Source organism: Myxococcus sp. AB025B, assembly GCF_006518215.1.
Classification (GTDB): domain Bacteria; phylum Myxococcota; class Myxococcia; order Myxococcales; family Myxococcaceae; genus Myxococcus; species Myxococcus fulvus.
Window position 1 is genome coordinate 1 of sequence record NZ_SRLW01000033.1, and the last position, 48,621, is coordinate 48,621.

The 48,621-nt window shown below is 70.4% G+C and carries 33 protein-coding genes and 1 pseudogene; 22 read left to right on the forward strand and 12 right to left on the reverse strand.

Annotation, left to right across the window (positions count from 1 at the left end; all coding sequences use genetic code 11):
• Positions 1-2: 2 nt before the first annotated feature.
• The 10 genes from FL311_RS07865 (at position 3) to FL311_RS07910 (ending at position 15,513) form a co-directional block, all read left to right on the forward strand.
• Positions 3-2,228: a TonB-dependent siderophore receptor gene (locus tag FL311_RS07865; RefSeq protein ID WP_228556744.1), complete on the forward strand. Its 2,226-nt coding sequence runs from the start codon at positions 3-5 to the stop codon at positions 2,226-2,228.
• 9 nt (positions 2,229-2,237) lie between these two features.
• Positions 2,238-3,107 (forward strand): hypothetical protein, encoded by an 870-nt coding sequence (locus FL311_RS07870; protein WP_141324316.1) that lies wholly within the window; start codon positions 2,238-2,240, stop codon positions 3,105-3,107.
• On the forward strand, positions 3,100-6,306 hold the full coding sequence (locus tag FL311_RS07875) for a serine/threonine-protein kinase (RefSeq protein WP_194869105.1): 3,207 nt from the start codon (positions 3,100-3,102) through the stop codon (positions 6,304-6,306). Before FL311_RS07870 ends, FL311_RS07875 begins: the two co-directional genes overlap by 8 nt.
• Before the next feature lie 72 nt (positions 6,307-6,378).
• Positions 6,379-8,703: a lantibiotic dehydratase gene (locus FL311_RS07880; protein ID WP_141324318.1), complete on the forward strand. Its 2,325-nt coding sequence runs from the start codon at positions 6,379-6,381 to the stop codon at positions 8,701-8,703.
• The gene (locus tag FL311_RS07885) at positions 8,700-10,334 is read left to right on the forward strand and encodes a hypothetical protein (RefSeq protein ID WP_141324319.1); all 1,635 of its coding nucleotides are present in this window, start codon (positions 8,700-8,702) and stop codon (positions 10,332-10,334) included. The genes FL311_RS07880 and FL311_RS07885 overlap by 4 nt, the downstream gene beginning before the upstream one ends.
• Positions 10,331-12,631, forward strand: coding sequence for a lantibiotic dehydratase (locus FL311_RS07890; protein ID WP_141324320.1), 2,301 nt, complete (start codon positions 10,331-10,333; stop codon positions 12,629-12,631). Before FL311_RS07885 ends, FL311_RS07890 begins: the two co-directional genes overlap by 4 nt.
• Positions 12,632-12,693: 62 nt before the next feature.
• Entirely contained in the window at positions 12,694-13,128 is a 435-nt protein-coding gene (locus FL311_RS07895) for a hypothetical protein (protein WP_141324321.1), read from the forward strand.
• A gap of 150 nt (positions 13,129-13,278) precedes the next feature.
• Positions 13,279-13,680, forward strand: coding sequence for a hypothetical protein (locus FL311_RS07900; protein WP_141324322.1), 402 nt, complete (start codon positions 13,279-13,281; stop codon positions 13,678-13,680).
• Between the two features lie 114 nt (positions 13,681-13,794).
• On the forward strand, positions 13,795-14,892 hold the full coding sequence (locus tag FL311_RS07905) for an FAD-binding oxidoreductase (RefSeq protein ID WP_141324323.1): 1,098 nt from the start codon (positions 13,795-13,797) through the stop codon (positions 14,890-14,892).
• Between the two features lie 57 nt (positions 14,893-14,949).
• Positions 14,950-15,513 (forward strand): hypothetical protein, encoded by a 564-nt coding sequence (locus FL311_RS07910; protein WP_141324324.1) that lies wholly within the window; start codon positions 14,950-14,952, stop codon positions 15,511-15,513.
• 12 nt (positions 15,514-15,525) lie between these two features.
• Here FL311_RS07910 and FL311_RS07915 read toward each other — a convergent pair whose 3' ends face one another.
• From FL311_RS07915 to FL311_RS07940, 6 genes and pseudogenes are all read right to left on the reverse strand, one after another.
• On the reverse strand, positions 15,526-17,265 hold the full coding sequence (locus FL311_RS07915; protein WP_228556745.1) for a lipopolysaccharide assembly protein LapB: 1,740 nt from the start codon (positions 17,263-17,265) through the stop codon (positions 15,526-15,528).
• A 272-nt stretch (positions 17,266-17,537) separates the two neighbouring features.
• The gene (locus FL311_RS07920) at positions 17,538-17,792 is read right to left on the reverse strand and encodes a benzoate/H(+) symporter BenE family transporter (protein ID WP_141324326.1); all 255 of its coding nucleotides are present in this window, start codon (positions 17,790-17,792) and stop codon (positions 17,538-17,540) included.
• Positions 17,786-18,059: pseudogene (locus FL311_RS07925) on the reverse strand (NUDIX hydrolase); the annotation flags it as partial. The pseudogene FL311_RS07925 and the gene FL311_RS07920, both read right to left, overlap by 7 nt.
• 50 nt (positions 18,060-18,109) lie before the next feature.
• Positions 18,110-18,580 (reverse strand): NUDIX hydrolase, encoded by a 471-nt coding sequence (locus FL311_RS07930; RefSeq protein WP_141324327.1) that lies wholly within the window; start codon positions 18,578-18,580, stop codon positions 18,110-18,112.
• Between the two features lie 140 nt (positions 18,581-18,720).
• The gene (locus FL311_RS44965; protein WP_228556746.1) at positions 18,721-19,581 is read right to left on the reverse strand and encodes a hypothetical protein; all 861 of its coding nucleotides are present in this window, start codon (positions 19,579-19,581) and stop codon (positions 18,721-18,723) included.
• A gap of 627 nt (positions 19,582-20,208) precedes the next feature.
• Entirely contained in the window at positions 20,209-21,765 is a 1,557-nt protein-coding gene (locus FL311_RS07940) for a glycosyltransferase family 2 protein (RefSeq protein ID WP_141324328.1), read from the reverse strand.
• A 238-nt stretch (positions 21,766-22,003) separates the two neighbouring features.
• On the opposite strand from FL311_RS07940, the gene FL311_RS07945 reads away from it, so the two are divergent.
• On the forward strand, positions 22,004-27,691 hold the full coding sequence (locus FL311_RS07945) for an ATP-binding sensor histidine kinase (protein WP_141324329.1): 5,688 nt from the start codon (positions 22,004-22,006) through the stop codon (positions 27,689-27,691).
• A gap of 5 nt (positions 27,692-27,696) precedes the next feature.
• Here FL311_RS07945 and FL311_RS07950 read toward each other — a convergent pair whose 3' ends face one another.
• Complete coding sequence (locus FL311_RS07950; protein ID WP_141324330.1) at positions 27,697-28,002, reverse strand: hypothetical protein; 306 nt, start codon at positions 28,000-28,002, stop codon at positions 27,697-27,699.
• 257 nt (positions 28,003-28,259) lie between these two features.
• On the opposite strand from FL311_RS07950, the gene FL311_RS07955 reads away from it, so the two are divergent.
• The 3 genes from FL311_RS07955 to FL311_RS46080 all read left to right on the forward strand — a co-directional run bounded on the left by FL311_RS07955 (position 28,260) and on the right by FL311_RS46080 (position 33,641).
• On the forward strand, positions 28,260-28,811 hold the full coding sequence (locus FL311_RS07955; protein ID WP_141324331.1) for a molybdenum cofactor carrier protein: 552 nt from the start codon (positions 28,260-28,262) through the stop codon (positions 28,809-28,811).
• 134 nt (positions 28,812-28,945) lie between these two features.
• Complete coding sequence (locus FL311_RS07960; protein WP_194869106.1) at positions 28,946-29,347, forward strand: hypothetical protein; 402 nt, start codon at positions 28,946-28,948, stop codon at positions 29,345-29,347.
• Positions 29,348-29,357: 10 nt separating this feature from the next.
• The gene (locus FL311_RS46080; RefSeq protein ID WP_141324333.1) at positions 29,358-33,641 is read left to right on the forward strand and encodes an AAA family ATPase; all 4,284 of its coding nucleotides are present in this window, start codon (positions 29,358-29,360) and stop codon (positions 33,639-33,641) included.
• Here the strand turns inward: FL311_RS46080 and FL311_RS07970 are convergent.
• Complete coding sequence (locus tag FL311_RS07970; RefSeq protein ID WP_141324334.1) at positions 33,626-35,041, reverse strand: radical SAM protein; 1,416 nt, start codon at positions 35,039-35,041, stop codon at positions 33,626-33,628. The genes FL311_RS46080 and FL311_RS07970 overlap by 16 nt on opposite strands.
• A 505-nt stretch (positions 35,042-35,546) precedes the next feature.
• Between FL311_RS07970 and FL311_RS07975 the strand changes: the two genes are divergently transcribed.
• Positions 35,547-36,083 carry a YceI family protein gene (locus FL311_RS07975; RefSeq protein ID WP_141324335.1) on the forward strand — a complete coding sequence of 179 codons (537 nt, stop codon included), beginning with the start codon at positions 35,547-35,549 and terminating at the stop codon, positions 36,081-36,083.
• Between the two features lie 3 nt (positions 36,084-36,086).
• Here the strand turns inward: FL311_RS07975 and FL311_RS07980 are convergent, their stop codons facing one another.
• Positions 36,087-37,100, reverse strand: coding sequence for an endonuclease/exonuclease/phosphatase family protein (locus tag FL311_RS07980; RefSeq protein WP_141324336.1), 1,014 nt, complete (start codon positions 37,098-37,100; stop codon positions 36,087-36,089).
• A 247-nt stretch (positions 37,101-37,347) separates the two neighbouring features.
• On the opposite strand from FL311_RS07980, the gene FL311_RS43975 reads away from it, so the two are divergent.
• Positions 37,348-37,488, forward strand: coding sequence for a hypothetical protein (locus FL311_RS43975; RefSeq protein WP_194869107.1), 141 nt, complete (start codon positions 37,348-37,350; stop codon positions 37,486-37,488).
• A gap of 13 nt (positions 37,489-37,501) precedes the next feature.
• On the opposite strand, the gene FL311_RS07985 is transcribed toward FL311_RS43975, so the two are convergent.
• Positions 37,502-38,395: a sulfotransferase domain-containing protein gene (locus tag FL311_RS07985; protein WP_141324337.1), complete on the reverse strand. Its 894-nt coding sequence runs from the start codon at positions 38,393-38,395 to the stop codon at positions 37,502-37,504.
• 86 nt (positions 38,396-38,481) lie between these two features.
• On the reverse strand, positions 38,482-38,778 hold the full coding sequence (locus FL311_RS07990; RefSeq protein WP_141324338.1) for a hypothetical protein: 297 nt from the start codon (positions 38,776-38,778) through the stop codon (positions 38,482-38,484).
• 197 nt (positions 38,779-38,975) lie between these two features.
• On the opposite strand from FL311_RS07990, the gene FL311_RS07995 reads away from it, so the two are divergent.
• The 4 genes from FL311_RS07995 to eno are packed head-to-tail and all read left to right on the forward strand — an operon-like array spanning position 38,976 to position 45,747.
• A complete protein-coding gene (locus tag FL311_RS07995) occupies positions 38,976-40,412 on the forward strand; it encodes a DUF3375 domain-containing protein (RefSeq protein WP_141324339.1) in 1,437 nt (478 codons plus the stop codon).
• Positions 40,409-41,023: a DUF4194 domain-containing protein gene (locus FL311_RS08000; protein WP_141324340.1), complete on the forward strand. Its 615-nt coding sequence runs from the start codon at positions 40,409-40,411 to the stop codon at positions 41,021-41,023. The genes FL311_RS07995 and FL311_RS08000 overlap by 4 nt, the downstream gene beginning before the upstream one ends.
• A complete protein-coding gene (locus tag FL311_RS08005; RefSeq protein ID WP_141324341.1) occupies positions 41,020-44,403 on the forward strand; it encodes an ATP-binding protein in 3,384 nt (1,127 codons plus the stop codon). Before FL311_RS08000 ends, FL311_RS08005 begins: the two co-directional genes overlap by 4 nt.
• 60 nt (positions 44,404-44,463) lie before the next feature.
• Positions 44,464-45,747: a phosphopyruvate hydratase gene (eno, locus tag FL311_RS08010; RefSeq protein ID WP_141324342.1), complete on the forward strand. Its 1,284-nt coding sequence runs from the start codon at positions 44,464-44,466 to the stop codon at positions 45,745-45,747.
• A 55-nt stretch (positions 45,748-45,802) separates the two neighbouring features.
• Here eno and FL311_RS08015 read toward each other — a convergent pair whose 3' ends face one another.
• On the reverse strand, positions 45,803-46,834 hold the full coding sequence (locus FL311_RS08015; RefSeq protein ID WP_141324343.1) for a hypothetical protein: 1,032 nt from the start codon (positions 46,832-46,834) through the stop codon (positions 45,803-45,805).
• Between the two features lie 185 nt (positions 46,835-47,019).
• Here FL311_RS08015 and FL311_RS08020 point away from each other — a divergent pair, with 185 nt between their 5' ends.
• On the forward strand, positions 47,020-48,120 hold the full coding sequence (locus tag FL311_RS08020; protein ID WP_228556747.1) for an ornithine cyclodeaminase family protein: 1,101 nt from the start codon (positions 47,020-47,022) through the stop codon (positions 48,118-48,120).
• Positions 48,120-48,621, forward strand: a 502-nt coding sequence (locus FL311_RS08025) for a condensation domain-containing protein (protein WP_141324344.1), incomplete at its 3' end; no start/stop codon positions are given. The genes FL311_RS08020 and FL311_RS08025, both read left to right, overlap by 1 nt.

The following is a 48,621-nucleotide window of genomic DNA, read 5'->3' on the forward strand; positions in this document are numbered from 1 at the left end:
CGGTGGAGTCGCCTCCCCCCGCGCCGCTGCCCACGGCTCCCGTGGCGAGCCCCGGCGCGCAGCTCGGCCCCAGCATCGCGGATCCGCTCCTCTCGACGCCCGCCTCCACGCCGGGCCACGGCGCGGTGCTGCCCGCGACGAAGAGCCCGCCTCCCGCGCCCGTCGCCACCGACAACGTCCCCATCAGCGCGCCGTTCGCGGAGCCCACCATGGACCGGGCCATGCCGCCCCCGTCGGGCCTGGCCGGGTTGGATCCCCTGGGCGGCGCCGACCCGCTGGAGGAGTCCGTCAACCGCGTGCTCAGCGAGGCGGTGGTGACCACGGCCGGCAAGCGCAACCAGCGCATCGCGGACGTGCCGCTGACGGTGTCGTGGATTCCGGCCGAGGAGCTGGAGGGCACCGGCCAGTTCACGCTGTGCGAGGCCATCCAGTACTTCCCCGGCATGGAGTGCCGCCGGGGCTCCATGCGCAAGGCGGCGGTGAGCGCGCGCGGCCTGGGCTCCAACTACCTGTCCAACCGCCTGCTGCTCCTGAAGGACGGCCGCCCGCTGACGGACCCCTGGACGGGCCAGTTCTACGCGGACGAGACGACGCCCCTGGTCAACCTGAAGCAGGTGGAGGTCATCCGGGGCCCGGGCTCCTCGCTGTACGGCTCCAACGCCTTCAGCGGCGTCATCAACATCATCGAGCGCCAGCCTGGGGACCTCATCGCCCCGGGACGCAGCGTGGGCGCGGAGGCGCGCGTGCTCGCCGGCCAGGACCAGACGTGGCGACTTCACGGCAACGTGGCCGGCCGGGGTGGGCCGGTGGAGGCGCTGCTGGGCTACTACGGCTTCGGCTCGGACGGCCCGCAGCTCTTCAATGATCCGGCCACGGGCCTGGTGGACCGCAACCAGGACTCGATGGTGCACCAGGTCAACGGCAAGGTGCGCGTGGGCCCGCTGGCGCTGGACGCGGACTTCACGGACGCGACCATCGGCCGCCCGGGCGGCTCGCACACCGGGATTTCGACGGTGGGCAACTGCGGCCGCTGCCACTACACGCCGAATGACGAGGAGTCCGTCCAGAACCTCAACGCCTCCGCGCAGGTGGACCAGCAGGTGACGGACAGCCTGCGCCTGTTCGGTCAGGTGTACGGCTTCTTCAAGCGCCGCGACGTGGTGATGGAGAACGCCTTCGGTGGCGACCCCACGCGCGCGCTGGGCAAGCGTCGGCGGCTGGGCGGCGAGGCGCGCGCCTTGTACTCGGCGGGCCCGGTGTCCGTGACGTTCGGCGGCGACGTGAAGTTCGACCAGGTCAACGTGCCCAACGTGCTGCCCGAGCTCACGATGGACGACACGAAGCAGACCATCCTCGGCGGCTTCGTGGACGCGGAGTACCGCCCGCTGGAGCGCGTGGTGCTCAGCGCGGGCGCCCGCTATGACCGCTACCAGATTCCCGAGCGCGTCTGGCGCGAGCGCACGGACCAGATCTCACCGCGCGCCAGCGTCGTCTTCCACGCGGTGCCGGAGCTGCTCACGCTGCGCACCAACTACGGCCGCGCCTTCCGTGCGCCCACGCTGGCGGAGCTCGCCATCAACCAGCAGATGTACGCCTCCACGCTGGTGGGCAACGCGGGCCTGCGGGCGGAGACGCTGGATACCTTCGAGGCCTCGGTGGACTTCTGGCCCTTCGAGCGGCGGGTGCGCCTGACGGGGACGGGCTTCTACAACGTGGCCAAGAACTTCATCAATCAGCAGCTCGTGTTCGGCTCGGTGTCGCAGTTCCGGAACATGGGCGACGCGCGCATCGCCGGCGCGGAGCTGGAGGCGGCCGCGCAGATTCCGTCCATCAACTCGTCCTTCGACGTGGCCTACCAGTTCCTCGACGCCAAGAACGTGCCCTTCGACGGCGGGGCCCGCACGCCGCTGGACTACGCGCCCACCCACCGCATCTACGCGCGCGGCCGCACCAACATCGGCAAGGTGGCCTTCGTGGAGCTCTACGCCCTCTTCGTGGGCTCGCGCTTCGACCCGGGCTTCCAGGTGGACGAGGCCACGGGCCTGCCTGGCTCCCGCGTGGAGCTGCCCAGCTACCTCACCGCCAGCGCGCGGGTGGGCTTCAACGTCTACGACGGCATCTCCGTGTCGTTCCTGGGCTCCAACCTCTTCAACGCCGCCTACGAGGAGTCTCACGGCTTCCCCGTCGCGCCCCAGTCCTTCTTCAGTGAAGTCAAGGTACGCTACTAGGCACCTCGTTTGAGTACCGCACCCCACCTGGAGGCCAGTGGCCTCCTGCTGATTGCAGATGCATCCCTGCCCGCGGCCGCGCTCGAGCAGGTGGTGCCTCTGCTGACGCAGGGTGGGGTGGGGGCCTCCGCGGTCACGTCCCCGTCGACGGGCTCGCGCGGCCTCCTCCTGTTCGACGGGGTGCTCAAGCCGGAGCACGCGCAGTGGCTGCGGCGCGAGCCTCCGGCGCTGCTCTTGGCCACGCGCGAGCGCGACGGCGGCCCGTCCATGTGGGAGGCGCTCCTGGTGGGCGCGGTCCTCAAGCCGTCCGGGACGCTGATGCCCGAGCGCGCGGAGGTGACGCGCCATCCACTGCGCCGCGTGACGGACATCCACGAGGCGGCCACGGCGGCCGCGGCGGCGGTGGGCGCGGCCGAGGGCAGCCGGGTGGCCGCGGGGCTGGTGGCGGACGTGGTGCATGAGCTCTCCGCCAACGCGCTGCTGGATGCGCCGGTGGACGCCAAGGGCGAGCCCCGCTACGCGCACCGCCGCACCGAGGTGCGCGAGGTGGCGCCGGAGGACGCCTGCGAGCTGGTGTTCGCGGTGGAGGACGGCCGGATGTGGCTGGAGGTGGCGGACCGCTTCGGCGGGCTGCGGCCGGGGCCGTTCGCCCGGGCGCTGGACGGGTGGGGCCAGAAGGTGAAGGTGGATGCGTCCGGGGGCGGAGCGGGCCTCGGGTTGCGCCGCATCCTCGAGCATTGCGACACGGTGGCCGCGCGGGTGTGCGTCGGCCGCGAGTCTCGCGTCGTGTGCGTGGTGGACCTGGGAGACGCGCGCCGCCGCGCGACCCAGCCCAAGTCACTGCTTTTCTGTTCGCATGAGGTCAGGGCCGGTGGATAGCCAGGGTTCCAACGCCATCATCAGCCGGCTCCGAGTGGGTACCATCACCCACGTCCGGATCGCCGGCGTCATCGACGAGACCTTCCCCCTGACGTCGACCAGCCCGGAGCTCAGCGGGCTTCTCGTCGTCGACCTGGGGAGGGTGGAGCGCATCAGCTCCTTCGGCGTGCGTCGGTGGATCGAGTTCGCCGCCAAGCTGCCCCCGGGCGCGCTGGGGCTCTACGTCGTCCACGCTCCGCCCGTCGTGGTGGACCAGCTCAACATGGTGGAGGGCTTCGCGGGAGTCGCCCGCGTGCTCTCCATGCTGGCGCCGTACACGTGCCGCACCTGCAACGAAGACCGGATGCGGGTGGTGAACCTGGTCGACGAGGCGCAGGTCATCGCCGAGGAGCGCGCGCCCGAGCACGCCTGCCCCGTCTGCTCCAACCCGCTGGAGTTCGCGGACCTGCCGGGCGAGTTCTTCGACTACGCGCGCCGCCAGCAGTTCGGCACCGTGGACCCGGTGGTGATGCGCTACCTGCGCGCCAGCATGCCGAAGGAGCAGCCGGACCTTCCGCAGCACCTGAAGATCGTCCAGGACGACATCACCTTCATCTCGCTGGCGAGCACCCTCAAGGGCGACCTCAACGTGCGCCGGCTCGCCTCGGGTCTGGAGGGGCGCGTCGCGTTCGACTTCAGCCACGTGAGCAAGGTGGAGCCGGAGGCCTTGCCCAAGCTGGAGCAGGTGCTGGATACCGCCGCGCAGGGCGCGCAGGTGGTGCTCTGCCGGCTGCCTCCGCCGGCGCTGGCCGTGCTGGCGCGCTCGGCCAAGCTGCTGCCCGCGAAGCTCGCCACGCTGTGGCTGCCGTGTGAGTGCCGCAGCTGCGGACAGGTGAGCCACCAGCGCATCCAGGCCAGCGCGTACCTGGCGCAGCTGCGCACGCAGCAGACGGGTCTGTCCAACGAGTGCCCCATCTGCGGCGGCGCAGCGCAGGTGCCGCACATGCCCCAGCTGCAGGGGTTCCTGGCGCGGATGCAGCTGACGGACCGGCCGATCGAGGACATCGAGGTGCTGGAGCCGCGCGCGCTCAGCCAGTACCTGTTCGGGTCCACCAACATCGACCCGCAGGCGAACAAGGGCTCGCCCACCGACATCTCCAACTCGCTGGGCAGCACCAAGCTGAACGTCATCCGCCGGCTGGGGCAGGGCGGCATGGCGGAGGTCTTCCTCGCCAAGCAGGTCGGCGTGAAGGGCTTCGAGAAGTTCGTGGTGATGAAGAAGATCCTCCCGCAGTTCGCGCAGAACCCCGAGTTCGTGGACATGCTCTTCGCGGAGGCGCGCGCCAACGCGCGGCTGACGCATCCCAACGTCGTGCAGACCTTCGACGTGGGCGTGTCCGACGGGGTGGCGTACATCCTGATGGAGTACGTGCGCGGGCCGGACCTGAAGCGGCTGGTGAACGAGCTGCGCCGCAAGGGGCTGGCGTTGCCCCTGGAGCACGCGCTGCGAATCGTGGCGGAGGTGGCCGCGGGCCTGCACTACGCGCATGCGTACGTGGACCCGGCGGGCATTCCGCACCCGGTGGTGCACCGCGACGTCAGCCCGCACAACGTGCTCATCTCGCTGGACGGCGCCATCAAGCTCAGCGACTTCGGCATCGCCAAGGTGGCGGGCGAGGAGCACACGCAGGCGGGCGTGCTGAAGGGGAAGATCTCCTACATCTCCCCGGAGGCCGCGTCCGGGCGCACGCTGGACGCGCGCAACGACGTGTTCGCGCTGGGCGTGGTGCTCTTCGAACTGCTCACCGGACAGCTGCCGTTCCGCAGGGACCACGACGCGGCCACGCTCAACGCCATCGTGCGCGAGCCGGCGCCGGTGCCCTCGCAGCTGCGGCCCAACATCCCGCAGGACGTCTCCGACCTCATCCTCCGCGCGCTGGTGAAGGACCCGGCGCGCCGCACGGCGTCCGCCGCGGCGATGCGCGAGGAGATCGAAGCGGTGATGGCGCACCACCGCCTCAACTCGTCTCCGGCGGCGGTGGCGCAGTTCTTCAAGGACACGCTCGGGGACCGGCTGGTGGAGTACGCGCCGTCCTCCGCGACGGGGACGGGCAGCCATCCGCGCCCGGTCCCCTCCGGAAGCGGCACGGGCAGCGGCGACATGGCCGCGCCGGTGGACGGCAAGACGCCGAGGCCTGGGACGGGCAGCGGCCCGAAGCCGACGGCCTCCACCAGTGGAAGCATCCCCCGCGTGCCGGGGACGGGCAGCGGCAGCATGTCCGCGCCCCCCGTGCCCGGGACTCCGCCGCGTCCGTCTCCCCTGGCCGCGCCGCCTCCGCGTCCCGCGCCGGTCGCCGCGCGTCCCGCGACGCCGCCTCCCGTGGCGCCCGTGCGTCCTCCTCCGCCTCCCGTCGCGCCCGAGCTGCCGATGCTCCCGGACCTGGACGCGGGGGACAGGACGGAGGTGGTGGTGCTCCAGCCCGGGACCACGCCTCCCGCGGCGCCTCCGCGTCCCGTCGCGCCCGCGCCCAGGCCCTCGCAGCCGGGACACACCGCGGTGCCCGCGCCGCAGCGTCCGTCGTCCGTGGGGATTCCCGCGGCGAACGTGGCGCCCAGGCCGGCTCCGGCGCCCCGTCCCTCCACGACGGCGCATCCGGTCCCTGTCGCGCCTCCCCGCGTCGAGCCCGAGGTCGAGGCCGATGGGGCGGAGCCCTCGAATGCCTCCACGTGGAAGTGGGCGGCCATCGGTGGTGGCGCGCTCCTGGTCATCGCGGTGGTGGCGCTGGTGATGCTGCGCGGCTCCGGCTCCGTGTTCGTGAACCTGTCGGAGGGCGAGCACGTGTTCGTCGGCGGTGTGCGGGTGGAGCCCGGCACGAAGACGCTCGCGGTGCCGCCCACCGGCTCGCTGCTCATCTCCACGGCGGTGGATGGCAAGCTGCGCCGGTTCGGCACGACGACGCAGCGCGAGGACATCGACGTGCGCACGCTGGCGGACGCCACGCCGCAGTCCGGGACGCGTGGGGCGCTGAGCGTGGCGACCAGCTCGCCGGGGTGTGAGGTGAAGGTGGATGGCGCGGTGCTGCCCCACCGCACGCCGGTGACGAAGTCCTCCATCGAGGCGGGCAGGGAGCTGGAGGTGGTGGTGAACTGCGCGGGGAGCGAGAGCACGCGGTGGGTGCTCGCGGTGCCTGGGCAGGAGATTGTCGTGACGGCTCGCTAAAGTCGCAATGGCTGGCCTCGGGACGGGACGCCTCTTGTGGGGCGTCCCTCGAGGTTGAAGGGCATGTGATCCATGAAGGGCTGGACCCTCTTCCCCCACCTCGTCGTTCGCGCGACAGGCTTCCCGTTCGACTGGCTGGAGCGGCTGGGGTGTCCGGAGTCGGCGCGGTGGGCGCGCGCGCTCGAGGCGGAGCGGCGCGCCTTGGACGCGCTGCGTGCCCAGGGCCCGCGCGTGCACCGTCCCCCCCGGGAGCTGCTCTCCGCGCTCAAGGCGGGCCGCCCTGTCGACACGGAGGGACTGGAGGCCCCCGAGCGCTTCGCGGAGTGGAACACCCGCGCCCGCGCGGCGCAGGAGGCGGAGGCCGCCCTCGCGTCGGCGCTGGAGCGTGAGCTGCCGGCGGTGGAGACGCGGATGGAGGCGCTGTGCCAGGAGCCGCGCTTCCTGGAGGCGGTGGCCAGCTCCAGTCCCCCCGTGGCCAGGGACCTGCTCGCCAAGCGCGAGGGCTCGCGGCTGCGCAGGCAGGTGGCCAGCTACCTCCAGCGGCTGTGCGCGAAGAACGAGACGATGGGCTTCTTCGGCCCCATCAACTACGGCCGGGTGGATGCACAGGCGCCCACGGGCGTGACGCTGCGCTGGTCCGGCCCCGAGACGCTGGTGGGGCGCAACACCTTCGCGGCGTCGTGGCTGGTGCAGGGGCTGGTGCGCGCGATCGCCTTCGACCCGGACATCGCCTCGTGGCTGGTGCCGCGCCGCAAGGCCTTCGCGGAGATGCCCGCGCGCAAGGCAGGGCCGACGCCGGAGAGCGTGGAGGAGCTGCTGCCGCGAATCGTGGAGCTGGCGGATGGGACGCGCACGCTGGCGGCGCTCGCGTCCTCGCTCGGCGTGGCGCCCGGCATGGCGCGCGAGGCGCTGCGGCTCGGCTGTGACAAGGCGCTGCTCACGCATCAGCTCGAGGTCCCGTCCGCCGTGCATCACCCGGTGGACGACCTGGCCCAGCGAGTCGCCGCGCTGCCGGGCGCGGGCGCGCGTCGTCACGTCGAGGGGCTGAGCACGCTGCTGGAGCTGATGGGGCGCTACGGGGCGGCCGACGCGAGCGGGAAGATGGCGCTCCAGGACGCCTTCGCGCGCAAGGCGAAGGAGCTGTGGGGCGTGGCGCCGCCGACGGAGCGCGGCCCCGCGTCCGAGTCCCACAACTTCTACCAGGACCGTCTCCCGCTGCGGGAGGAGTGCGGCGGAGACCTGCGGCTGGAGGTCGGCGGTGAGCGCGCGCGGGAGCTGGGCGCGCGCCTGGAGCCGGCGCTGGCGTGGATGGCGGAGGCGGCGTGGCGCACGCGTGACGCGGCCCGTGAGGCGGTGGCTCGCAAGGTGGGCTCGCGCACGGTGCCCTTCTGGAAGGTGGCGGCCGCCGCCGCGGACCTGCCCGTGCCGCTGGACACGACGGTGGCGGAGCTGCTCGCGAAGTCCATTCCCGACGCGGCCGCCCGGTCCGTCGAGCTGGGCGCGGTGGAGCGCCCCTCGTGGGACGCTGGGCGGACCCTGCCGCTCGTCACCTCCGTGGACCTGCTGGTGGGCGCGACGGACGTGGAGGCGTGGGGCCGGGGCGAGTACACGCTGGTGATGGGAGACATCCACGACACCGCGCTCGTGTGGGGCTGGGCGCTCCAGTTCCATCCGTCGCGCGCGAAGGTGGAGAGCGAGATGGTGCGCGCGCTCGGGGCGCTGTCTCGCTCCGTGCCGTTGGTGACCGTGTTGCCGTCGCGACGCACGGGGTTGTTGCCCTCCGAGTTCCCGGGGCCGGTGGTGGAGCTGGGCGGCGTGAGCTCCCACGCCTCCGCGTGGCGAATCCCCCTGGATGACCTGTTCGTCGAGAGCGATGGCAAGAGCGCGCGGCTCGTGTCGAAGCGGCTGGGCTCCGAGGTCTGCCTCTACAACGGCGAGCTGGAGAGCGCGGTGCACACGGCGTTCTCGCTGCCTCGCATCCGCCCCTTGAAGGTGTCCCTGGGAGAGCACACGCCCCGAGTGACGCTCGGTGGCGTGGTGGTGCAGCGCGAGCAGTGGAAGCTGGACGCGGCGGCGTGTGAGGCGCTGCTGGCGTGCAAGGACGACCGCGCGAGGCTGCGTGTCGCCTCGGGCCTGTGGGACGCGCGGGGGCTTCCTCCGTGTGTCTTCGCGAAGTTCAAGGGCGAGCGCAAACCGGTGCTGGTGGATGTGCGCAGTCCGCCGCTGCTGCGCGTCTTCCTCAACCTGCTGGAGCAGAAGGAGGAGGTCCTCCTCTCGGAGATGCTGCCCGGGCCGGAGCAGCTCTGGCTGCGAGGGCCCATGGGCCGCCACACGGTGGAGCTGCGCTGCACGCTGATGTCGGGCGCTCCCTGCGTCTCGCGGGAGGAGGCGCGATGAACTGGCTGGTGCTGCCTCCACATCGGGACGTGACGCTCGTGCCCGAGGTCCCCGAGGGGTGGCACCTGCTGGACCTGGCGAGGGACTTCACCCGTCGGGTCTTCTCCGCCGGGTCCGTGGAAGCGGAGTGTCTGACGCGCGAGTCGGCGCCCCCGTCGTCCCAGACGATGCGCGAGCTGCTCCTGCTGCGAGCCGCGCAGGGGCTGCGTGAACGAGGCGCTCTGTCGGAGCTGCGCGCGCTGGGCGCGGTGCTGACGGCCATCTCCGGCCCGCCTCACGGCGTGCACCTGCGACTCGATGACGTGGAGCTGGAGGCCGGGACGACGGAGCGGAGCGCGGACGTGCAGCGCGTGTCGGGGATGCCCTCGCCGTTCTCGGATGACGTGGCGGCGGTGCTCGCTCGGTTCGAGGATGCGCGGTGCGTTCGTCTGTGGTTGGAGCGAGACCTCCAGCTCCCGGCCGCCGTGTCCCTGGCGCAGGCGTGCCCCGCGCACGTGGCCCTGGAGGTCGCGGGGCCCTTTGCCTCGACGCATCGCAAGGTGCTGGCGCGGATGCCCGCCTTCCGGCGCGCCACGTTCCCGGAGCAGGTCCCCGCGTTGCGTTGGCGTGTGCGCCCGCTGTCCGGCGACACGAGCGTCGAGGACCTCGTGTGGATCTCCGACGGGCTCGGGCTGGAGGTCCTGGCTCCGTACCCGTGGGGCGATGACCAGGACTGGGCGGTGATGGAGCCCGACAGCGCGAGGCCGGAGTCCGGACCCGAGGAGGGTTGGCTCGGTCGGTGCTCGTTGGACGACGTGCGCGCGTACACAGGGGGCGCGCGGTGGGCGGGGCATGTCTCGCTCGGCTCGCTCCTGGCCGCGGACGCGCTCGTGGAGAGCGGCTGTCACACGGTGGTGGTGGGGTTCTGCGGCCTCGCGAACGGCCGCGTGGTCGACCCCGACCATGGCTTCATCCCGGTGGAGCTCCTGGTCCAGGGCTACCAACGACTGAAGGCCGCGGGCGTGCGTGTCGTCGCGGAGTGGTGGGTCGGCGCGCCAGGTGTGGACGAGGCGGCGCTGGACGCCACGCTGGCCGCGCTGGAGGGCTCACGCTTCTTCGACCACCTCGCCGGCGTGCGCCCGTTCCATGCGTCGGTGGAGCGCATCGCGCGGGTCCGCAACCCGGCGCGCTGGTGGGGACAGCCCGGAGACGCTCCGGCGGACCGCGATTTGTCGCGCAGTCGCCCCGTCGAGAGGCCAGGCACGATTCCCAGTGCGCGTCTGCCCGGGGTCCTCACGTCGCTGGCGAGCCGGCTGATGACTCGGGCTCCGCTCAGTCCAGGCCGTGTCGCGGCGGCCTTCCTGCTCGCACCGCCAGGCCTCGATGGCGCCACGCACGTCCGTCTGGACGTGGACTGCGCGGTGGTGCACCTGCCCGCCACGCTCGAAGGGGCGCCGAAGCCTTCCTGGTACGCGGCGAACCTGCGCACGGGTGGGGTGGTCGCGATGGATGCGCGCCTCGCGCCGGTGCTGGCCCGATTGACCGAGGCCACCGACGTGGCGAGCGCCTTGCCCCAGGTGCCGGAAGCGCAGCGCGCGAAGCTGGTGGAGATGTTGGTGACGAAGTCCATCCTGGAGAGGACGCACGGATGAGCGGACGCTGGACCTTGGGCGAGGTGTTCGTGCTCCGTCATGCCGGCTTCCCCTTCGACTGGCTGGAGTCGCTCGGGTTCTCCACCGCGCTGGTGGACGACGCGAACCGATGGCTCGCGGACGAGCAGGCGCTCCTGGATGCGCTGAGCGCGGAGGGCAACCCCGTCAAGGCCCCCGTCCTCCGGGCGTTGCTCGCGAATGGCACGGCGCCGCGTTGGGCGCCCGCGGGCTCGGAGCGCCTCGCCGTGCTGTCGCGCCTGCGTGCCGGGTACGAGTCCCTCCTGGCGCGCCATGCCCAGGAGCGCTCGGAGCTGCGCTCGAGGCTGCGCGAGCGCGCGGCGGAGCCCTCCATCCAGGAGGCGGTGTTCCTCTCCAGCCCCGCGATGTTCGACAACGTCTGGGCGCGCTACCTGCGTGGCGGTGAGCGCAAGGACACGTCCGACGGGCGCCGGGTGGAGCGACAGGTCTACACGTACCTCCAGCGCTTCTGCGCCAAGAACGAGACCACGAGCTTCTTCGGTCCCATCTCCTACGGCGAGCGCACGGACGAAGACGGGTTCGACGTGCGCACCGTCGCGAGCGGTGACACGAGCCGACGCACCTTCTTCTCCTTCTGGGCGGTGACGGAGCTGGCGCGCGCGGTGGGCCGCGAGCGCACGCTGCGGCCCCATCTCCCGCTGCGCCTCAACCCGCTCTTCACGGTGTCCCCCGGCCGCGCCGCCTGCGAGGTGTTGAAGCTGGAGGTGCCGCTCTCCGAGAGCGCCGAGCGCCTGCTGTCCGTGCTCCGCGAGCATCCCACGCCCGCCGCCGCGGCGAAGGTGCTGGGCCTCGCGGTGGAGGACGCTGAGCGCGCCGCGCTGCCCCTGGTGAAGGGCGCGCTGCTGCTCTGGGGACTGCCGTTCCGCCCCAACGACTTCGCGACCTTCGAGAGCGTGCGGGACGCCGTCGCCGCGCTGCCCGAACTGGAGGCGCGCTCGCGTTGGTTGGAGCGCCTGGACACGCTGTCGCGCCTGAAGGCCGAGTTCCAGACCGCGGACCTGACCCGCCGCAAGGTGCTGCTCCTTGAGCTGGAGGCGTGCTTCACGGAGGCCACCGGCAAGCCAGCCCGACGCGGTGACGGTCAGGTGTACGCGGACCGGCTCATCCTCTACGAGGAGGCCAGCTCTCCGTTCCGTCTGCGCTTCGGCCGCCGCTTCACCGAGGCGCTCGAATCCGCGCTGAGCGGCCCGCTCGAGCTCTCGGCCGCCTATGGCGAGCGCGTCCAGCAGGGCTTCCGCGAGCAGGTGCGCGAGGCGCTCGGCACGGACGAGCGTCCGGTGGATCTGCTCGACTACGCGGTGCGACTGCGCCCGGACCAGGTGACGGGCAGCCGCTTCTCGCCGGTGCCCCCAGTGTTGCTGGACGAGTCACCCGAGCGCGCGCGCACGTTGCCGGTGGACTTCCTCGGCACGTCCACGCCGGGAGGCCGCTACGCGTTGCCGGATGTCTGCCTCGCCGCGAAGGGGGACGGCGCGGGCTTCGAGGTGATGCTCGCGCGAGTGCATCACCACCTGCTCCTGCGAAGCTGGCTGAGCGCGTTCTTCCCGTCGAAGGAGCGCTACGCGGCGGTGGCCTCGCGCTGGTTGGAGTCGGACCCGTCCGCGCGCGGACTCGTGGGCCTGTCCATCCGCCGTCGCAACAAGGGTTTCTATGTCTTCCCGGGCCGGCGGCTCGTCTATTCGGTGTCGGACGTGCTGGACGTCGAGGACGGCGCGCTCACGCCGGGCGACGTGAAGGTCCTGCCCACGTCCCAGGGCCCCGTGCTCGTGGACGGGAAGGGTGAGCGGCTGCACCTGTACCTGCCGCTGGATGACTTCTCTTCCTACCCGCCCTTCGCCGCGCTGGCGCATCCGCAGGTGCTCCATGCGCCGCTGCGCACGAAGGGACAGCACCTGCCTCGGCTGAGCATCGGCGGCGCGGTGTACCAGCGCGAGCGCTGGGAGTTGTCCTCCGAGCACCTCGCGCGTCCCTCGGGCTTCGAGCTGTTCCTCGCCGTGCAGCGTGAGCGACACGTGCGTGGCTGGCCTCGCTTCGTCTTCATGCGCAGCACGAAGGAGCGCAAGCCCTACCTCATCGACACCGCGAGCCCCTTCGCGTTGGACCTGCTCTCGCACCTGGCCCGGGAGGCCGAGCGGCTCTCCGTGGAGGAGATGTACCCGGCCCCCGAGCAGCTCTGGCTCCGGGACGAGCGGGGCCGCTACACCTGTGAGCTGCGCATGCAGTTCACCCGCTGGAGCGAAGGCGCGTCGCCGCTTTGACATCCGAGCCACGTCCGCGAACAGAATGCACCCGAGGTTCGGCGCACCACCCTGGAGAGGTCATGGCTGGAGAGAACACCGTCGTTCCGGAGCCCCGGAAGCTCAAGCGCCCCGTGGAGGAGATTCGCGCGGAGCTGCTCGCGGACGCCGACGTGAAGGAGCAGGCGCGGATGCTCCAGCTTCCGGTGGAGGCCTACGTCGAGAAGATCCTCGACTACGCCCAGCACCCCCAGAAGCAGATGCCGCTGGAGATCACCCTCGACCACGAACTCAAGGCCAAGGACCCCAAGGCTGCCACCGTCGAGGAGATTCAGGGCCACCTCGACAAGCTCATCAGCGGCGAGGTCATCATCAGCCGCGCCCAGCAGCGCGATGGCTTCAGCTCCGACAAGGGCGATGAGCGCTACAAGGCCGCGCTGGCCTCGGACGCGGTCCTCACCGGCGCCCCCGAGTCCCGGGGCGCGCCGACCCCACCGCGTGGCCCGAAGAAGGGCTGAGCCCCACAACCTCGCGGAATCACTGGGCCTGACGGGGCTGTCCCGGATTTGTTCCGGATCCACGGAACTTTGTGGGCGCCCGTCCGATAACTCCACTGTCAGGCTTACTTTCGGCGGACGCTGCGCGACGCCGGCACGCGAGAGGCAATCATGGGGCTCTTCAAGAACGTTCTCGGCAAGGCGCTGGACATCCTCAAGCCGGCGCTCACGGCCATCAACCCGGCCCTGGGCATCGCGGCGGGGTTCGTCAGCGGGCTGATGAAGGGCGAGAACCCGCTCCAGGCGGGCCTGGGCGCGGCCATGGACCTCTTCCCCGGCGCGAGCGTCGCGAAGAACCTGCTCAACAAGTTCCCGGGCAGCAACTTCCTCGAGGGCATGGGCGGCAACAGCCTCGTGAGCGGCCTGCTCGACAAGCTCAACGGCAAGAACCAGATCACCGACCTGCTGTCGGACGTGGTGAAGGCGAACGAGAAGAACGGCCTGTCCGAGCAGAGCCTGCGCAACGCGGCGGAGCTGTTCGCCAAGCGCATGGCCGAGACGACGGTCGCCTGATTCAGGGCTTCATCGCAGTGGCCCTCCCCCCCGGGCGCCGTCCCCTCGATACAGGGGCGGCGCCCTTCGTGTATTCAGGAGCGACATCTCGCGGCACACCGGTGGGTCTGACGGATGGGTTTCAGCTCGGAGGTCCTGATTCTCGGCGCGGGCGTGGTGGGGCTGTCGGCCGCGCGGCGGCTGGCGGCGCTCGGCGCGCGCGTGACGGTGTTGGACGCGGTGGACCCGGGAGGCCGGGGCTCTCGCGCGGCGGCGGGTGTGGCGATTCCCTCCGTGCGCCTCTACGACGACGCGGACATGCTGGCCTTCGCGCGCGGCGGCAGGGATGCGCTGGTGGCCGAGCTGGACTCGCTCCCCGAGGGCGCGCTGCTTCGCCGCGGACAGGGCATTCTCCGCATCGCCGCCGACACCAAGGGCCGTGACGCGCTCGCGACGCGCGCCGGGAAACATCCCGAGGAGCTGGGCACGTGGGTCGACGCCGCGCGCCTGGTGGAGCTGGAGCCCGCGCTGGAAGGGACGCCGCTGTTGGGGGCCTTCGAGTCGTCACGTGGCCACATGGTGGACACGGAGGGCTACGTCAACGCGTTGCTGGGCGCGGCGGCTCGCGCGGGTGTACGGCTGCGGCTCGGAGAGGCGGCGCGCGCGGTGGAGGAGACCTCCGACGCGGTGGTGCTGCGCACGGACCGTGAGACGCTGCGCGCGGACCAGCTCCTCGTGAGCGCGGGGCCCTGGTCCTCGACACTCGCGGGCCTGCCTCCGCTGCCGCTCAAGCCGGTGCGAGGGCAGATGATGGTGGTGCACCAGCCGGGGCTCTCCCTGTCGCGGGTCGTGTCCGGGCCGACGTACCTGGCGCCGTGGCGCGCGGGAGAGCTGGTGGTGGGGGCCACGGAGGAGGACGTCGGCTTCGTGGAGAACGTGACGCCCACGGGCCTGCTGCACCTGAGCGCCACGGTGGCGAAGCTGGCGCCGCGCCTGCGCGAGGCTCGCTTCGTGCGCGCCTGGGCTGGGCTGCGCGCGGTGACGCCGGATGGTCGTCCGTACCTGGGGCGCTACCCGGGCACGCGGCGCACGTTCGTGGCCACGGGATTGGGCGGGCAGGGGATTCTCACCGGCGCCCACGCGGCGGCGCTGGTGGTGGAGCAGGTGGCGTCGGGGCGCGAGACGCCGTTCCCTCCTGCCCGGGCCCTGGGGCCGGGCGAGGGACGCGGCTGACCTCTTGGCTGGGAAACACCGTCTCTGGGCCGGAAAGCAGTGGGTGGGGAATCCGACATGCGTGACGAAGTGTCTCGAGGAAAGACGTACCTGCGCGTCCCGTTGCTGTTGGTGACGGCCGTGCTCTCCATGGGTAGCGGCATGGGCAATCCGGGCTGCGACAGCGGGGATGACGACGTCGACGTCATCGCGCCCGAGCAGTGTGAGTTCGGCTGCGCCATCAGCGGCGCCTACGTGTTCCGCTTCCAGGACACCACGCCGTTGAGCGCCGACTGCGCCCAGGTCGGCGTGTCGTTGCCGGAGGGCGAGCGGGTCGTCGTCGTCCAGAACGGACGCGAGGTGGACATCCAGGGCACCCTGGGCGAGGTCCCGCTCACGGGCTCGCACTACAAGGTGGGCGAAGACAAACACCTCGTGCTGCGGGCGGTGGTGGAGCTGCGTCGCCGCGAGGGCCCTCCCACCGAGCTGCTCTATCTCATCGACGGTGTCTTCGCCGAACCCCCCGAGCGCCTCGACGCGCCGGCCTCCTTCTCCGGGACGTTCAATGCCAGCCACGTGAACACGGTGGATGGCGACCCGGAGTGCCGCGTGGTGCGCCGCTTCACGGCGACGCGCCAGTGACGCGTCGGTGTCTCAGTAGAGGCTGACCGAGTCGAACGGCCTGTTCAGCTTCGTGCGAGGGCGGGGCAGCAGCGCGTGCACCGCCTTCGCGTCCGACCTCGTGAGGGCGTCCACCAGGGCCTGGGTCTCCTTGGGCCAGGTGGTGCTGGCCCGGGCGCAGCGCAGGGCCTCGGACCAATCCTCGCGTCCCGCCGCGAGCGACAGCCCCGCCAGGCTCTCCGCCGCCTTCAGGGGCTCGCCAATCTCGCGGGCGTGCTGCTCGGCGCGGGCGAACCACTCCACCGCCTGCTCCATGCGTCCGTCGTCCAGGAACAGGCGGCCGAGCTCCGCCGCGATGACCTGACGGTGGAACGAGTCGCGCAGGGCCTCCGCGCTGGCATAGGCCTGCTGGAAGTGGTCCACGGCCTCGTCACGCTGGCCCGCCGCGAACTCCAGGCCCGCGAGTCGGTAGCGGTGGTGCTTGGAGAAGTTGACGCCCCAGCGCTCGCTGATGCCCTCGAAGCGCCGCCACGTGCCGATGGCGTCCGCGAACTGCCGCGCGGATTCCTGCAGGTAGCTGGCATTGGAGATGAGGTTGATCTTCAGGTGTGTGGCGCTCGCGTCGTGCAAATCACCCACGCAGCGCATGGCGAGCTTCTCCTCCACCAGTGCCTTGTCGAGCTTGCGCTCCTGGAACCAGGTCAGCGCGCACACGTTGCGCAGCCAGCCCTCCTGGAGCGCGCGGTCCGGCGCGGTGGAACGGCCGAGCTCCGCGAGCCCCGCCTCCACCTCCGCGCGGGCGTTGGGGAGCTGCCCGAAGCGCTTGGTGAGCGTCAGCGCGCGGAACATGTGCAGCCGCGCGCGCAGCTCGGGAGGCAGTCGGCACTCGAGCCCGCGGCCGAACGCGGCCATGGCCTCGTCGTGCGAGCCGGTGAAGACCTGCACCACGCCCATGCACCGGTGGAGCAGGGCCTTCAGCTCGTCCTCGTCGCCCAGGCTCGCGCGGTCGATTTCGATGGCCGGCGTGGTGAAGCCCGTATCGAGCGCCTCCCAGGCCTGGACCACGCGCCCGGGGAAGTCCGGCTCGGACGTGGACTCGAGCAGCGACAGGCCGTGCTCGGCGGCGAGCAGCGCGCCCTCGTAGTTCGTGGTGAAGAAGCAGCTGCGGATGGCCAGGATGGCCGCGGCGACGCGCGCCTCGCGCGACTCCGACTCGTCCACCACGAGCCGCAGGTAGCGGCCCTCCAGGTCCACCGCGGGCTCCAGCGCGCGCGAGGACACGGGGCCCGGGCCGGAGGCGTGGGGGACGCGCATGCGGTCGCACAGCGAGTCGAGATAGGCCTGCCGGCGGGACTCGAAGGCGGCGGCGCCATGGGGACGTCGCATCCGCCAGCCGGTGAGCAGGAGGGTGCCGTCCAGGCCCTCCAGCCGGGCCCACTCGGCGGCGCGCATGACGGCGCGCAGGCTGACCAGGTCACACTCGCCCGCGCCATGGAGGACGAGCGGGCGGCCGCTGGCGCGCAGCGTCTCCACGAGGGTCCGCGCGGCCACGGTGAGAATCCAGAACGTCTGCTCGGATTCACGGTGGAGCCGTCGCTCGGACGGGGACAGCGCCAGGTCCTCGAGCGCGGGGACGCCCTGCGTCGTGCCCGGGAACAGCCGGTTCCACTCGGAGGGGTGGGCGGCGGCGATGGCGCGGTGGACGTCGGGGGCCGCGTCCTCACAGGCCTTGAGGACCTTGCGCAGGCCGCCGAAGGCGGTCGGCAGCGCCACGCCGACGTCGACTTCGATGGCGCGGGAGGGGAGGGCGGAGGGGACTCCCTGTTCCACGGACACTGCGAAGGCAAGACCAGGTCGGGCGCTCACGCTGGGGGGGCCTCGAGAGGGGGACGACTGCGGACGACTCGAGGCATACTTTCACATTCTCCAAGCAACCGAGCAATCCGGGGTCCCCGTAATTCACCCGGGGCGGAACGGCCAGGCTTCTTCAGCGATGTATCACGCGGCGCGCCATGTCTCGGGGAAGGCGGGCGCGCGGGGGATTCCTAGCGTCGCCAGTTGACGACGGTGGAGGTGGCGAGACCCAGGACCAGGGCCCAGAAGGCGGCGCCGACGCCGAACAGGGAGACATTGGACAGGGCGACGAGGAAGGTGACGACAGCACCCTCGCGATGGCGCTCGCTGCTCATGGCCGTGGACAGGCTGTTGGCGATGGTGCCGAACAGGGCCATGCCGGCGAGGGCGAGGACGAACTCGCGGGGGAAGGCGGTGAAGAGGGTGACGAAGGTCGCTCCGGCCAGCCGTTCGGGAAGGACTCGGCCAGTTCCCGCACGAGCACATCACGAACGAAGCCGGGTGACCTGTTTTCGCAACTCCGCCTCGTGCAGGAGGCCGCTGAGTACCTGGATCGCGACGACATCGTCCTTCCCGAGCTCCTCGGCGAGCAGGTACAGGGGGACCGCGGGCCGTGCCTCGGCGAAGGCCGTGAGCGAATCATGGCCGAGCGTACGGACTCGCTCGTAGAGACGCGCCTTGAGGTCACCCTGCCATGCGTCTCCACCGCTCATCGTCCTCTCCCTGCGTGAAGCTCATGGGTTCCCGTGCGGGATGGTGGCTGTCACGCTTCTTCATCGGGCAGGATGGTTCGGAGTATCTCGTCGTCGGGCCCCGTGGGCCGCCAGCCGGGCGGGGGAGGGGTGGCGAGCAGTGCCGCATTCGCCCTCCTGACGCGTTCTTGATGCGTCTCGGGCGTGAACCCGAACCAGGAGCCAAGGATGAGGGCAACCTCCATCCGTGTATCGTCATCCAGCACAGGGGGCCAACCGTTGGGGAGCCCTTCGGCCAGCTCTCGAACGAGTTGACCTCGTACCAGTCGAGTGACGGTTCGAGACCGTTCGGCCTCCTCGACCAGTCCCCTGAAGACCTGTATCCCCGCGAAGTCTCCGTTGCCCAAGGTCTCAGCCAGTTCGACCAGTGATGCGGTGGGCTGGGCTTCCGCGAATTCAGTCAAGGAGCCGTACCCCAGCTTGCGAACACGTTCATACAGTCGTGCAGGCCAGTTTCCGCTCCAGGATGGTCCTTCGGTCATGGCCCGCTCCATGCGGTGAAGTTCGCGGGGATGCTATAGCGCTTCATCTCGGTGGCGACGAGCTTCAGCACTGCATTCCGCGTCAGGGTTCGGCCGGCATTCGTCTCCGCTTCGCGCAAAGTCCCCATGATCATCCGGTTTCACTCCCCCGGCCAGGTCCGTCCGAGCTTCCAGTTCCCTCCACCGTGAACCGCCTCGTGGTGGGCCTGCTCCAAGCGGACGCAGAACTGGTCGATGTCGAAGTCACCCTTGAAGCCTCGTTGCTCGAACCACCCGCGATGCTCCTTCGGCAGGACGTGGTGCTTCGGCGCGTCGGACATGCCAGCGCCGGCTCTGCCCGTCACGTGCATGCCGCGCACCTCGGGACTGTCGCCCAACGCGTCACGCACTCCCTTGGGCAGGTCCTGATTCGCCTGTGCCAGCATCGCTTGGCCGCCATGGATGCGGACAGCGGCGCTCACGACGGGCATGGAGAGGACGCCCGCTTGCACGAGCCTCCGCATCATCTCCACCCAGTCGGCCGAAAGCACGAGCCGCGAGCCCGCCATGACGCCGCCGGAGCTCATCACGAGTCCCGCGCCCATCGTCACGGAGACTGCTGGCGGTGGCCGAGGGAATGACATCCTCATCGTGGATATCAGTGTGAGCATCTCCAGCACCTGCGTGGCCACCAGCACCTTTCCCCCTGTCTCCATGGCGGAGCGGGCATCCCGCTGAATGGCATCGAACTCACGCGTCAACGTCCCCATCAGCGCGGGCAGGGTGGCCGCCGCCATCTCGACCCGCTCCGGGTCCTGGGACGAGAGGTCCGTCAGCGCAGGCGCCAACAAGCCCTGGACGCGATGCAGGTCCACGAACAGCTTCTCGGTCCCGCACAGGGGACAGTCGCGAAGCAGTGCATCCGTGAGCTGAAGGAAGTCCATCCACGTGGCCAGCAGGAACGCTCCGAACATCGCGGACTGCAGGCGAGGCCCTGTCATACGAAGAAGCCCCAGTTCCATGTCGGGCTCCTCCACTCCTGACGCCACGCCCACCACCCGCGTCGTGCTCCCGAGCGCTCCACGAATCCACGGGGACTGATTGGCCGCGAGGTCGAGATATCGCGTGAAGACTCCCTCGAGTCGGCGACCGCTGGATGCGGCTGACCGCGAGGAGAGCCGGGCGTGCGTGGTCTCGACGCCATCCATGACCCTCTTGACCTCGTCGATGGCTCCGCGGAGCGCTTGACGTACCTGGGTGACGTCCTGGCTCTCGCTTCGATCGCCGCCATGACCCACCCGCGTTGCATCAGCTCTCGCCCTCACGTGTCGCCACATCGGCTGGCGGCTCTCGCGCGGACGGGAAGTCGTAGTCGCGGAGTCACCCCATGCATCCTCGGTGGTCGTGCGCGGCGAATTTCGCAGCGCCCCTCCTCGCGTAGAGGTGCTCGGTGCGGTGGCGCATCCCGTGGCGAGAAGAAAGAGGGCCAGCAGCAGGGCGCCAGCGAAGGCTCCTGGCCGCAAGTCAGGAGGATTGAACATGGATAGAGGGCTCCGGCGACCCACGCGAAAGGGAATCGCGTAAAGGCAGACCCAAGGTACCGACCGGACTCCGGAACTTGAACGACCCGTCAGGTCCAACGCCACGAACTAGCGAACGAACTCGAACGCCTCGCCCATCAACATCCGCACGGTGTCGGTGGGGTGGGGGAACCAGTAGGGCTGGTGGACCTGCTTCGGGGCCACATTCGTCTCGTGGATGCGCGCGACATAGAAGCTCGGGTCCTGGAGCACCTGGATTCGAGGCGTCACCGCGCCCCAGAGGAAGCGCGCGTCTTCTCCGACCTGGATGTCCGCGAACGGATTGCGCTGCCAGAACGCCTTCACGTAACACATCGTCCCGCCGGCAACCCAGGGGCGATGACCCCGGGGATAGACATACTGCCAGGACTGTCCCGTGGACGGCTGATGATAATAGACACGCGTCAGTCCATTCACATCCGCGCCTGAGTCGAGCAGGGACGTGACCTGATATCGAAGCCGCCGAGGCGCGTACCAATCATCGTCATCCCAATGGACGATGACTTCCGCTCGCGCCGCCTCGCAGGCGAGGTTCCGCTTCGCCCCCACGGAGTGGCGCCCCTCCAATCGCACGTACCGGATGCACGGCAAGTCCGGTAGCAGGTCCGCGACAGGCTCGCTGCCGTCATCGACCACGATGAGCTCCTTGTCCGCCCAGTCCTGGGAAAGGAACCAACGCACCGCCAGCGGCACGAGCCTCCGTCGATTGAACGTCGGCATGATGCAGGACACCGTCGGCCGTGACGTGATGACCGGAGCCCGCTGGGGCTCCTCGACAACCGGCGCCGGTGCCTCCTTCTCGGGCGGGCGCTCGTAGCCACCGAACCGCGCCCGCACGTGCGCACGCAGCGGGTCCTCCATCCGACGCGGAATCGGATGCGCCCAATACACGCGAGGCATCTCCATCGCCGTGTCGAGCTGCGCGGTCGAGTACTCGACCCGATACTTCACCCACTCGTAGTCACACGGGCTCGTGAGGACGCGGTGGCCCAGGAGCGCGGTGAGCGTGGGGAACAGCACCTCCTCCGAGGCCCAGATGCGCGAGCGCCGCAGGATGCCCCGGAGCTGCTCATCCCGCTCCCACAGCGCGACCAGGTCCCGAGCCGCGTCCACCGTGAACACCGTCGACGGCCAGAACGTCCAGTGGACGAACTGCGACTCCCCATTCACGAACCTCCGGAGGAACGGCCTCCACAAATCCACCTCGCGCCGAGCCTCGACCGCCGGAGCCGCCCGCGGCCCAGGTCCATGTGGCGCCTGCACATTCCCCAGGAGCCCCGCCCCAGGATTCGCCGCCAGGAAACCCCGCAGGTGCTCCGAGTACCCAGGCCGCAACCCGAGCTGGTCCGAGTCGACGATGGTCATCGCCTCGAACGGATGGCTCTCCAGCGCGAAGCGGAAACAGTCGAGCGCGAAGTCATGCAGCCACCCCCACTTCATCGGCCGCGGAGCCGGATGGGCCACCGCGTTGAAGCGCTCGAGCCAGCGCCCGTCGAGCAGTCCCGGATGCTTCCCGCCGTTGTAGAGCAGGATGAGCGAGCCCGGGTCCAGGTGGTGGAGGTTGCGCACGAGGTCCATGACGCAGTCGGGCCGCTCGTGCACCAGACACGCGAAGATGTTCCGCATCGAGCCCCCTGCCGCGTGACGCGGCGCCGTAACCCCGTCACCTTACCCGCGGTCGCCGACGCCCGTGTCCCCTCACGTCGCTCACTACTCGACGTGTCCACCTCCAGGTCCGTGCGAATCCGGTAGGGCGTGCGTGTGTGCTGTTGACGTCCGAGCGGGAGGCGGGCTGCCCCCCTGGACAGGTCCTCGCCCGCATCGTCCGTTACAGGTTACGAGTAGGGTCGTCGCCGAGGGGGGCATGATGCTTGAGCTGCCCGGCTTGCAAGACGCTCGGAGAATCTACCGGGGCCACCGGTATGACGTGCTCCGTGCCTGGACTCCCGACGGCGGCGCCCGGGTGCTCAAGGTCGTCCGCGAAGGCCCGCTGGCGGAGAGCAGCGCCGGAATGCTGCGCCACGAGCACGTGATGCTCCGCGAGCTGTCCGCCATCGACGGGGTGGTCGACGTCATCGGCCTCGAAGAGCTGTCGGGCCACCTGGCCCTCGTCCTCGAGGATGCCGGCCCTAATGACCTCCGGGAGCTGCTGCGACGAGGACCGCTCGAGGTGGACCTCTTCCTCGAACTGGCCCTGGACGTGGCGACCACCCTGGGCGCCCTGCATCGGCGACACGTCATCCACCGCGACCTCAACCCCGCCAACCTCGTCGTGGCCTCCAGCGGTCGCAGACTCGTGATGATCGACTTCGACCTGGCCACCAGCGTGCAGGGCCTCGTGCGCAGCGCCGGTGTGCCGGGCGGCTTCGAGGGCACGCTGCGCTACATCGCCCCCGAGCAGACCGGGAGGATGGGCCGGCGCGTGGACCACCGCGCGGACCTCTATGCGCTGGGCGCGACCTTCTATGAGATGCTCACGGGCGAGGCGCCCTTCCTCTCGGCCGATGCCGCGCAGCTCGTGCATTCGCTCCTGGCACAGCCTCCCATTCCTCCCGCCGACCGGAACTCCGCGCTCCCGAGCATCCTCTCCGACGTCGTGCTCCGCCTGCTCGCGAAGTCCCCCGAGGAGCGCTACCAGAGCGCCGAGGCCCTCGTCGCCGACCTGCGGGAAATCCAGCGACGCTGGCGCGGTCCCGGAACGCCCATCACCTTCGAGCTGGGGCGCCACGACCTCGCGCGCGAGCTGGGCCTGCCCGACAAGCTCTACGGCCGCGAGCGTGAGCTGGCCCTCCTGGAAGCCGCCCTGGAGCGCGCCCGCGCGGGCTCTCGCGAGTGGGTGTTGCTCGCCGGAGCCTCCGGGAGCGGCAAGTCGTCCCTGGCCAATGTCCTGCGCGAGCGCGTGGGCGCGGGCCACTTCCTCGCGGGCAGGTCTCCCGAGCTGCGAGGGCAGACGCCCTATGCGTCGCTGATGGAGGCCGTGCGCGGGCTCGTGGTGAGCGTCCTCGAGCTGCCGCCCGAAGGCGTGGAGGCGTGGCGACTGCGCCTTCAGAAGTCCCTCGGAAACCACGGGCGCATGCTCACCGAGCTCGTCCCCGAGCTGGAGCGACTCATCGGCGAACAGCCCCCCGTCGTCGCGCTGGGGCCGCGTGAGGCCGGGAGCCGCTTCCTGCTGATGCTCCAGTCCTTCCTCCGCGACCTGGCCACCGCCGAGCAGCCCCTGGTGCTCTTCCTCGACGACCTCCAGTGGGCGGACGCGGCCACGCTGGAGCTGCTCTCGCGATTGTCGACGGACTCGGAGCTGCACCACCTGCTGGTCCTCGGCGCCTGGCGTCCGGGCGAGTGGGGGCCCACGCATCCCCTGGAGCGGTGGCGGACGGCGCTCTCCGCCGTGGGGTGCTCGCCGCTCCTGCTGGAGCTGGGGCCCTTGGACCTGCCCGCGTTGACGGCGCTGTGCGCGGACGCGTTGAAGTGCGACGCGGCGCATGTCGAGCCGCTCGCGAGGCTCGTGCTCGAGAAGACCGCTGGCAATCCCTTCGCCGTGGGCCACTTCCTGCGGCACCTGCATCGCACGGGGCTGCTCACGTACGACCTGGAGTCGGGGACGTGGCACTGGGAGCTGGAGCGGATCGCGCAGGCCGAGGTCACCGACAATGTCGTGGAGCTGATGCTCGACTCCATCCGTCGACTGCCGGCGTCGACGCAGCGACTGTTGAGGGTGGCCGCGTGCATGCGAGGGCAGGTGGACCTGTGGCTGCTGGCGCGCGTGGTGGAGGCGCCCCTGGAGGACACGGCGGGCGCACTGTGGAGCGCCCTTCGCGCGGGGCTCCTCGTCCCGGAAGGGCGCGGCCCTCGCTTCACGTCCCAGCAGCCGGCTGGCCCCATGTCGGTGCATCAAGCCACGTATCGCTTCGCGCATGACCGCGTCAGGCAGGCCGCCTACTCACTCCTGTCGGAGTCCGAGCGGGCCGCCGTGCACCGCGCCATTGCCCGCCAGCTCTGGGCCGACGCGCGGGGCACGGAGAACGAGCAGCGCGTGTGCGAGGTGGTGGACCACTACCACCTGGGCGGCGACGTGGTTCGCGACACGAACGAGCGCACGTGGCTCGCCGAGCTCAACCTGCGAGCGGGACGCAAGGTGCGCGATGCCTCCGCCTTCGAGGCGGCGCTGGCGTACCTCATGCGTGCTCGCGCCCTGCTGCCCGAGGACGCCTGGTCGACCCGGACCGGGCAGATGCTCCAGCTCCACCGGGACGCGGCCGAGTGCGCGCAGCTCACTGGAGACCGCCTGTTGTCCGAGCGCCTCATCGACGCGGCGATGGCGCACGCGCGCACGCCGCTGGAGCGGGTGGACCTCTACGTCCTGCGGATGAACGCGAGCATCTTCGCCAGGGACCACGAAGCCGCGCTCCGACACGCGCGCGAGGGGCTCCGTCTGTTCGGCGTGGAGCTGCCGGAGGGGGATGCGACGGAGGCCTTCCGCGCGGAACTCCCCCAGGTGGAGGCCCTGTGGAAGGACCGCTCCGAGGAGGCGCTCCTGTCCGCGCCGCGCATGGACGCGGAGTTGGAGCGTGGCTGCATGCGGCTCCTGATGAACGCGGGCATCGCGGCCTGGTTCTCGGACCCACCGATGTTCTCGTTCATCTACACGCGCATGGTGGGCCTCACGCTGCGCCACGGCAACAGCGTGTACTCCGCCTTCGCGTACGTGTGCTTCGGCCTCGTCTTCGGCGAGTCCCGAGGTGACTACGCCGCGGGCCACCCCTTCAGCCACCTGGGCATGGAGCTGAGCCGCCGCTTCGACGAGCCGCGCGAGGAGTGCCGCGTGCTCGCCGCGTTCCTCTTCTACATGCGCCACTGGCGCGAGCCCCTGCGCTCGTCCATCCCGCTCTTGCGCCGGGGCATCTCCGCGGGGCTCGAGAGCGGTGAGCCGCAGTACGTCGCATACTTGCTGGCGAGCCTCAGCTTCACGCGCTTGCGGATGGGCGCGGAGCTGGACCGCGTCCATTCGGAGAGCGAGTCGGCGCTCGCGTTCGACCAGAAGAGCGGACAGCGCGCCATGGCGGACCTCCAGCTCGCGCTGCGTCAGGCCGTGCGCTGCCTCCAGGGGCGGACCCGCGAGCGCGCGGGCTACGACGATTCGACGTTCGACACGCGTGCGTTCCTCGAGAAGGCCCAGGGGGACCCCACCATCCTCGGGCAGTTCTTCATCCTCCGGCTCCAGACGTCCTACCTGCTCGGAGACCTGTCGGGCGCGCGGGAGATGCTCCGCGCCGCCGAGCCCCACCTGCGCTTCATGCCGTCGCTCTTCACCGTCACCGAGCACGCCTTCTTCAGCGCACTGGTGCACGCGGCGGGCAATGGCACTCCGGCTACGCTCGACGAGCGTCGGTCCCTCGTCGAGCGCGCATGGCGCCAGTTCCGCTACTGGTCGACGAACTGTCCGGAGAACTTCCGTCACCGCTACCTGGTGCTCTGCGCCGAGCGTGCCCGCCTCGAAGGCCACTTCACCGAGGCCGCCGAGCTCTTCGACGAGGCCATCGACCGCGCGCGCGAGGAGGGCCATCCCCACGACGAGGCGCTCGCGAACGTGCTCGCGGGGCGGCTGTACAGCGCGCTGGGCCGCAAGCGCGTGGCCTCGCTCTACCTGCGCGCCGCGCGAGAGGGCTTCGCCCGCTGGGGCGCCAAGGCCGTGGTGTCCGCGCTGCAGGAGGAGTTCCCCGACCTCCAGGTGCAGGAGTCCGGCCTGTGGGACCAGACCGTCACGCCCACGGGCGACGACTTCCGGGGCGCGTCACTCGACCTGCTCAGCATCCTCAAGGCGGCGCAATCCCTGTCGGGCGAGGTCGCCCTGGAGCGGCTGCTCGAGAAGTTGATGGCGGTGTGCCTGGAGGTGGCGGGCGCGCAGCGCGGCGCGCTGGTGTTGGACGAGCAGGGCGCGCTGGTGCTCACGGCGGTGGGCGGAGTGGGGGAGCCCCTCGCGCGGCCCCAGCTTCCCCTCGTGGGTTCGACGCTGGTGCCCGAGTCGCTCCTGGCGCACGCCTTCCGCACCGGGGACGCGGTGGTGCTCGGAGACGCCGTGCACCAGGGGCGCTTCGTGTCGGATGCCTACGTGGCGCGGCAGCGCGTGAAGTCCGCCCTGGTGGTGCCCATCCGCCGCCACGCGCGCACCATGGGCGTCCTCTACCTGGAGAACAACCTGGCCACCCACGCCTTCACCCCGGACCGGGTGCGTGTGCTCCAGTTGTTGTCCTCGCAGATGGCCATCTCGCTGGAGAACAGCCTCCTGTTCGAGGAGCGTCGGCGCGCGGAGGAGGCCGTGCGCTTCCTCGCCGAGAGCAGCGTGGTGCTGGCCGAGGCGCTGGACTTCGAGACGACGCTGTCCCGGCTGGCGCGCCTGTGCGTGTCCTTCCTCTCCACGCTCTGCGCCATCGACGTGGTGGAGCCCTCGGGCGCCATCCGCCGGCTCTCCACCGCGCACGCCGACCCGGGACACGAGCAGGTCGCTCGCGACCTGCAGTCGTTCTACACACCCGACTGGGACTCGTCCCAGCCCGCCATCGCCGTGCTGAAGAGCCGCGAGCCGCTGCTCATCCCCGTCATCACCGACGAAGTCCTGGAGCGGCTGTGCCGCGACGAGGCGCACGTCGCGCTCATCCGCGCGCTGAAGGCCCGCTCCTTCCTCGCGGTGCCGCTCATCGCCCGGGGGCGGATGCTGGGCGTCATCTCGCTCGTGTCCTCGGTGCCGGGCAAACGCTACGGGCCCTCGGACGTGGAGCTCGCGCAGGACCTGGCGCGCCGCGCGGCCATCGCCCTGGACAACGCGCGGCTGTACCACGAGTCCCAGGACGCCATCCGCCTGCGCGACGAGTTCCTCTCCATCGCCGCGCACGAGCTCTACACCCCCATCACCGCGCTCCAGCTCTCCGTGCAGGGGCTCGCCCGCAGCGAGGTGCCCACGCGCGACGCCGTCCAGCGCGCCTCCAAGACGACGCAGGCGCAGACCCGGCGGCTGGCGCACCTGGTCGACGAACTGCTCGATGTCTCCCGAATCCAGACGGGTCGCCTCCACCTGACGCTGGAGCCGGTGGACCTGGCCTCGGTGGTGCGCGACGTGACCGAAGGCCTGCGGGACGCCATCCAGCGCTCCCAGTCGCCCCTCTCCTTGACCCTGGCCCCGGGCTGCATCGGCCGATGGGACCGCGTCCGCCTGGAGCAGGTGGTGACGAACCTGCTGTCCAACGCCCTCAAGTTCGGCGCCGGCAGCCCCATCGAGGTGCGCCTGGCGCACGCCGAGGGCCGCGTCCACCTGGATGTCATCGACCAGGGCATCGGCATCCCCGCCGAGCGACTGCCGCACATCTTCGGCCGCTTCGAGCGCGCCGTGTCGTCACGCGAATACGGGGGCCTGGGCCTGGGCCTCTTCATCGTCCGCGAAATCGTCGCGGCGCTCGGCGGACAGGTCCATGCACAGAGCATCCAGGGCGAGGGCGCCCGCTTCACCGTCGAGCTGCCGAGCGAGGGCCCCGTGGACCTCCGCGCCAGCAACCCCTGACACCCTCAGTCGTGCGTGCCGATGTGCTGGTCGCCGTGCCGCTCGCAGACCCAGTGGAACGCGCACGAGCACGCCACCGCGCGGGCACTGGAGCAGCACCGTCCACCGAAGTGCTCGGGCAGGGGAAGGGCGTCGTCCTCCGGCGGGTCCGGCAACAACCTCGGCGCGCCACGCCCCGACTCCGCGGGGTACTCGTCACAGCACCCTCGCTCCATGCAGCGCGGGCACAGGGACAGCTCACAGTTGGCGCACCAGTCGAAGATTTCACCGGGGCCACCACGTCGCTCACATCCACCACAGGTGTCGAACACGGCCACCTCCAGGCTTGACGTGAAGCAGGTTACGGAGGGGGTCTGACAGGGCAGGGCGCCTGGGGCGCGGCCCACCCCTGGGCGCGTCGCGTCCTGCAAGTGTCATCTCGGGCTCTGTCGGAGGGTGGATCCTTCCATCGGTGAACGGCGGACGGGGACTCTGTGCCGCACTGAACGGTTGCGCCGGATGCGTGGGACGCACATGGAAGAAGCTGGGGGTCGGGCCGGTCACATCCGCGCGAAGGAGCAAACCAGTCATGAGAAAGGAACGGCGGATCATCGGCGTGTTCGGCTCGGGGCGGCAGGAGCACCTGGAGCGCGTCATTCCGTTGGCGCGGTGGATCGCCGAGGCGGGGTTCGACCTGCTCACCGGCGCGGGCAGCGGCGTCATGCGCGCGGCGGCGGACGCGTTCGTCCAGGTGGTGGGCCGGCGGGGCATCTCCATCGGCATCGTCCCTGGCACGGTGAAGGACGGCGAATACGTCCCGCGCCAGGGCTACCCCAACCCGGGCGTGGAGCTGGCCATCTACACCCACCTGCCCTTGAGCGGTGAGCAGGGGACGGATCCACTCAGCCGCAACCACATCAACGTCCTCACCCCCCACGCCCTGGTGGCCCTGCCCGGAGGCGCCGGCACCGCCGCCGAGGCCGTGCTGTGCCTCCGCTACGGCAAGCCCATCATCCTCTTCGGCTCACCCGAGGAGTTCCGCCGCTTCCCCTCCGGCCTGGAGCGCACCGACTCCCTGGAGCGCGTCGCCGAGTTCCTCCGCGCCGCCGTCCTCGAGCCCGCCCGCCCTCCTGCTCCCTGAGCTTGGAAACCCAGGAATCCTCGTCTGTTTCGAGGGTGCTCGAAGCCGGGTGAAAACCGACTAGGATGGGGAGCTGGGGGCACTGCCGCTCCACGCTGAAGACCCGGTTTCCGCGTCGTTCCTCGTGCGTCGACATGATCAGTGCCGAATACCCACTCGCAAGCTGGTTCCTGGCCGTCTCGACGACGTTCTTCCTGGTGGTGTTCGCCCTGCCGCTCCTGCTGATGCCGCTGCGCTGGTCTCGCTGGTTGGGCTGGGCGCCGATGCAGGGCAACACGGACCTGACGGTGTACTTCGGCCGGTGCCTGGGCGGGGTGGCGCTGGCCATCATCCTCACGGTGATGCGCTACATCCCGGACCCGCGAAGCCAGCCGGCGCTGTTCGAGCTCATCGGGTGGGTGTGCGCGGCCATGGTGGTGGTGCACGCGTGGGGCGCGTTGAGGAAGGCGCAGCCGGTGTCGGAGACGCTGGAGACGTTCCTCTACGCCGGGGTGGGCGTGGCGGCGATGTGGATTCGCTTCAGGACGTTGGGCTGAGGGCGCCAGCATGTCGTCGGCCGACATCGACCTGGTGCTGTCCTCGCTCCGGCCCTACATCCCCGGCGCGCTGATTCGCAGGCTGGAGGACACGGAGGCACACGCGCTGCCGCCGGTGGAGTCGGTGCGCGGCGCCATCCTGGTGCTGGACATCGCGGGCTTCACGCCCATCGTCGTGCGGCTGAGCGGCGAAGGGCCTCGCGGCATCGACGCGCTCCAGCGCCTGCTGCGGGGGTACTACACGGAGATGATCGACGTCGTGAAGGAGCACGGCGGTGACATCTACCAGTTCGCCGGTGACTCCATCCTCGCCTGCTTCGAGCCCGCCTCCGACGAGGGCGACGCGGAGGCGGTGGCGCGCGCGGCCCGGTGCGCGCTGGACGTGCAGCGAAGGCTCGCGCCCTTCTCGCGGTTGGAGCTGCTGGGGCAGCGCTTCGGCGTGTCCTCGCGCATCGGTATCGGCGTGGGCGAGTCGCACCGCATCGTCCTGGGGACGACGGGCATGTGGATGCACCCGGCGCTCGTCGGCCGGCCGCTGGAGCAGGCGGTGGCCGCGGAGAAGCGGGCCCGGGTGGGCGAGGTGCTGCTGAGCCCCGAGGCCTGGGCGCTCCTGCCGGACCTGGCGCGAGTGGGCGAGGAGTGTGACGGGGCCTACCGCCTGGAGCCCTCGGTGCCGCTGGAGGCGCGGCCCCCGCCGGTGTCCGACGCGCCGGGCGGCGAGGAGCTGGTGGGCCGCTGCGCCCTGCTCCTGCATCCGGTGCTCTTCACGCGCATCACCACCGCGCATCAGGAGCTGGGTGGTGACTTCCGCGACCTCACCTGCTTCTTCCTGCGCTTCAAGACGGACCACGGGCCGTCCGAGGTGGAGGCCTTCACCCGCGAGCTGAACGCCTTCTACGAGTACGTCCAGCGCGAGAGCGCGCACCACGGCGGCGTGCTCCTGATGACGGACTTCACGGACAAGGGCAACGTGCTCTACGTCCTGTTCGGCGCGCCCACCGCGCAGCAGAACAAGGAGGTGCTGGCCAGCCGGCTCGCGTGCAAGCTGGTGCGCGAGCGCGAGGCCTACCCCTACGTGCGCGAGCTGCAGATCGGCATCGCCACGGGGCACGCGTACTTCGGCGACATGGGCTCGCCCTGGCGCAAGGGCTACTCGGCGCTGGGCGAGGTGGTGAACCTGGCCGCGCGGCTGATGACGTACGCGGACGGGGTGGGCATCCACATCGACGCGCAGACGGAGCGCAAGCTGCAGCAGGGCGGCTTCGCCACGGAGTTCGTCGAGGACGCCACGCTCAAGGGCGTCACCCGCGCGGTGCCCATCTTCCGGCTCAAGGGCGAGGTGCGCCGCAGCCTCTTCGTGAAGGGCCGGGGCGGCATCGTCGGCCGGCGGCGCGAGCTGGGGCAGCTGCAGGCCGCGGTGGAGGAGTCGCTCCAGGGCGCGGGGCGGCTGTGCGTGGTGTCCGGCGAGGCGGGCATCGGCAAGTCCCGCCTGGGCGCCCGGGTGGTGGAGGAGGCCGAGTCGCGCGGCGCGCGCAGCCTGTACGGCATCTGCTACTCGTACGAGATGTTCACGCCCTTCTTCCCCTGGAAGGAGGTGCTCGTGCAGCTGTTCGGCCTGCACGAGGGCGATGACGTGGACGCGCAGCTGCTCCGGGTGCGGCAGGGGCTCGACAGCCTGGAGGACGTGGGGCCGGAGTGGACGCCGGTGATGGCGCACATCCTGGGCTTGAGCGTGGAGGAGGACGCGGCCACCTCGGGGCTGGACGCGCGCCACAAGAACCAGAAGGTCTTCCACATCATCTTCCAGCTCCTGGAGAAGCACGCGCGCAAGACGCCGCTGCTGCTCTTCTTCGAGGACCTGCACTGGGCGGACAACATCTCCGTCGACCTCCTCGAGTACGTCGCCGCCAGGCTTGCTCCCCTGCGCGTGACGCTGCTGGTGACGATGCGGCCCGGAGAGCAGCTGCGCGCCGTGGAGCACCTGCCGTACCTGCGCAAGCTCGACGTCTCCAGCCTGGACGACGAGGACACGCGGGCGCTCTTGCGCGTGCACCTGCGCATGGAGCCGCCGGACACCGCGCTGGAGGACCTGCTGCTCTCCAAGGTGCAGGGCAACCCGTTCTTCGCGGAGTCCATCGTCCAGGGCATGGTGGAGGGCGGCTACCTGGGGCCGGTGTCTCCGGGCGCGGCGCGGCGCGAGCTCAAGCGCAGCCTGCAGACGCTGGTGCTGCCGGACTCCATCCAGGATGTGGTGCTGGGGCGCATCGACCTGCTCAGCGAGACGGAGAAGCTGGTGGTGAAGGTCGCGTCCGTCATCGGCCGCATCTTCACGCTGGACGCCGTGGCGGCGCTGGCCCCCGGCTCGGTGCCGCGCCCGCGCATCCGCGAGGCCATCGACACGCTGACGCACCTGGGGCTCATCCTCCTGGAGGTGGAGGAGCCCTTCACGTGCATCTTCAAGCACATCGTCATCCGCGACGCCGCGTACAACACGCTGATGGTGTCCTCGCGCGAGGACCTGCACCGACGCCTGGCGCTCTTCCTGGAGGCTCGCGCGGGGGAGAACACCGCCCCGTCCGCGGGCATCCTGGCCTTCCACTTCCTCGCCGGGAACGACGAGGTGAAGGGCCTGGAGTACACGCTGATGGCGGCCCGGGGCGCGCGCTCGCAGTACGCCAACGACGACGCCGTCCATCACTACAACAAGGCCATCGAGATCCTCGCCATCACCCAGGCGCTGGACCCGGACGAGGTGCTGCTCAAGACGCGCCGGGTGATGCAGGAGCTGGCGGAGACGCTCTTGCAGGCGGGCAACTACGCGGGCGCCATCCACATGTTCGAGCAGTGCCTGGCCGACGAGGACCAGGACCCGCGCCGCGCGGAGCTGCACCTGGGCCTGGGCCGCGCCCACCAGGAGAAGGGGGAGTCCAAGCGCGCCATCCAGGAGCTGGAGCGCGCCATGGACTTGATGGGGCATCCCATGCCGCGCAACCTGTTCTCACTGGCGCTGCGCACGCTGCTGGCCTTCGGGCTGCACCTGCTCTACGGCCTGTTCCCCTTCCTCGCCCGGCCGCTGGGGCCTCGGCTGCCGCTGTACCTCAAGCAGCTGTCCACGCTCGTCTCGCTCATCAAGATCTACTACTTCAAGGACCTGGCGAAGCTCACGTGGGCGACCATGGTGGCCACCATCATGGCGGAGCGCTCGAAGGGGGAGCGGGGGCTGAGCCTGGCGAGCAGCTACTACGGCTCGCTGCTGTTCGGCTCGGGCTTCCTCGGGTTGTCGAAGCGCTGGTGTCAGCGGGCGCTGAGCTACGCGCGGCAGGCGAGGGACCCTTCGGCGGAGGGCATCGCGCTGTCGCGCCTGGCCACGCTGTCCATCTTCAGCAACAAGCAGGCGGAGGCCACGCAGTACGCCGAGCAGTCCATGGCGCTCTTGCGCCAGGTGCGCGACATGTGGGAGGTGCAGACGGGGCTGATGATGCTGGGCTCCAGCCAGTTCCTCGCCTCGCGCTTCGAGGGCGCGGAGGCCGCGTACGTCGAGATGGGGAAGATGGGCGAGGAGCTGCACGCGCTCATGCACCAGGGCTGGGCGCACTCGTGGGTGCCCATGTGCCGCTACCTGCGCGGCGAGGGCGAGGTGGGCGAGCTGTGCGCGGAGCTGGAGCAGGGGCTGCGCATCAGCATCGAGGTGCAGGACCTGGCCAACCAGTGCGCCAGCCTCAACCACCTGGTCAACGTGACGGTGCGCGAGCACCAGGTGGAGGAGGCGGGGCTGATGGCGGTGCGCGCGGACCAGGCGCTGTGGCGCTACCACGTGCTGGTGCCGTTCCTCCAGATTGGCCTCGTGGACGCGGCGGAGGGCGCGCTGTTCGCGCTGGAGCAGGGGGCGCAGGCGGTGCCGCGCCAGACGCTGTGGGCCATCGTCCGCCGGTGTCTGTTCAAGGCGCGGCTGCTCGCGTGGCGCTATCCGTACATGAAGGGCCCGGCCTTGCGCGTGTCGGCCCGCGCGCTGGCGCTGAAGAAGGGCGGCAGGGCGGCCGAGTCGCTGTTCCTGCGCGCCATCAAGACGCTGGAGGACACGCCGAACCGGTGGGAGACGGGCGTGGCGTACCACGACGCGGCGGTGGCGCTGCCGCACCGGCGCGCCGAGTTCCTGGCCCGGGCGCGCGCCATCTTCGAGTCCATTGGCGCGAAGGCGGAGCTGCGCCGGCTGGACCGGCTGGAGGCCGAGCTGGGGATGGCGCCCGTGGTGGAGGCGTCACCCCCGGCGGGTGGGCGTCAGGTGAGCTGCTGAGGCTTCAGGCCCAGCGCCGCCATCTGCCGCGAGTCCCAGTCCTCGAGTGCGTCGAGCCCCGCGATGTAGCGCCGGGCGGGGTTCTTCAGCGGGTTGCGGATGCTGAGGATTTCGGGGCCGGAGAAGGTGATGACCTGCTTGTAGCGGGGCAGGTTGCTCAAGGTCAGCTTGGACCAGTAGTGCCTCGCGATGTTGGGCAGGCTGCCCAGCTGGCCGCAGAGCCGGTGGAAGTGCTCGATGACCTCGGAGGGGTGCAGGTTCTTCGGCCGGTGGCAGAGGGTGTAGCCGTCGTAGTCGCGGCTGACGGTGCCCGGCAGCAGGCGGTTCTCGGCCTGGAGCTCGCGGAAGAAGGGCGTCTCCGGATAGGGGCAGACGATGCCGAGGAAGGTGACGGAGAAGTAGCCCAGGTCCGAGAGGTACATGGGCAGCTTCTCCAGGTACTCGTTGGTGTCGCCGTCCGAGCCGACGATGAGGCCGAAGGACAGGAGGATGCCGGAGGAGAAGACGCGGCGGATGACGGCGTCCACTTCGGAGAGCGTGTTCTGGCCCTTGTTCATGGCCTTGATGGACTCGGGGTTGAGGGACTCCAGGCCGGTGTAGACGTAGCGGCAGCCGGCCTTGGCCATCAGCTTGACCAGGGACTCGTCCTTGAGGACGTTGAAGGTGAGGGCGCAGCCCCAGGTCTTCTTCAGGGGGATGAGCGCCTCGCACAGCTCGCGCAGGTACTTGGGGGAGCCGCCCAGGTTGTTGTCGAGGAAGATGAAGGCGTCCTTCATCAATCCCAGGTAGTTGGGGTTCCAGCGCATGCGTGTCTGGATTTCGTCGACGACCTGGGCGACGGGGCGGTAGCGGTAGCGCTCGTGGCCGGTGAGGACGCAGAAGTTGCAGCGGAACGGGCAGCCGCGTGACGCCTCGATGCCGGGCAGGCGGACCTTGTTGTGCTCGAAGTCGATGAGCTCGTAGCGGTACGGGCGGATGGCGATGGGGCCGGAGGAGGGCAGGGCGTAGCGCTTCTGGAGCCGGCCCTGCTCGAAGTCCGCGATGAGGGCGGGGACGTTGGTCTCGGGCTCGCCGGTGATGACGGCGTCGAAGTGCGCCTGCGCGTCGTCGGGGAAGTGGTTGGCGTGCCGGCCTCCCGCGACGGTGGTCATCCCGCGCTGGCGGAAGAGCGTGGAGAGCACCTTGGTGTGCTCGTAGTAGGAGTGCAGGTACGAGAAGAAGACCAGGTCCCAGTGACGGTCCATGGGGAGGTCCACCTCCTTCTCGTTGAAGATCTCCACCTCGGCATGAGCTGGGCACAGGCCGGCGATGAGCTCCGGCACGGCCGACTGCATGATGGAGGGTTCCTTGATGCGCAGACGGGTGGGGTGCGTGTACGTGGAGATGACGGCGATCCGCATGCGGGACTGTGGCTCCTGGAAGAAGCGGACGCGCGTGAGGAGCCGCCAGCCGGCGGTCGGGTCTCCCCCTCACGAGACCGTGTCTCCAGAATCCCTCCGGGAAGGCGGCTTGGCAAAATGCCAGCGCCGTTCTCCGGGTGTTTCGTGTTGTCGCCGGGGCGTCCGAGTGGACGGGCCTTGCTTGGCTTTACGGTCGCTCTTACCGCGGGACTCGCGGCAGTGGGCACGCGGCACTTCTCTCGGAGAGACACGGGCTGCTTCGCGCCTTCGGTTGCCCGGAGGTTGCTACCTTGGGACCGTTCGTAGGGCTTGGTTGCGTGTCGGACCCGTACGGCCAGACACCCTGGCGACGAAGATTCTCACCGCCTGTGCTCGTGGTGACGCGCGGTGGATGACTCCTCGGCGCGGGGACTGACAGCGGCTGTGATTGGCGTAGGATGGCTGTGTCGGTCGTGACCCGCTCACCCGACACTCCCCCTCGATTCGCACCGACGAGCTCCCCCTCATGCCCGTGACCTCCTGGAACATCGACCCCGCACATTCCTCCGTGCTCTTCATCGCCCGCCACATGGTGGTGGCGCGCGTGCACGGCCGCTTCGAGCGCATCTCCGGCTCGCTGCGCGTGGACCCCGAGCAGCCCACGCGGGGCGAGGTCGAGGTCTCCGCGGACACGGCCAGCATCTACACCGGCGCCCCGGAGCGCGACGCCCACCTGCGCTCGCCGGACTTCCTCGACGCGGAGGCCGCGCCGAAGCTCACCTTCCGCAGCACCCACGTGGAGCCCACCGGCGGCGCCAGCTTCCGCCTGTCCGGCGAGCTGTCCATCCGCAACGTCACCCAGCCCGTCGTCTTCGAGGCGCGCCACACCGCCACGTCGAAGGACCCGTGGGGAAGCACGCGCCTCATCTACACGGCGCGCGCCACCATCAACCGCTCCGACTACGGCATCCGCTGGAACAAGACGCTCGACAACGGCGGGTGGCTCGTCGGCGAGAAGGTCGACATCGAGCTCGACATCCAGGCCATCCCCGCCGCGAGCTGAGCGTCAGGGCCCCGGCATGAAGTCGGCCTTCACGGCGGCGTGGTCCGAGCCGCCGTAGCCGCTGCCGTCCCGGACCGCGCGGAACGAGCCCGGCACGTATGTGCCGGCCGCGTTGTTGGCCACGAACAGGTGGTCGATGGCCTGCTTGCGACCGGAGTAGTTGTACGTCCACGTCTGGTCGTCCGGCCGGTCCTTCGCCACGCGCTTGAGCATCCCGTCCTGCTCCAGCGCGTCGATGGGCGCCGAGCCCGGCGTGTCGTTGAGGTCCCCGCCCATCACCACCAGCGCGCGGGGCGCGCGCGCCGCCGCCTGCGTGACGATGTCCCGGGCGGCGCTCGCCTCCGCGTAACGCCGGCCCGGGTCATCGTTCGACTTCGCCTTGAAGTGCGCCGCGAAGACGATGACCTCCTTGCCGTTCACGTCCAGGTGCACCTCCAGGAACTCGCGAGCGAAGCGCGTGGACGAGCCGTCCGGCCGCGTCAGCGCGCGGTGCCGGTGCGTGACGACCGAGGTGATGGGGAACGCGGAGAGCACCCCCACGTCCACGCTCGCCGCCTCGTGAATCTCCCCCAGCACCGCATGCGGGAACTCCGGCAGCCGCGCCTGGAGCGCGTCCAGCCCCGCCTGCGTCTCCACCTCCGCCAGCAGCACCACGTCCGCGTCCAGCAGCCCGATGGCGCCGGAGAGCCGGGCCACCTGCGCGTCGAACTCGTCCTGCGTGGGCAGCTCCTCGTACTCCGTGCCCCCGCACCGACCCGAGTCGCAGACGGTGTCGAACAGGCGATGGACGTTGTACGCCGCGATGCGCACGCTGCCCTCGGGGCGGATGGCCTCCCCGTCGCCGTTGCCGCACGGCCCCGAGGGGCACTCGGCGCCCGGGAGGTCCGGAGGCGGGCGCCCGTCACAACCGAGCAGCCCGACGAACAGTCCCCACACCAGCCGCGCGCGGAGGAAGGATGGACCCAACGCCCCGACGAACGTCAGGGGCCGTGCACCGCGAGTGGACAGGTGAGGCATGCGGCCGTGCACACTACCACCGCGCGCCCGCGCGGACGCTGTCCGTGCACGATTGCACTCGTGACGCGAGCTGCTAGTTTGCCGCGTCACGCGAGGTGTTCCAGGAAACCGCGTGCCTGCCCGGTCTCCGGGGCAGCGGGCTCACGGGGCGGCTCGGGTCACCAAGCGGCGCGGGGTGGAACCGGACCTCCGCCGTGCCGACCCGGGCGCGAGACGTCAGGTTGTGGAAGTGGAAGGAGGCGAGGACATGGTCTGGGAAATCCTCATCGGCGCGGCGGTGATGACGCTCGTCACGGTGCTCTTCACGGGGCCGGGGATGTGGAGCTCCACGTGGGGCTGGAAGAACAACAAGCAGAAGGGCAAGGAGCCCTCCAAGCCGGACGTGTAGGCGACCGCCCGCGTCAGGGCCCGGTGCCCGGCATGCCCAGGCGCTGACGGGCCGAAGCCACCCGCGCGTCCAGCTCGGCGCGCTGCGCCTCGTCGAGCATCGCGCGTCCCTGACCCACGCCCCCCTGGTGGATGAACGTGCCCCGCGCCAGCGCCGCGGCCCGGGGGCCCAGGTTGTCGAAGCGCTGGGTGTGCTGCTTCATGTAGGCGATGCCGCAGCGCTCCAGGATGTCGCCCATCCGGGACTCGTCGATGGGCAGCCCGCAGAAGGCGGCCACGCGCCGCACGCCCCCCTCCAGGTCCTGGACCAGGTCCTCGTAGCGCACGTGGAGCACGTTGGGGTCCGCGCGGTGCGGCCACCAGGACTCCAGATGCGTCAGCCACGGGTCATCCAGGTCCATCACCACGCGGAAGAAGCGGTTGAAGTCCAGCGGCGTGTCCTCCACCAGGTAGTGGTGGTGGTAGAGCGACTTGAGCGAGTCGGCCGCGTTGCGCGTCACGTACAGGATGCGGCTGTCCCGGGGCGGCTTGAGCTGCGAGTAGGACAGGTGCGTCTTGATGATGCGCGGCGACGGCAGCCCGTCCAGCAGCGCCTCCGCCTTCGCGTCGCGGACCAGCTGCTCCAGGAAGGGTGAGACCTGGTTGATGTGCTCGAACTCACCGCGCCCCTGCGTGACGAGCTGGTAGACGATCATCTGCATCCACGTCGTCCCCGCCTTGGGGCTGGTGGCGATGTAGAGGTCGCCCGGCCTGGGCTTGAGCCACGTGTGGCGCAGGCGCACCCAGCGCAGCCGCTCGGCGGCCCCGGCGAGCGCCCCGGACAGTCGGGTCAACCCGATGATGGTCTGACGCAGCAGGAAGCGAAGCCACGGACGGCGAGGGCGCCCGGAGGGAGCGAGGGCCGACATTCGCCGGCCACTATGCCCAATCGCGTGGAGACAACCAATGCTGGAAACGCGTGGAAATCTGGAGTCTGCCCTGGCCTGGCGAAAGGCTATTCGCAGACGCCCGGACAGTCCGCGCCACCCGCGCCCGGAGTGCAGGAGTCGGTGGGGTCGTCGACGCAGCGCGCATCTTCGCCGGAGGCCACGCAGCCTCCCAGGAAGCCGCCGCAGCACTCGCGATAGCCCGCGGGGATGTCGCAGCTGGACGCGTAGGACGTGCAGTCGCCCGTCGGCGAGCGCGCGAAGACGGTGCGCTCGACGCACGGCTCCCGCTTCACGTCGTCCGAACCACACGCGCCCCACAGCAGCGCGCCCAGCAGCCAGCCTGTCGTCGCGAGCTTGTTCATGGCCGCCATCCTGCCAGCCTGGCGCGCCACGCGTCCGGTGAATGCGTGGCGTCTGTCATCGCGCCGACTGCGGCCCGTGCACGCACGTCGGTGCCCGAGTGGGCAGCCAACCAGGCAGGGCATCCAGGCGCCCTCAATCCAGCCATCCCGTGACGTCACCCGGGCATGTCAGAGGTGGGGTGTATGGATGATGCGTCATGGACTTCACGACGCTCGAGACCTTGCGTCTGAAACACCCCGGCTGGCGGTTGCTCGTCGCGGACCACGCGCCGCTCATCGTCGGCTTCCTGCACCGGGTGTTCGTCGCATCCAACGCACGCGCCATCGCCCAGCGGGAGCTGGTGCTGCGGCTGGAGGACCACCTGCACGCCCTGCGCGAGCAGCGGGGCGCGGCCGCGTTCCCGCGCTCGGCGAGCGCCTATCTCGATGAGTGGGCGGCCGACGGCACCGGCTGGCTTCGCAAGTTCTATCCACCAGAGATGGACGAGCCGCACTTCGATTTGACGCCCGCGGCGGAGCGCGCCATCCGGTGGCTCGTCCAGCTGACCGAGCAGCCTTTCGTGGGGACCGAGTCGCGGCTGCTCACCGTCTTCCACCTGCTCCAGGAGATGACCGAGGGCACCGAGGTGGACCCGAAGGCGCGGCTCGCGGAGCTGGAGAAGCGCAAGGCGGAGCTCGAGGAGGAGATAGCCCGCGTGCGCGAGGGCCACCTGGAGTTGATGGACGAGTCCGCGCTCAAGGACCGCTTCCAGCAGATGTCCGACACGGCGCGCGGCCTGATGTCCGACTTCCGCGCGCTGGAGGACGGCTTCCACGCGCTGGACCGTCGGGTGCGCGAGCGCATCGCCACGTGGGAGGGGACGCGCGGCGAGCTCCTGGAGACGGTGCTGGGGGAGCGAGACGCCATCAACGGCTCGGACCAGGGGCGCAGCTTCCGCGCGTTCTGGGACTTCCTCATGTCGCCCGAGCGCAAGGAGGCGCTCACCCGCAACCTGGAGCGCGTGCTGTCGCATCCGGCGATTCAATCCCTCCAGCCGGACGCGCGCCTGCCGCGCATCCACTTCGACTGGCTGGAGGCCGGCGAGCACACCCAGCGCACCGTGGCGCGACTGTCCGGACAGCTGCGCCGCTTCCTGGATGACCGTGTGTGGTTGGAGAACCGCCGCATCCTCCAGGTGCTGCGCGGCATCGAACGCAACGCGCTGGCGGTGCGCGCGCGTCCTCCGGGCGAGGGCTTCATGTCGTTGGAGGAGCTGGCGCCCACGCTCGAGCTCCCGCTGGAGCGGCCCTTGTATGGCCCGCCCGCCCGCGCGCGGATGGCGGACGAGGAGGTGAAGGAGGCGACCGACGACGTGCCGTCGGAGGCGCTGTTCAACCTCGCGTTCATCGACAAGGCACGGCTGCGGCTCAACGTGCGTGAGGCGCTGCAGGCGCGCGAGCAGGTCTCGCTCGCGGAGCTGGTGCGCGAGCATCCGCTCCAGCACGGGCTGGCCGAGCTCGTCACGTACCTGAGCCTCGCGTCGGAGGACCGGAAGGCCTCGGTCGATGACGCGCGCACGCAGGACCTCTTCTGGACCGATGCGAGCGGCGCCACCCGCCGCGCCTCCCTTCCCCTGGTGCTCTTCGTCCGATGATGACCCCCGCGATTCGTACCGCCGATGCCGCCGATACCCTGTCCCTCGTGCTCGTCTCGCTCCTGAAGGGCGCGGTGTACCGCGACGAGCACGCGGGCGTGTGGCAGGCCCTGCTCCAGCTCCAGCCGAAGGTGCGCGAGCAGCTGGCCGTGCTGGGCTTGAAGCTCGTGCTCGACGAGCCGGAGGGCTACGCGTTCCTGCGCCAGCGCGCGGAGGCGGAGGGCGGCGTGGAGCTGCCCCGGCTCGTGGCGAGAAGGCAGCTGGGCTACGGGTTGAGCCTGTTGCTCGCGCTGCTGCGCAAGAAGCTGGCGGACGTGGACGCCGCGGCGGGGGGCACGCGGCTGGTGCTGCGGCGCCACGAGGTGCACGAGCTGGTGCGGCTGTTCCTCCCGGAGGGCACCAACGAGGTGCGCTGGGCGGAGCGCGTGAACCAGGACCTGGAGCGGGCGGTGGGCATGGGCTTCGTGCGCCGGCTGGGCGAGGAGGAGGACACCTTCGAGGTGCGTCGCATCCTCAAGGCGTTCATCGACGCGCAGTGGTTGGAGGACTTCGAACGGCGGCTGGAGGCGTACCGCGTCCGGCTCGTCGAGGAACAAGGAGGCACGGAATGAGCACGGTGCGAACCCTCACCCAGGCGGACCTGCTGGACCTCGGCGCGCCCAACGAGCGCGCGGGGTTCCGGCTCCACCGCTTCGAGGTCTACAACTGGGGCACCTTCCACCAGCACGTCTGGCATCTGGATCTGCATGGGGAGAGCGGGCTGCTCACGGGAGACATCGGCTCGGGCAAGTCGACGCTGGTGGACGGGCTGGTGACGCTCTTCGTCCCGCCGCAGAAGCTGGCCTACAACAAGGCGGCGGGCGCGGAGGCGAAGGAGCGCAACCTGCGCTCGTACGTGCGCGGCCAGTACAAGTCCGAGCGCGGCGACGCGGGGCAGGTCTCGCGGCCCGTCTACCTGCGTGACGCGCCGACGTACTCGGTGCTGCTGGCGCACTTCCACAACGAGGGCTATGGGCAGGACGTCACGCTCGTGCAGGTGATGTGGATGCGGGAGCCGGAGGGCCAGCCGGTGCGGCTCTACGTCGTGGCGGACGGGAAGCTCTCCATCGCCGAGCACTTCTCGCGCATCGGCTCGGACCTGAACGCGCTGAAGAAGCGCCTCAAGTCGCTCGCGCGCGAGGTGCACGAGACCTTCCCGCCGTATCAGGCCGCGTTCCGCCGGCGCTTCGGCCTGGAGAACGAGCAGGCGCTGGACCTGTTCCTCCAGACGGTGTCGATGAAGTCGGTGGGCAACCTGACGGATTTCGTGCGCCACCACATGCTGCCACCCTTCGACGTGGAGACGCGGCTGTCGGCGCTCATCGGCCACTTCGACGATTTGCACCGCGCGCATGAGGCCGTGCTCCAGGCGAAGCGGAGGGTGAGCCGGCTGGAGCCGCTGGTGGCGGACCACGAGCGCCACGCGGTCCTGGCGCGGGAGCTCGAGGCGCTCCGGCTGTGTCGGGAGGCGCTCCGACCCTGGTTCTCCGAGCAGAAGGCGCGGCTGTTCGAGGAGCGGCTGGCCAGCGTGCGCGACGAGCGCGAGAAGCTGCGCGCGGAGGCGGAAGCGCTTCGCGAGCAGCGCGAGCGGCAGGGCACGGAGCGCGACGGGCTGCGGCAGGCCATCTCCGCCAACGGGGGAGACCGGCTGGAGACGGAGAAGGCGGAGCTGACGCAGCGGCGCCGCGAGCGGGACGAGCGCGCGCTGAAGTCGGACCGCTACGCGCGGATGGCCCAGTCGGTGGGGCTGCCCGCGGCCACGGACCTGGACCTCTTCCTATCCAACACGCGCGCCATCCAGCTCCAGCGCGAGGCGGCGGCGCGCGAGCTGGCCGAGGTGCAGGAGTCGCGCACCGAGCTGGGCATGGCGCTGCGCGATCTGAAGAAGTCGCACGAGGCCGTGGCCGTGGAGCTGGAGTCGCTGCGCCGTCAGCGCTCGAACATCCCCGCGCGCTTCCTCCACCTGCGCGCCCGGCTGTGCGCGGACCTGGGGCTGTCCGAGGAGGCGCTCCCGTTCGCCGGTGAGCTGCTGCGCGTGCGTGACGAGGCGCGCGACTGGACGGGCGCCATCGAGCGCGTGCTGTACTCGCTGGGCACCTCGCTGCTGGTGGCGGACGCGGACTATCCCCGCGTGAGCCAGTGGGTGGAGCGCACCCACTTGAACGAGCGGTGGGTCTACTACCGCGTCCGCGAGGACGGGCTCGCGAGGCCCCAGGAGCCTCGCCCCGACTCGCTCCCGGGCAAGCTGCTCATCAAGCCCGGCTCGCACATGGGCGGATGGCTCTCGGCGCAGCTCGCGCGGCAGTTCGACTACACCTGCTGCGACACGCCGGAGCAGTTCCAGCGCGCGCGTCAGGCCCTGTCCCGCTCGGGGCAGGTGAAGACGGGCGGCGAGCGACACCTGAAGGACGACCGGCGGCGCATCGATGACCGCTCGCAGTGGGTGCTCGGCTGGACGAACGACTCCAAGCGCCAGTCGCTGGAGTCGGAGGGCAAGGCCCTGGAAACGCGCCTCCAGGCGGCCTCGGCGAAGTGGGAGGCCCAGGAGCAGCGCCACGCGCGGCTGAGTCAGCGGGCCGAGCAACTGGGGCAGCTCGCGGTGTTCGACAGCTTCCGGGAGCTGGACTGGCGCTCGGTGGCCAGCGACATCCAGCGCCGGGAGGCGCGGCTGGGCGAGCTGGAGGGCGAGTCCGACGTGCTGCGGGGCTTCGAGCGTCAGCTCGCCGCCATCGAGAAGGAGCTGGCGGCGACGGACACCGCGCTGAAGGCGGTGGAGAAGCGTCAGGGACGGCAGGAGGAGAAGGAGGAGGCGGCGCGGCGGACGCTGGCGACGTGTCAGCGCACGGCGAGTGAGACCCCTGAGTCCATCCGGGCCTGCTTCCCGCGCGTGGCCGAGCTGTGCGCGGAGGGGCAGGGCGAGCTCCTGCTGGAAGCGGAGGCGTGCGACGAGCGCGAGCGTCAGGTGCGCGAGCGGCTCCAGTCGCGCATCGACGGCGAGGCGCGCAAGCTGGAGCGGGTGCGCGACGCGCTGTTGTCCGCGATGCAGGCCTACCGCGCGGAGTTCCCGGTGGAGACGCAGGAGCTGGGCGCGAGCCTGGAGTCGGCCGGGGAGTACGTGGCGCTGCTCCACTCGCTGCGCGCGGACGACCTGCCTCGCTTCGAGGAGCGCTTCAAGCGCCTGCTCAACGAGAACACCATCCGTGAGGTGGCCAACTTCCAGGCGCAGCTGCACCGGGAGCGGCACGGCATCCGCGAGCGGGTGGACACCATCAACCGCTCGCTGAGGGCCATCGACTACAACCCGGACCGCTACATCGTCCTGGAGCTGTCGCCCACCCAGGACGCGGACATCCGCGAGTTCCAGCAGGACCTGCGCGCCTGCATCGAGGGCACGCTCGGCGGCGCGGAGGAGGACGCCTACTCCGAGCAGAAGTTCCTGGACGTCAAGCGCATCATCGAGCGCTTCCGGGGCCGCGAGGGCTCCGCGGACGCGGACGCGAAGTGGACCGGGCGCGTCACGGACGTGCGCAACTGGTTCAGCTTCTCCGCCTCCGAGCGCTGGCGCGCGGACGACCAGGAGCACGAGCACTACGCGGACTCGGGCGGCAAGTCGGGCGGACAGAAGGAGAAGCTCGCGTACACGGTGCTGGCCGCGAGCCTCGCCTACCAGTTCGGTCTGCAGTGGGGCGAGACGCGCTCGCGCTCGTTCCGCTTCGTCGTCATCGACGAGGCCTTCGGCCGGGGCTCGGACGAGTCCGCGGCGTACGGCCTGGAGCTGTTCCGCCGGCTGGACCTGCAGCTGCTCATCGTGACGCCGCTGCAGAAGCTTCGCGTCATCGAGCCGTACGTGGCCAGCGTGGGCTACGTGCACAACGAGGAGGGGCGTCGCTCCCGCGTGCGCAACCTCTCCATCGAGCAGTACCACGCGGAGCGCGAGGCCCGGAGCGCCTGAGGCGGACGCTCGGGGCCCTGTCTCCTTGACGCACTGGGGACCCTTCGCTACGAAGGCGCGATGACTACAATCGTCGGTGTCGTAGGCCGTGAGATAATCGACAGTCGCGGCAATCCCACTGTCGAAGTGGACGTCATCCTGGAGAACGGCATCCGCGGTCGCGCCGCCGTTCCCTCCGGCGCCTCCGTCGGTACGCACGAGGCCGTGGAGCTGCGGGATGGCGACAAGCGCCGCTACCTCGGCAAGGGCGTGCAGAAGGCCGTCGCGGCGGTGAACAACGAGCTGTTCAAGGCCGTCCGCGGCCTCAACGCGGAGTCGCAGCTCGAAATCGACGAGACGATGATTGCGCTCGACGGCACGCCCAACAAGGGCAAGCTGGGGGCGAACGCCATCCTCGGCGTGTCGCTGGCCGTGGCCAAGGCCGCCGCCGCCGCGCGCGGGCTGCCGCTCTACCGCTACGTGGGCGGCGTCTCCGCCAGCCTCCTGCCCGTGCCGATGATGAACATCATCAACGGCGGCGCGCACGCGGACAACGCCATCGACTTCCAGGAGTTCATGATCATGCCCGTCGGCGCGAAGTCGCTCGCCGAGGCGGTGCGCATGGGCGCCGAGGTCTTCCATACGCTGAAGAAGGGCCTGTCGGAGGCGGGCTTCGGCACCAACGTCGGTGACGAGGGCGGCTTCGCCCCCAACCTGACGTCCGCCGAGGCCGCGCTGGACTTCATCATGAAGTCCATCGAGAAGGCCGGCTACAAGCCGAACGAGGACATCGCCCTGGCGCTCGACTGCGCCGCCAGCGAGTTCTACAAGAACGGCGTCTACGACTACGAGGGCGAGGGCAAGAAGCGCTCCGTGGAAGAGCACGTGAAGTACCTGGAGAGCCTGGTGGCGAAGTACCCCATCGTCTCCATCGAGGATGGCCTGGCCGAGGACGACATGGCCGGCTGGAAGCTGCTCACGGACCGCATCGGCTCGAAGGTTCAGATTGTCGGCGACGACCTGTTCGTCACCAACGTCAAGCGCCTGTCGGACGGCATCAAGAACGGCATCGCCAACTCCATCCTGGTGAAGGTCAACCAGATTGGCACGCTGTCGGAGGTCATGGCCGCGGTGGAGATGGCGCACAAGGCGGGCTACACGGCCGTCATGTCGCACCGCTCCGGTGAGACGGAGGACGCGACCATCGCGGACCTGGCCGTCGCCACCAACTGCGGGCAGATCAAGACCGGCTCGCTGTCGCGCGCGGACCGCACCGCCAAGTACAACCAGCTCATCCGCATCGAGCAGGAGCTGGGCAAGCAGGCCCGCTACGGCGGCCGCTCCGTGCTGCGCGTTCGCGGCTGAGCCCGACGCCAGGGGCCGCGGGGCGAAAGCCCTCGCGGCCCTCCTGGCCCGCGCCTCACGCGGCGAGCCCCAGGTTTCGCCGCACCGCCGGCTGCCTCACCTTCCAGATGAGGCTGTCGACGATGTAGTGGTGGAAGTTGAGCGTCTGCACGATGAGCAGGCTGGCCGCTGGAATCCACGACAGTCCGCGCAGGATGAACGTGTAGAGCAGCGCGGACAGCGCCACGCACACCACCAGGTACTGGAGCATCCGCCGGCTCTGGCTCAGCGTGGACAGGAAGCGGTGCTCGGGGCTGACCTGCTCCTTGAAGCGCCGGTTGTGGAACAGCCAGACGATGAGGATGTACTGGGCGTTGTGCCACACGTTGAGGCCCAGCCAGCCGGTCTCCAGGCTCGGGATGACGAAGTAGCCCACGGTGAACATGCCCGCGTGCGTGGCCAGGTAGAGCGTCTGGGCGGGGCTGCCCGCGCCCGAGCGCAGCGCCCGCGCCTGGAGCACCGCCCACGCCGCGAAGGCCACCAGCGCGCACGCCGCCGCCGCCCACGCCGCCTCCCAGGGCACCGGCAGCATCCGCACCTCCAGCTTGAGGAAGGTGGTGGAGCCCTGCGCGGAGCGGTAGAGCAGCCCCGCCAGCGGCAGCAGGTAGAGCATCCACGCGGTGGCGGGGTTCTCCGCCGCCGGCCGCTTCGAGGCGCGGTCCAGGATGCGGCTGACGCCGTAGCTCTGCCTGAGGTAGTGCCACCCCTGCCAGTAGAAGTAGAGGGACATCAGCGGCCAGACGCCGCCCGCCTGGTACACGGCGAACGTCGCCGCGAAGACGAGCCCAGGCAGCACCCACAGATGGAAGCGGTGCTGACGCCGGCTCTCCGCGTCGAACCCCAGCCGCGTGAAGGTGGACACCACGTGGTGGTAGCCGAGCAGCCACACGTCCACCATCAACAGCACGGGGAACAGCGACGGCCGCGCCAGCGCCGCCAATGAGAACGCGAGCCCCAGGCCCGCCGTTCCGAGGATGAAGAAGAGGTCGAACCTGGGATTGCGAACCCAACCCCAGGACAGCGTCGCGGCGTCCGTTCGTGTGCTCACGGCTCGCGATGATAGGGCTTGTTCGTGGTTCATGTAAAACGTGCAATGTCGGCAAGTGTGGTTGTGGGCAATCAGGGATGATTATTCTTCTGGGTGCGTAAAGAGATGTCGGAATGTTTTGATTGTCTTCTCAGGTGACACGGATTGATGCAGAGTGCGCGCATCTCCAGGCTGAAGGAGCGCCCGTGAAGACACTCCTCGTCACCCAGGCGGACCTGCGCAGGCTCGTGCACGAAGTGGGAATCGATGTCCTGATGGACCGGGTCATCGCGTCGGTGGAGACGGCTTTCCGAACGTTCGACCTCGCGCGCACGGAGCTGCGGCAGCGCGAGGGCTTCACGCTGCGCAACGCCCGGACAGGCGTGCTCGAGTGGATGCCGGTGATGCGGCAGGGTGAATCCATCACCATCAAAGTTGTCGGCTACAATCCGATGAATCCCAGACACTATGGGGTTCCCACCATCATCGCGACGAACAGTGTCTATGACTGTGCAACGGGCCACCTGACGGCGCTGGTGGACGGGGTGCTGGCGACGGCGCTGCGCACGGGGGCGGCGTCCGCCATCGCCAGCCGGCACCTGGCACATCCGGAGAGCCGGGTGGTGGGGCTGGTCGGCGCCGGCGCCCAGGCGGTGACCCAGTTGCATGCACTGTCGCGGTTGTTTTCCATTGAGAGGGTGCTTGTCTTTGACGTGGACCCGGTGGCGCAGCGCTCGTTCGCCGGGCGGGCGGCGTTCCTGGGATTGGATGTCCGGGCGGCGCCGTTGGAGGCGGTGGAGGCGGAGGCGGACATCGTGTGCACGGTGACGTCGGTGGGCGTGGGAGAGGGGCCGGTGTTGGAGGACGGGCGGCTCAAGCCGTGGGTGCATGTCAACGCGGTGGGCTCGGACCTGCCGGGGAAGCTGGAGCTGCCGCGCTCGCTGCTGGAGCGCAGCCTGGTGTGTCCGGACTTCCTGCCGCAGGCGCTGGTGGAGGGCGAGTGTCAGCAGCTGCGGCCCGAGCAGATTGGCCCGGGCATCATCGAGGTCGTCCAGCATCCCGAGCGCTTCGGGGAGTGGCGGGAGCGGTCCACGGTGTTCGACTCCACGGGGTTCTCGTTGGAGGACGAGGCGGTGACGGGCGTGCTCATCGAGCTGGCGCGACGCCACGGCTTGGGGCTGGACGTGGAGCTGGAGTGCCTGGCCGGTGACGCGATGAATCCGTACGACCTGCTCTTGCCGGAGCAGCAGGGGCAGCCCGGGCAGGGGGCGCCGGAGGGGCCTCGGCCCACGATTCGAGTGGCGTGATGATGCGGAGCGCGCCGTCCATCACCACGAAGCCGGAGCGGACGAGCCGTCGGCCTCCGCTGACGCACCAGCCGCATGGCGGCGTGGCGGAGCAGTCCTTCGCGCAGCAGCGGCTGTGGTTCCTCTCGCAGCTCGACGCGGGCGGGACGTCCTACAACGCGCCCTTCGCGGTGCGGCTCACGGGCCGGCTGGACGTGGGAGCGCTGGAGGGCGCGCTGCGTGACGTGGTGCGAAGGCACGAGTCACTGAGGACGACCTTCGGCGAGGTGGACGGGAAGCCGGTGCAGCGGATCCACGACGAGGTGGAGCTGTGGCTGGAGGTGGAGGAGGTGGCGGCCGCGGAGGTGCTGCCGAAGGTGGAGGAGGAGGCTCGGCGTCCGTTCGACCTGGAGCGAGGGCCGCTGCTGCGGGCGAAGGTGTTGAGGGTGGGGGAGGAAGAACACGTGCTGGTGTGGGTGGTGCATCACATCGTGTTCGATGGGTGGTCGGTGGGGCTGTTGG

Bases quoted from the DNA above. Each gene is read 5' to 3' on its own strand.
- FL311_RS07880 (WP_141324318.1), top strand. From the start codon at position 6,379: ATGAAGGGCTGGACCCTCTTCCCCCACCTCGTCGTTCGCGCGACAGGC.
- FL311_RS07885 (WP_141324319.1), top strand. From the start codon at position 8,700: ATGAACTGGCTGGTGCTGCCTCCACATCGGGACGTGACGCTCGTGCCC.
- FL311_RS07890 (WP_141324320.1), top strand. From the start codon at position 10,331: ATGAGCGGACGCTGGACCTTGGGCGAGGTGTTCGTGCTCCGTCATGCC.
- FL311_RS07895 (WP_141324321.1), top strand. From the start codon at position 12,694: ATGGCTGGAGAGAACACCGTCGTTCCGGAGCCCCGGAAGCTCAAGCGC.
- FL311_RS07900 (WP_141324322.1), top strand. From the start codon at position 13,279: ATGGGGCTCTTCAAGAACGTTCTCGGCAAGGCGCTGGACATCCTCAAG.
- FL311_RS07905 (WP_141324323.1), top strand. From the start codon at position 13,795: ATGGGTTTCAGCTCGGAGGTCCTGATTCTCGGCGCGGGCGTGGTGGGG.
- FL311_RS07910 (WP_141324324.1), top strand. From the start codon at position 14,950: ATGCGTGACGAAGTGTCTCGAGGAAAGACGTACCTGCGCGTCCCGTTG.
- FL311_RS07930 (WP_141324327.1), bottom strand. From the start codon at position 18,580: ATGACCGAAGGACCATCCTGGAGCGGAAACTGGCCTGCACGACTGTAT.
- FL311_RS44965 (WP_228556746.1), bottom strand. From the start codon at position 19,581: ATGGAACTGGGGCTTCTTCGTATGACAGGGCCTCGCCTGCAGTCCGCG.
- FL311_RS07940 (WP_141324328.1), bottom strand. From the start codon at position 21,765: ATGCGGAACATCTTCGCGTGTCTGGTGCACGAGCGGCCCGACTGCGTC.
- FL311_RS07945 (WP_141324329.1), top strand. From the start codon at position 22,004: ATGATGCTTGAGCTGCCCGGCTTGCAAGACGCTCGGAGAATCTACCGG.
- FL311_RS07955 (WP_141324331.1), top strand. From the start codon at position 28,260: ATGAGAAAGGAACGGCGGATCATCGGCGTGTTCGGCTCGGGGCGGCAG.
- FL311_RS07960 (WP_194869106.1), top strand. From the start codon at position 28,946: ATGATCAGTGCCGAATACCCACTCGCAAGCTGGTTCCTGGCCGTCTCG.
- FL311_RS46080 (WP_141324333.1), top strand. From the start codon at position 29,358: ATGTCGTCGGCCGACATCGACCTGGTGCTGTCCTCGCTCCGGCCCTAC.
- FL311_RS07970 (WP_141324334.1), bottom strand. From the start codon at position 35,041: ATGCGGATCGCCGTCATCTCCACGTACACGCACCCCACCCGTCTGCGC.
- FL311_RS07975 (WP_141324335.1), top strand. From the start codon at position 35,547: ATGCCCGTGACCTCCTGGAACATCGACCCCGCACATTCCTCCGTGCTC.
- FL311_RS07980 (WP_141324336.1), bottom strand. From the start codon at position 37,100: ATGCCTCACCTGTCCACTCGCGGTGCACGGCCCCTGACGTTCGTCGGG.
- FL311_RS43975 (WP_194869107.1), top strand. From the start codon at position 37,348: ATGGTCTGGGAAATCCTCATCGGCGCGGCGGTGATGACGCTCGTCACG.
- FL311_RS07985 (WP_141324337.1), bottom strand. From the start codon at position 38,395: ATGTCGGCCCTCGCTCCCTCCGGGCGCCCTCGCCGTCCGTGGCTTCGC.
- FL311_RS07990 (WP_141324338.1), bottom strand. From the start codon at position 38,778: ATGAACAAGCTCGCGACGACAGGCTGGCTGCTGGGCGCGCTGCTGTGG.
- FL311_RS07995 (WP_141324339.1), top strand. From the start codon at position 38,976: ATGGACTTCACGACGCTCGAGACCTTGCGTCTGAAACACCCCGGCTGG.
- FL311_RS08000 (WP_141324340.1), top strand. From the start codon at position 40,409: ATGATGACCCCCGCGATTCGTACCGCCGATGCCGCCGATACCCTGTCC.
- FL311_RS08005 (WP_141324341.1), top strand. From the start codon at position 41,020: ATGAGCACGGTGCGAACCCTCACCCAGGCGGACCTGCTGGACCTCGGC.
- eno (WP_141324342.1), top strand. From the start codon at position 44,464: ATGACTACAATCGTCGGTGTCGTAGGCCGTGAGATAATCGACAGTCGC.